General features: G+C 68.0%; 65 protein-coding genes, 1 rRNA gene, 1 pseudogene and 1 riboswitch. Of the genes and pseudogenes, 36 read left to right on the forward strand and 31 right to left on the reverse strand.

All coding sequences use genetic code 11. From position 1 onward, the window contains the following. Positions 1-9 precede the first annotated feature (9 nt). Positions 10-1,500, reverse strand: a 16S ribosomal RNA gene (locus B047_RS0115140). 205 nt (positions 1,501-1,705) lie between these two features. Between B047_RS0115140 and B047_RS18580 the strand changes: the two genes are divergently transcribed. The 7 genes from B047_RS18580 to B047_RS0115175 are packed head-to-tail and all read left to right on the forward strand — an operon-like array spanning position 1,706 to position 4,385. Next, positions 1,706-1,837: a hypothetical protein gene (locus B047_RS18580; RefSeq protein WP_018467821.1), complete on the forward strand. Its 132-nt coding sequence runs from the start codon at positions 1,706-1,708 to the stop codon at positions 1,835-1,837. A 26-nt stretch (positions 1,838-1,863) separates the two neighbouring features. Next, the gene (locus tag B047_RS0115150) at positions 1,864-2,076 is read left to right on the forward strand and encodes a hypothetical protein (protein ID WP_018467822.1); all 213 of its coding nucleotides are present in this window, start codon (positions 1,864-1,866) and stop codon (positions 2,074-2,076) included. After that, positions 2,069-3,394, forward strand: a complete 1,326-nt coding sequence (locus B047_RS0115155; RefSeq protein WP_018467823.1) for a hypothetical protein — start codon at positions 2,069-2,071, stop codon at positions 3,392-3,394. Before B047_RS0115150 ends, B047_RS0115155 begins: the two co-directional genes overlap by 8 nt. Continuing rightward, the gene (locus tag B047_RS0115160) at positions 3,391-3,648 is read left to right on the forward strand and encodes a hypothetical protein (RefSeq protein ID WP_018467824.1); all 258 of its coding nucleotides are present in this window, start codon (positions 3,391-3,393) and stop codon (positions 3,646-3,648) included. Before B047_RS0115155 ends, B047_RS0115160 begins: the two co-directional genes overlap by 4 nt. Further along, on the forward strand, positions 3,645-3,884 hold the full coding sequence (locus tag B047_RS16995; protein WP_018467825.1) for a hypothetical protein: 240 nt from the start codon (positions 3,645-3,647) through the stop codon (positions 3,882-3,884). Before B047_RS0115160 ends, B047_RS16995 begins: the two co-directional genes overlap by 4 nt. Further along, positions 3,884-4,156 (forward strand): DUF4258 domain-containing protein, encoded by a 273-nt coding sequence (locus tag B047_RS0115170; protein WP_018467826.1) that lies wholly within the window; start codon positions 3,884-3,886, stop codon positions 4,154-4,156. The genes B047_RS16995 and B047_RS0115170 overlap by 1 nt, the downstream gene beginning before the upstream one ends. A gap of 1 nt (position 4,157) precedes the next feature. Then, entirely contained in the window at positions 4,158-4,385 is a 228-nt protein-coding gene (locus tag B047_RS0115175) for a hypothetical protein (protein WP_018467827.1), read from the forward strand. Between the two features lie 173 nt (positions 4,386-4,558). Here B047_RS0115175 and B047_RS0115180 read toward each other — a convergent pair whose 3' ends face one another. After that, positions 4,559-4,810 (reverse strand): hypothetical protein, encoded by a 252-nt coding sequence (locus B047_RS0115180; RefSeq protein WP_157205964.1) that lies wholly within the window; start codon positions 4,808-4,810, stop codon positions 4,559-4,561. 118 nt (positions 4,811-4,928) lie between these two features. Here B047_RS0115180 and B047_RS0115185 point away from each other — a divergent pair, with 118 nt between their 5' ends. From B047_RS0115185 to B047_RS0115260, 14 genes are all read left to right on the forward strand, one after another. After that, entirely contained in the window at positions 4,929-5,477 is a 549-nt protein-coding gene (locus tag B047_RS0115185) for a hypothetical protein (protein ID WP_018467829.1), read from the forward strand. Next, positions 5,474-5,752, forward strand: coding sequence for a hypothetical protein (locus B047_RS0115190; protein WP_018467830.1), 279 nt, complete (start codon positions 5,474-5,476; stop codon positions 5,750-5,752). The genes B047_RS0115185 and B047_RS0115190 overlap by 4 nt, the downstream gene beginning before the upstream one ends. Positions 5,753-6,199: 447 nt before the next feature. Further along, positions 6,200-6,601, forward strand: coding sequence for a hypothetical protein (locus B047_RS17340; protein WP_018467832.1), 402 nt, complete (start codon positions 6,200-6,202; stop codon positions 6,599-6,601). 61 nt (positions 6,602-6,662) lie between these two features. After that, positions 6,663-7,148 (forward strand): hypothetical protein, encoded by a 486-nt coding sequence (locus B047_RS18035; protein ID WP_018467833.1) that lies wholly within the window; start codon positions 6,663-6,665, stop codon positions 7,146-7,148. A gap of 2 nt (positions 7,149-7,150) precedes the next feature. Further along, on the forward strand, positions 7,151-7,792 hold the full coding sequence (locus tag B047_RS18040; protein WP_018467834.1) for a hypothetical protein: 642 nt from the start codon (positions 7,151-7,153) through the stop codon (positions 7,790-7,792). Continuing rightward, complete coding sequence (locus B047_RS0115215) at positions 7,789-8,277, forward strand: hypothetical protein (protein ID WP_026234955.1); 489 nt, start codon at positions 7,789-7,791, stop codon at positions 8,275-8,277. Before B047_RS18040 ends, B047_RS0115215 begins: the two co-directional genes overlap by 4 nt. Then, a complete protein-coding gene (locus B047_RS0115220) occupies positions 8,255-8,845 on the forward strand; it encodes a hypothetical protein (RefSeq protein ID WP_018467835.1) in 591 nt (196 codons plus the stop codon). The genes B047_RS0115215 and B047_RS0115220 overlap by 23 nt, the downstream gene beginning before the upstream one ends. Next, a complete protein-coding gene (locus B047_RS17350; RefSeq protein WP_018467836.1) occupies positions 8,842-9,543 on the forward strand; it encodes a DUF2272 domain-containing protein in 702 nt (233 codons plus the stop codon). The genes B047_RS0115220 and B047_RS17350 overlap by 4 nt, the downstream gene beginning before the upstream one ends. Beyond that, entirely contained in the window at positions 9,530-10,501 is a 972-nt protein-coding gene (locus B047_RS17750) for an N-acetylmuramoyl-L-alanine amidase (RefSeq protein WP_157205965.1), read from the forward strand. The genes B047_RS17350 and B047_RS17750 overlap by 14 nt, the downstream gene beginning before the upstream one ends. Continuing rightward, positions 10,501-10,725 (forward strand): hypothetical protein, encoded by a 225-nt coding sequence (locus B047_RS0115240; protein WP_018467837.1) that lies wholly within the window; start codon positions 10,501-10,503, stop codon positions 10,723-10,725. Before B047_RS17750 ends, B047_RS0115240 begins: the two co-directional genes overlap by 1 nt. Beyond that, a complete protein-coding gene (locus B047_RS18045) occupies positions 10,722-10,892 on the forward strand; it encodes a hypothetical protein (protein ID WP_018467838.1) in 171 nt (56 codons plus the stop codon). The genes B047_RS0115240 and B047_RS18045 overlap by 4 nt, the downstream gene beginning before the upstream one ends. Continuing rightward, positions 10,877-11,368: a hypothetical protein gene (locus tag B047_RS0115250; protein WP_018467839.1), complete on the forward strand. Its 492-nt coding sequence runs from the start codon at positions 10,877-10,879 to the stop codon at positions 11,366-11,368. The genes B047_RS18045 and B047_RS0115250 overlap by 16 nt, the downstream gene beginning before the upstream one ends. After that, positions 11,365-12,126 (forward strand): hypothetical protein, encoded by a 762-nt coding sequence (locus B047_RS0115255; protein ID WP_018467840.1) that lies wholly within the window; start codon positions 11,365-11,367, stop codon positions 12,124-12,126. The genes B047_RS0115250 and B047_RS0115255 overlap by 4 nt, the downstream gene beginning before the upstream one ends. Beyond that, positions 12,119-12,934, forward strand: a complete 816-nt coding sequence (locus B047_RS0115260) for a transglycosylase SLT domain-containing protein (protein WP_018467841.1) — start codon at positions 12,119-12,121, stop codon at positions 12,932-12,934. Before B047_RS0115255 ends, B047_RS0115260 begins: the two co-directional genes overlap by 8 nt. A 90-nt stretch (positions 12,935-13,024) precedes the next feature. On the opposite strand, the gene B047_RS0115265 is transcribed toward B047_RS0115260, so the two are convergent. Then, positions 13,025-13,954 (reverse strand): TolB family protein, encoded by a 930-nt coding sequence (locus B047_RS0115265; protein WP_018467842.1) that lies wholly within the window; start codon positions 13,952-13,954, stop codon positions 13,025-13,027. 415 nt (positions 13,955-14,369) lie between these two features. Between B047_RS0115265 and B047_RS0115270 the strand changes: the two genes are divergently transcribed. Beyond that, positions 14,370-14,951 (forward strand): recombinase family protein, encoded by a 582-nt coding sequence (locus tag B047_RS0115270; protein ID WP_018467843.1) that lies wholly within the window; start codon positions 14,370-14,372, stop codon positions 14,949-14,951. Here B047_RS0115270 and B047_RS17355 read toward each other — a convergent pair. Beyond that, positions 14,933-15,850 carry an integrase core domain-containing protein gene (locus tag B047_RS17355; protein ID WP_169336609.1) on the reverse strand — a complete coding sequence of 306 codons (918 nt, stop codon included), beginning with the start codon at positions 15,848-15,850 and terminating at the stop codon, positions 14,933-14,935. The two genes, B047_RS0115270 and B047_RS17355, sit on opposite strands and share 19 nt — an antisense overlap. A 383-nt stretch (positions 15,851-16,233) precedes the next feature. Between B047_RS17355 and B047_RS0115280 the strand changes: the two genes are divergently transcribed. The 4 genes from B047_RS0115280 to B047_RS0115295 all read left to right on the forward strand — a co-directional run bounded on the left by B047_RS0115280 (position 16,234) and on the right by B047_RS0115295 (position 19,507). After that, the gene (locus tag B047_RS0115280; RefSeq protein ID WP_018467845.1) at positions 16,234-16,941 is read left to right on the forward strand and encodes a PIG-L deacetylase family protein; all 708 of its coding nucleotides are present in this window, start codon (positions 16,234-16,236) and stop codon (positions 16,939-16,941) included. A gap of 79 nt (positions 16,942-17,020) precedes the next feature. Then, positions 17,021-17,104, forward strand: a riboswitch (cyclic di-GMP riboswitch). 129 nt (positions 17,105-17,233) lie between these two features. Continuing rightward, positions 17,234-18,004: a metallophosphoesterase family protein gene (locus B047_RS0115285; RefSeq protein WP_018467846.1), complete on the forward strand. Its 771-nt coding sequence runs from the start codon at positions 17,234-17,236 to the stop codon at positions 18,002-18,004. 52 nt (positions 18,005-18,056) lie between these two features. Then, positions 18,057-19,157, forward strand: coding sequence for an alanine racemase (alr, locus tag B047_RS0115290; RefSeq protein ID WP_018467847.1), 1,101 nt, complete (start codon positions 18,057-18,059; stop codon positions 19,155-19,157). 11 nt (positions 19,158-19,168) lie between these two features. Next, on the forward strand, positions 19,169-19,507 hold the full coding sequence (locus B047_RS0115295; protein WP_018467848.1) for a DUF3208 domain-containing protein: 339 nt from the start codon (positions 19,169-19,171) through the stop codon (positions 19,505-19,507). 17 nt (positions 19,508-19,524) lie between these two features. Here B047_RS0115295 and B047_RS0115300 read toward each other — a convergent pair whose 3' ends face one another. From B047_RS0115300 to B047_RS0115315, 4 genes are all read right to left on the reverse strand, one after another. Continuing rightward, positions 19,525-20,298 (reverse strand): glucodextranase DOMON-like domain-containing protein, encoded by a 774-nt coding sequence (locus B047_RS0115300; RefSeq protein ID WP_018467849.1) that lies wholly within the window; start codon positions 20,296-20,298, stop codon positions 19,525-19,527. Next, a complete protein-coding gene (locus tag B047_RS0115305) occupies positions 20,295-21,575 on the reverse strand; it encodes a gluconeogenesis factor YvcK family protein (RefSeq protein ID WP_084785025.1) in 1,281 nt (426 codons plus the stop codon). Before B047_RS0115305 ends, B047_RS0115300 begins: the two co-directional genes overlap by 4 nt. A 104-nt stretch (positions 21,576-21,679) precedes the next feature. Then, positions 21,680-22,504, reverse strand: a complete 825-nt coding sequence (gene rapZ, locus B047_RS0115310) for an RNase adapter RapZ (RefSeq protein WP_018467851.1) — start codon at positions 22,502-22,504, stop codon at positions 21,680-21,682. Continuing rightward, complete coding sequence (locus B047_RS0115315; RefSeq protein ID WP_018467852.1) at positions 22,501-22,956, reverse strand: FKBP-type peptidyl-prolyl cis-trans isomerase; 456 nt, start codon at positions 22,954-22,956, stop codon at positions 22,501-22,503. The genes rapZ and B047_RS0115315 overlap by 4 nt, the downstream gene beginning before the upstream one ends. Before the next feature lie 112 nt (positions 22,957-23,068). Between B047_RS0115315 and B047_RS0115320 the strand changes: the two genes are divergently transcribed. Continuing rightward, positions 23,069-23,869, forward strand: coding sequence for an MBL fold metallo-hydrolase (locus B047_RS0115320; RefSeq protein WP_018467853.1), 801 nt, complete (start codon positions 23,069-23,071; stop codon positions 23,867-23,869). Between the two features lie 13 nt (positions 23,870-23,882). Here B047_RS0115320 and rlmN read toward each other — a convergent pair whose 3' ends face one another. Further along, the gene (rlmN, locus tag B047_RS0115325; protein ID WP_018467854.1) at positions 23,883-24,914 is read right to left on the reverse strand and encodes a dual-specificity RNA methyltransferase RlmN; all 1,032 of its coding nucleotides are present in this window, start codon (positions 24,912-24,914) and stop codon (positions 23,883-23,885) included. A 57-nt stretch (positions 24,915-24,971) separates the two neighbouring features. Further along, on the reverse strand, positions 24,972-25,589 hold the full coding sequence (gene trmH, locus B047_RS0115330; protein WP_026234958.1) for a tRNA (guanosine(18)-2'-O)-methyltransferase TrmH: 618 nt from the start codon (positions 25,587-25,589) through the stop codon (positions 24,972-24,974). A 55-nt stretch (positions 25,590-25,644) separates the two neighbouring features. Here trmH and B047_RS0115335 point away from each other — a divergent pair, with 55 nt between their 5' ends. Together B047_RS0115335 and B047_RS0115340 are read left to right on the forward strand one after the other, a co-directional pair. Then, entirely contained in the window at positions 25,645-26,616 is a 972-nt protein-coding gene (locus B047_RS0115335; protein ID WP_018467856.1) for a quinone oxidoreductase family protein, read from the forward strand. 13 nt (positions 26,617-26,629) lie between these two features. Continuing rightward, the gene (locus tag B047_RS0115340; RefSeq protein WP_018467857.1) at positions 26,630-27,076 is read left to right on the forward strand and encodes a hypothetical protein; all 447 of its coding nucleotides are present in this window, start codon (positions 26,630-26,632) and stop codon (positions 27,074-27,076) included. Positions 27,077-27,088: 12 nt separating this feature from the next. Here B047_RS0115340 and B047_RS0115345 read toward each other — a convergent pair whose 3' ends face one another. The 3 genes from B047_RS0115345 to B047_RS0115355 form a co-directional block, all read right to left on the reverse strand. Then, entirely contained in the window at positions 27,089-28,105 is a 1,017-nt protein-coding gene (locus B047_RS0115345) for an aldo/keto reductase (protein WP_018467858.1), read from the reverse strand. Positions 28,106-28,277: 172 nt separating this feature from the next. Then, entirely contained in the window at positions 28,278-29,585 is a 1,308-nt protein-coding gene (locus B047_RS0115350) for an acetyl ornithine aminotransferase family protein (protein ID WP_018467859.1), read from the reverse strand. Between the two features lie 14 nt (positions 29,586-29,599). Next, positions 29,600-30,523: a DUF1338 domain-containing protein gene (locus B047_RS0115355; protein ID WP_018467860.1), complete on the reverse strand. Its 924-nt coding sequence runs from the start codon at positions 30,521-30,523 to the stop codon at positions 29,600-29,602. Positions 30,524-30,603: 80 nt separating this feature from the next. Between B047_RS0115355 and B047_RS0115360 the strand changes: the two genes are divergently transcribed. Together B047_RS0115360 and B047_RS0115365 are read left to right on the forward strand one after the other, a co-directional pair. After that, entirely contained in the window at positions 30,604-31,281 is a 678-nt protein-coding gene (locus B047_RS0115360) for a GntR family transcriptional regulator (protein ID WP_018467861.1), read from the forward strand. Between the two features lie 339 nt (positions 31,282-31,620). After that, positions 31,621-32,139, forward strand: a complete 519-nt coding sequence (locus tag B047_RS0115365; protein ID WP_026234960.1) for a zinc ribbon domain-containing protein — start codon at positions 31,621-31,623, stop codon at positions 32,137-32,139. Positions 32,140-32,184: 45 nt separating this feature from the next. On the opposite strand, the gene hisG is transcribed toward B047_RS0115365, so the two are convergent. The 7 genes and pseudogenes from hisG to B047_RS0115400 all read right to left on the reverse strand — a co-directional run bounded on the left by hisG (position 32,185) and on the right by B047_RS0115400 (position 36,729). Further along, on the reverse strand, positions 32,185-32,847 hold the full coding sequence (gene hisG / locus B047_RS0115370; protein ID WP_018467863.1) for an ATP phosphoribosyltransferase: 663 nt from the start codon (positions 32,845-32,847) through the stop codon (positions 32,185-32,187). Between the two features lie 57 nt (positions 32,848-32,904). Further along, positions 32,905-33,201 (reverse strand): PLP-dependent transferase, encoded by a 297-nt coding sequence (locus tag B047_RS18490; RefSeq protein WP_018467864.1) that lies wholly within the window; start codon positions 33,199-33,201, stop codon positions 32,905-32,907. Beyond that, positions 33,105-33,533: pseudogene (locus B047_RS18495) on the reverse strand (aminotransferase class I/II-fold pyridoxal phosphate-dependent enzyme); the annotation flags it as partial. The pseudogene B047_RS18495 and the gene B047_RS18490, both read right to left, overlap by 97 nt. Before the next feature lie 102 nt (positions 33,534-33,635). After that, the gene (locus tag B047_RS0115385) at positions 33,636-34,730 is read right to left on the reverse strand and encodes an ATP phosphoribosyltransferase regulatory subunit (RefSeq protein WP_018467866.1); all 1,095 of its coding nucleotides are present in this window, start codon (positions 34,728-34,730) and stop codon (positions 33,636-33,638) included. A 30-nt stretch (positions 34,731-34,760) separates the two neighbouring features. Further along, positions 34,761-35,339 carry a peptidylprolyl isomerase gene (locus B047_RS0115390; protein WP_018467867.1) on the reverse strand — a complete coding sequence of 193 codons (579 nt, stop codon included), beginning with the start codon at positions 35,337-35,339 and terminating at the stop codon, positions 34,761-34,763. Positions 35,340-35,348: 9 nt separating this feature from the next. Continuing rightward, on the reverse strand, positions 35,349-35,966 hold the full coding sequence (locus B047_RS0115395; protein WP_018467868.1) for a peptidylprolyl isomerase: 618 nt from the start codon (positions 35,964-35,966) through the stop codon (positions 35,349-35,351). A 91-nt stretch (positions 35,967-36,057) separates the two neighbouring features. Then, the gene (locus tag B047_RS0115400) at positions 36,058-36,729 is read right to left on the reverse strand and encodes a GntR family transcriptional regulator (protein WP_018467869.1); all 672 of its coding nucleotides are present in this window, start codon (positions 36,727-36,729) and stop codon (positions 36,058-36,060) included. Between the two features lie 151 nt (positions 36,730-36,880). Between B047_RS0115400 and B047_RS0115405 the strand changes: the two genes are divergently transcribed. Next, complete coding sequence (locus B047_RS0115405; protein WP_018467870.1) at positions 36,881-37,324, forward strand: hypothetical protein; 444 nt, start codon at positions 36,881-36,883, stop codon at positions 37,322-37,324. Positions 37,325-37,369: 45 nt separating this feature from the next. On the opposite strand, the gene B047_RS17030 is transcribed toward B047_RS0115405, so the two are convergent. Continuing rightward, the gene (locus B047_RS17030) at positions 37,370-38,527 is read right to left on the reverse strand and encodes a putative Ig domain-containing protein (protein ID WP_018467871.1); all 1,158 of its coding nucleotides are present in this window, start codon (positions 38,525-38,527) and stop codon (positions 37,370-37,372) included. A gap of 48 nt (positions 38,528-38,575) precedes the next feature. Between B047_RS17030 and dcd the strand changes: the two genes are divergently transcribed. Next, a complete protein-coding gene (dcd, locus tag B047_RS0115415) occupies positions 38,576-39,124 on the forward strand; it encodes a dCTP deaminase (protein ID WP_018467872.1) in 549 nt (182 codons plus the stop codon). Between the two features lie 38 nt (positions 39,125-39,162). Here the strand turns inward: dcd and B047_RS0115420 are convergent, their stop codons facing one another. Then, the gene (locus B047_RS0115420) at positions 39,163-39,834 is read right to left on the reverse strand and encodes a response regulator (RefSeq protein ID WP_018467873.1); all 672 of its coding nucleotides are present in this window, start codon (positions 39,832-39,834) and stop codon (positions 39,163-39,165) included. Further along, a complete protein-coding gene (locus tag B047_RS0115425) occupies positions 39,831-41,459 on the reverse strand; it encodes an ATP-binding protein (RefSeq protein ID WP_018467874.1) in 1,629 nt (542 codons plus the stop codon). Before B047_RS0115425 ends, B047_RS0115420 begins: the two co-directional genes overlap by 4 nt. Before the next feature lie 113 nt (positions 41,460-41,572). Between B047_RS0115425 and B047_RS0115430 the strand changes: the two genes are divergently transcribed. The 3 genes from B047_RS0115430 to B047_RS0115440 all read left to right on the forward strand — a co-directional run bounded on the left by B047_RS0115430 (position 41,573) and on the right by B047_RS0115440 (position 44,582). Continuing rightward, a complete protein-coding gene (locus B047_RS0115430; RefSeq protein WP_018467875.1) occupies positions 41,573-42,544 on the forward strand; it encodes a Bug family tripartite tricarboxylate transporter substrate binding protein in 972 nt (323 codons plus the stop codon). A gap of 67 nt (positions 42,545-42,611) precedes the next feature. Next, complete coding sequence (locus B047_RS0115435; protein ID WP_018467876.1) at positions 42,612-43,070, forward strand: tripartite tricarboxylate transporter TctB family protein; 459 nt, start codon at positions 42,612-42,614, stop codon at positions 43,068-43,070. Positions 43,071-43,073: 3 nt separating this feature from the next. Further along, positions 43,074-44,582, forward strand: a complete 1,509-nt coding sequence (locus B047_RS0115440) for a tripartite tricarboxylate transporter permease (RefSeq protein WP_018467877.1) — start codon at positions 43,074-43,076, stop codon at positions 44,580-44,582. Here B047_RS0115440 and B047_RS17035 read toward each other — a convergent pair. From B047_RS17035 to B047_RS0115480, 8 genes are all read right to left on the reverse strand, one after another. Further along, a complete protein-coding gene (locus tag B047_RS17035) occupies positions 44,579-46,492 on the reverse strand; it encodes an Eco57I restriction-modification methylase domain-containing protein (RefSeq protein WP_211209165.1) in 1,914 nt (637 codons plus the stop codon). The two genes, B047_RS0115440 and B047_RS17035, sit on opposite strands and share 4 nt — an antisense overlap. A 35-nt stretch (positions 46,493-46,527) precedes the next feature. Continuing rightward, positions 46,528-47,217, reverse strand: coding sequence for an outer membrane lipoprotein carrier protein LolA (locus B047_RS0115450; RefSeq protein ID WP_218109007.1), 690 nt, complete (start codon positions 47,215-47,217; stop codon positions 46,528-46,530). A 68-nt stretch (positions 47,218-47,285) separates the two neighbouring features. After that, on the reverse strand, positions 47,286-48,104 hold the full coding sequence (locus B047_RS17040; RefSeq protein ID WP_018467880.1) for a TonB-dependent receptor: 819 nt from the start codon (positions 48,102-48,104) through the stop codon (positions 47,286-47,288). Positions 48,105-48,279: 175 nt separating this feature from the next. Continuing rightward, a complete protein-coding gene (locus B047_RS0115460; protein ID WP_026234962.1) occupies positions 48,280-49,401 on the reverse strand; it encodes an ABC transporter permease in 1,122 nt (373 codons plus the stop codon). Then, entirely contained in the window at positions 49,398-50,291 is an 894-nt protein-coding gene (locus B047_RS0115465; protein WP_018467882.1) for an ABC transporter ATP-binding protein, read from the reverse strand. The genes B047_RS0115460 and B047_RS0115465 overlap by 4 nt, the downstream gene beginning before the upstream one ends. Further along, positions 50,284-50,871 carry a TetR/AcrR family transcriptional regulator gene (locus B047_RS0115470; protein ID WP_018467883.1) on the reverse strand — a complete coding sequence of 196 codons (588 nt, stop codon included), beginning with the start codon at positions 50,869-50,871 and terminating at the stop codon, positions 50,284-50,286. The genes B047_RS0115465 and B047_RS0115470 overlap by 8 nt, the downstream gene beginning before the upstream one ends. 118 nt (positions 50,872-50,989) lie before the next feature. Then, complete coding sequence (locus B047_RS0115475; RefSeq protein WP_018467884.1) at positions 50,990-51,169, reverse strand: twin-arginine translocase TatA/TatE family subunit; 180 nt, start codon at positions 51,167-51,169, stop codon at positions 50,990-50,992. A 63-nt stretch (positions 51,170-51,232) separates the two neighbouring features. Further along, positions 51,233-51,544, reverse strand: a complete 312-nt coding sequence (locus B047_RS0115480) for a ComEA family DNA-binding protein (RefSeq protein ID WP_018467885.1) — start codon at positions 51,542-51,544, stop codon at positions 51,233-51,235. Between the last annotated feature and the right edge of the window lies 1 nt (position 51,545).

Genomic DNA, 51,545 nt, shown 5'->3' on the forward strand with positions numbered 1-51,545 from the left:
ACTCCTTAGAAAGGAGGTGATCCAGCCGCACCTTCCGGTACAGCTACCTTGTTACGACTTAGCCCCAGTCATGAGCCCGGCCCTCGGCGCCTGCCCAAGGCTACCGGCGACTTCAGGCAGAACCCACTTCCATGGCTTGACGGGCGGTGTGTACAAGGCCCGGGAACGTATTCACCGCGACATGGCTGATTCGCGATTACTAGCGATTCCGGCTTCATGGAGTCGAGTTGCAGACTCCAATCCGAACTGAGCCAAGGTTTTTGCGATTGGCGTCCTCTCGCGAGGTAGCAGCGCTTTGTCCTTGGCATTGTAGCACGTGTGTCGCCCAGGCCGTAAGGGCCATGCGGACCAGACGTCATCCCCGCCTTCCTCCTGCTTTCGCAGGCAGTCTCCATAGAGTGCCCAGCCGAGCTGCTGGCAACTAGGGATAGGGGTTGCGCTCGTTGCGGGACTTAACCCAACATCTCACGACACGAGCTGACGACGGCCATGCAGCACCTGTGTCCCGGCTCCCTTGCGGGCACCCCCTTCTTTCGGAGGGGTTCCGGGCATGTCAAGGCCTGGTAAGGTTCTTCGCGTTGCTTCGAATTAAACCACATGCTCCACCGCTTGTGCGGGCCCCCGTCAATTCCTTTGAGTTTCACACTTGCGTGCGTACTTCCCAGGCGGAGTGCTTAGCGCGTTAGCTACGGCACCCAGCAGAAGCCGGACACCCAGCACTCATGGTTTAGGGCGTGGACTACCCGGGTATCTAATCCGGTTTGCTCCCCACGCTTTCGCGCCTCAGCGTCACAAGTCGTCCAGGTAGCTGCCTTCGCTATTGGCGTTCCTTCCGGTATCTGCGCATTTCACCGCTACTCCGGAAATTCCGCTACCCCCTCCGACCGTCTAGCCTCACAGTATCCAACGCAGTCCTGGGGTTGAGCCCCAGACTTTAGCATCGGACTTGAAAGACCGCCTACACGCCCTTTACGCCCAGTAAATCCGGGTAACGCTCGCACCCTCCGTATTACCGCGGCTGCTGGCACGGAGTTAGCCGGTGCTATTACCTCGGTACCGTCATGATCGTCCCGAGTTCAGAAGTTTACACCCCGAAGGGCTTCATCCTTCAAGCGGTATCGCTCGGTCAGGCTTTCGCCCATTGCCGAAGATTCCTAACTGCTGCCTCCCGTAGGAGTGGAGCCCGTGTCTCAGTGCTCCTGTGGCTGGTCGTCCTCTCAGACCAGCTATGCGTCGTCGGCTTGGTAGGCCATTACCCCACCAACTACCTGATGCAGCGCGGGCCGATCCTCAAGCGCCGAAGCTTTAAACACCCGCCAGGGCGGGGGTTCACATGGGGGATTAGCCAGGGTTTCCCCTGGTTTTCCCCCACTTGAGGGCACGTCTCCCACGTGTTACTCACCCGTCCGCCACTAACCAGCCGAAACTGGTTCGTGCGACTTGCATGTCTTAGGCATACCGCCAGCGTTCACCCTGAGCCAGGATCAAACTCTCCAGAAACAATGACACCGAAGTGTCATTTGGATGTGCCTTGCGGCACTCGTTGGTTCAGTGGTTTCCCGATCTGTGCTTTCAAGGTTCGCGGTCACCCTTAGGCGACGCAAAGAAGAGAGTATCAAGGATTCGAGAAGCTGTCAAGGGGCGCAGCCCAGCGTGCTGAATTGTTCGAATAGTTCGCCGACAGGAGCCGAGAAACGAGGCTCCCATGCAGCAAAAACAACAGATTGACCCAGCAGACAACCCCAGGCCCTTCCGGCCCACCGAGCGCACTTGGTTTATCCGGGCGCTCGGTTTTCTGTGGCTCGTCGTCCTCGTCCTGGTGGCGCTGCGGGGGTAGCCCTTATGACGCCGAACCTCTTCGATATGCAGCGTGTCCAGCTCCGTTCCGGCGGCCGGGTCTACTTCTGGCCCGCGCCCTCGCCGGTGGACGGCTCCGTCTACTGGTCCTGCGCCCCCTTCCGGGGCGGGGCCATGGTCCCCGTGCCCACCGACCGCGGCGCCTACGTCGCGGTGGGCGCCGACCCGGCCCAGGCCCTCGAGCGCCTGGCCGAGCGCTGGGGGGTGGGCGGTGCTTGACCCCCGGCTCCGGCGCAGGCTCGAGCGGCTGGGCGAGCTGGTGCGGGCCCGCAACAGCGGCAGCGGCCAGCCCGTACCCGGAAAACCGCCTGAAACGGCCGGTAACCCCCCTCCGAGCGGGGCCCCGCGGGTGGACCTTGGGGCCAGGGAGCGCCTCGAGCGCCAGGCCGAGCAGTTGCGCCGGCGGGCCCGCCTGGTGCGGGGGGACCAGGCCGAACAGCTCAAGCGCGACCTCGAGCACCTGACCGCGCGGGCCTTCGAGCTGGTGGACCTGGGCCTGCCCCTCAAGGCCTACGAGGTGTACCGGGCCGCCCAGCTCCAGGCCGCCCGCTGGTTCGCCGAGGTGCCGCCCACCCAGGCCCTGCTCGAGCGCATCCTCCGGCGGGGGCGCTGGGAGCTGGAGGGCTTCGCCCTCGAGATCTTCCAGGCCCTGCTCGAGCTGGCCCTCCACGTGGGCGACCGCCGCGGCTACCACCCCTCCACCGGCGAGGTGGCCTTCCACCTGCCCCAGCTCGCCCTGGCCCTCTACCTGTGGCCCGACGCGCGGCTCGAGACCGCGAGAAAGCGCCTGCAGCGCGGCCTGAAGGCCCTGGCGGAGCTGGGCTGCGTGAGCTACAAGGCCCGGGTGGGCAACGCCAAGGACACCGACACCGGCGAGGCGTTGGGCTGGAAGGACGGGACGGTGTTCAACGTGCGGCTGCGCGCGGGCCGGGCGGCCCCGCTGCTCAAGGAGACCCTGGCCCACCCCTGGCGCGACCTGGACGGCGACACCCGCCGGGGGCGCACCATAGCCAAGCTCATCCGGGCGGCCTTGTCCCAATCACAAAAGACAGTGGATAGATTGATGGACAAAAAGAGCCTCAAAGAATGGGCGTTACCGCCTTCTCTCCTGAACTCTCAATCGTTAACTGATTGGGACACGTCGCCCGAGGCCGTGCACGTCGCCCTGCGCAACGCCGTGCAGGACGTGAAGCACGCCACCGAGCCCACCCGGATGCAGTTCATCGGGGCGGCGGCAGGGGCCATCAGCCGCAACATGATGGACGGGCACAGCCGCTGGCTGTACTTCGCCCTGCTGGGGGGCGCCCGGGCGCTCTACGAGAGGGGCACCGACCGCTTCAAGGCCCTGCAGGCCCACATCGGCGAGGTGCTGAGCCAGTACGGGCGGGGCGAGGCCCACAGGCCCGGCGCGGTGCTGGTGACCCGGCTCAAGGAGGCCGGCCTGTGGGACGAGCTGATGGGGGCCTGGGAGCGCTGCGCCTGGAAGGCCAAGGCCCCGCCTGAGGCCGGGGGCGCGGGCGCGGGGGGTGGGGGGTGAAGCGCGAGAGCTGGCAGCGCTGCTGGCGGCTGCTCAAAGACATCCAGGCCGGCGTGGGCACCTATGCCACCCTCGAAGCCTCGAGGCCCAACGACAACCGCCGGTACAACGGCCTAGCCAGCGCCCTGACCAACGCCCGCTATCTGGTGGCGCTGCTCGAGGCCCAGCTCCGGGCCGAGGGCTGGCCGCAGCCAGAACCCAAAGGCCGAGAGCCTGAGCGCTCGGACTACGACGAGGCGGAGGCCCGCCGGTGAGCGCCCTCCGGGCCCTCCTCCTCGCCCTGGCCGCCGGCCTGGCCCTGGCCGTCGTGGGCGCCCTGCTGGCGCTGCTGGCCCCGCTGCTGGCCCTGCTGTGGGCGCTGCGGCCCCACCCGGCCCCGGCCCCCTCGCCCGAGCTGGGGACCGCGCCGGCGCCAGAGGCCTCGCTCACCCCTGAGCCTCCCCCGGCGGTGGCCACCAACTCACCCCCCAACCCCAAGGAGACCAACTGATGGGCACCGAGATCTGCATCTGGCCCGAGGTCGAGGAAAAGCTGTGGCTCAAGCATCGAGTCAGCGTCTACGAGGTGGAGGAGGCCTTGGCCGACCCCCGCATCCGTACCCGGCGCACCAAGGGCAAGACCGCGCTACCGGTGTACGAGGCAGTGGCCCGAACCGAGGCTGGGCGCTATCTGTTCCTGGTGGTGCGGATACGCCCGGAGTGCGTGGAGATCATCACCGCCTATGACGCTGAGCCCAAGCACCGGAGGTTTTACAATGGCTAGGATGAGCAAGACCCCGCCCCGCCGTGTCCACGCCCTCAAGGCGCGCCCCAAGAAGGCCAGAGGGCCTAAGGCCGTGGTTCGCGAGGTGCCGGCCTTCAAGAGCGCCCTCGAGGAGTCGGAGTGGTGGGACGCCCACGAGCTGGCCCCCGACCTGGTGGAGTCCGGCCCCAAGGTGGATGCCGAGTTTAGAAAGCTGCTCAAGGACCGCAGCCGCCCCCGGCGAAAGTAGCCGAGTGTTCCGAGGGTCCTTATGTCACTGGCGTAAGACGCCGGCTTACACCCGCCCGCCGCGGAGCTGGTCACTCGGGGCGCAATCACAGGCTGCAAACCCTTTCCCTGACGTTAAAAGGTAAGTGGCCACCTTCGACGCTTCATTGAGGGTGTGTTCTGGTATCGGCGTATTCACTCGTGGGAGTAGTCGAGCTCGAGCACTTCCTCGAGCCTCACCGAGCGACCGATGAGCCGGGAGAGCTCCTCGAGCACCACCCGCAGCACCCCCAGGTCGAGCTTGTCCGGGGCCTTCCGGGCCCAGCGGTAGACGGTCTGGGGCCCCACCTTCCCCCCGAGCGCGGTCTGCAGCCGGTAGGCGGTGACGCCCTCGCGCTCGAGCAGCTCCTTGAACTTCCAGACGATCACGGCGGCCATGATGCTCACTCTAACAAGGTAGTATCTCGTTGAAAACCTGTCCTATATAGGATAGTATAGGAGCACTGACCAAGCCCGCCCTAGGAAAGCAGCTTGGCCAGGAACCCAAACCAGAAGGAGAGTCCACATGCAGCATACCTCAGCCGCCCCCGCCCTCGCCGCCCTGGCCCTGGCCTACCTGGCCCGCCTGGCCCAAAGCAGCCGGGAGTGCCGCAACCCCTGGGAGCTCCTGGAGTTCGCCCGCCCCTTCCCCGGCCGCCTGCTGGGCCTCGCCGACCGCCGCGGCCTCTACCTGCCCCTGGTGCTCTTCCCGGGGGGGGCCGGGCGGGTCGGGCGGCGCAACGTGGCCGACGGGGAGATGCTCCAGATTCTTGCAGCGCTGAGCTACCCCGTGCAAGCCTATGTCATGGCCCCAGCCCCTGAGGAAAACCCCGACCCGGCCCCCCAGGAGCCCGAGCCCTGCACCCCCGAGGCGCTCGAGCGGGCCTTCCTCGAGCACGGCCACCCCCTGACGCTGGGCTTCGACGAGCACGGCGGGTTCTACGCCCAGGCGGGGGGCCTGCTCGAGTGGGACCCCCAGGGCTCGCAGTTCGCAGCCATCGTGCTGGCCGGGCGGCTGGGGGTCGAGCTGCCCTGGAGCATTGCCGAGCCGGGGGAGGGGAAGGGGGAGCGGTGAGCGAGCCCACCCTAGCCGAGCGCATCCTGGCCAACCTCCAGCGTGGCCCGCTGGACCTGTGGACCCTGAGCTACCGCCTGGCGCAGCGCCCGGCGGTGGTGTCGCGGGCGCTGTACTCCATGACCCGTGCCGGCCTCGTCGAAAGCGAGTGGGGCCGGCCCAGCCTCTCGGGGGTTCGCCGCCGGGTGTGGCGGCTGGCCCAGCGCACCTACACCCTCGAGGAGATCCTGCGAGATGCCGGCCTGCGCCTGGCGGAAAGCGACGGCGATGCATGACGACCAATACCGCCCGCGTGATTTTGCTCCTTCTCATCGGCGTTATCTTGTTCACCCGGCTGAACGCGCCGGCGGTGCCCGCCGAAATTGGCTCCACCCCCCGGCCCCTTCCGCCGGCGGGCACCGCCACCGGTCAGGCTCAGGCCCTGGAGGGGGAAACCCCCGCGGCTGTCAGCCTCCGCCGTCCGGATGAGACGGCGGAAACCGCCAGAGCCTGGAATTTCTGCTGGGCACGCGTAGAATACGCCGCCGTTGCCGGGCGGCGCGCCCACCTGCGCGTGTCCGGGCGTGCAAATACACTCACTCTTCAGACTGGTTCGGGTATTTTCACCTATGCGACCCCCGACGTGTGCAGCGGCGGGAGTTGCGCGGTAGACCTGGCGACCCCTGGCCCTTATACGGTGCGGTTCGACGGATGCGAGCCGGTCTACCTGGGAGGCTGAGCGCATGGACGACAAAGGGCAGACCACCAGGCGACCCAAAGGTTACCCCGGCCGGATGGCGTTCCGGGCCTTCACCGCCAAGACCAACGGCCGCAAGCGCAACCCGCTCGAGCAGCCCCAGCAGGAGCTGCTGGCCGTGGTGCTCTCCAGCGAGCGGGCCGCCCAGCGCGTCATGGAGTACGCCGGGGGCGACCTCCGCAACCTCGACGGCTGCGACGTGCGCGACCTGGCCGGCATCCCCGACATGGGCGACGGGCGGGCGGCCCGCCTCGCGGCCTTGCTGGCGCTGATGGCCCAGTTCGCGGCCCCCTTCGCCGAGCGGGTGGAGCAGCTCGAGGCCGAGAACGCTGGGCTCAGGGCCAAAGAAGCTGCTGCCCAGCGCAAGATCATGACCTCCGCGGCGTGAGCCGCCGTCGGGTTCCGCCAGCGCAAACCGCCGTCCGTCGTGGACGGCGGTTTCTTCCTTTATGGGCGCTTTCCGCCGGGTCATCCTGCACGAGATGGCCAGCGACCGCAAGCCCGTGAGCCCTGACCAGAAGTGGACCCCTGGCGCCCCCTACGAGGTGGTGCTCGAGGTGCGCTCCGGCGACCCGCGCCCCATCAGCCGCTCCCAGCTCGAGGCCGCGCTGCGAGCGCACTTCAAGAGCCCCGCACTCTTCGTAAAGGACTGGGGCTACCGGGGGCGCGATCTGGTGGTGGTGGCCGGCGTAGCCCAGACCCAGACCCAGGCCCAACAGGCCGCCCTGGTGCCGGCCCTGGTGATTACCGCGGTGGCGGTGGCCGCCGCGCTGTGGGCGCTATATCGCCTGGCGGTGGAGGTGCGCGAGGTGGTGGAGCTGGTGCCTGCGCCGGCGCGCGAGGGGGTGGCGGTGGGCGCCGCCGTGGGCATGGGCGGCGCCGGAGTGCTGGCTGCCGCCCTGGGCCTGTGGTTGCTGCTGGGCCGCAAGAGGTAGGCATGGCCGAGATTAAGGCGAAAAAGGTTTGCCGCGTCCTGTACTTCGACCAAAAAGGACGCTTCACCAAAGACCCCACCCAGGCGGTGAGAACCGCCACGGTGAAACAGAAGCCCAGGGCCAGGAACCGGGCCCGTCTGCTGAAGCGGGGAGGTGAGTGGCTGGACCTGGGCCCCAGCGCCGGTGGCAAGGGCCAGGCCCGGGCGGTCATCACCCGGCGCGGCAGGGTGGTGGGGGTGAAGGTCTTCGACCCCTACCTCTCCGCCGAGCGCCGCAAGGCCCGGGCCGCCGGCGACCGGGCCACCCTCGAGGCCATCCGGGCCTACGAGCGCGACCTGGCCCGCCTGGTGGCCGCCGACCGGCTCGCCAAGGCCCGCGAGGAGCACGCCCGCCGCGTGGCGCGGGCCCTCGAGGACGCCCACCGCCGCGACCTCTCGAGCAAGGGCGGCCGGCGCACGGCCGCCCGTAACGCCCGGGTGCGCGAGCTGCGGGCCGGCCTCGAGGGCAGGGGCCAGGCCGAGCTGCTGGCCCTGCTCCGGGGCGAGGCCCGGCGCGACCGCGAGCTCGAGCGGGCGGTGCGGGCCGAGCTGAAGGCCCTCGGCCTCGACGCCGCGCCCAAGAGAAAGCGGAGGAAAGCCGCATGAGCGACAGCCGCGTGAGACTGCCCAAACTCAAGGAGCGCCCGGCCGAGGGCGCCGAGCCCGGGCCGGTGGCCGCCGAGGAGCCGGGCCAGCCCCTGGGTAAGGGGGAGCTCTCTCCCCTCCTGCGGGAGGCCGTGGAGTCCCAGCCCCTGCTGCAGGAGCCTGAGCCCGCCGAGCCGACCCCCGGCCCCAGCTCCCCCCGACCCGTCACCCCCTCGCCCGAGGGAGTGGCCGCCCCCACCCCCCAACCCACCCCCAGCCCAGCGCCCACCCCTGAAACCTTGGGGCCCGCCCCTCAGCGGCCCAAAAAGCCCAACCTGTTAGGCGCTGTCGTCGCTGGTGCGGTGGCCGTGGCCGGCGTGGGCCTGTTCGCCCTCCTGGGCCGACAGGCCCCCCAGGGCCAGGCCGCCCAACCCCAAACCCAACCCCAAACCCAAACCCTCTCCAGCCCCGGAGCCCCCCTGTATGGCCGCCGAATCATCGAATAGCGAGGCGCAAGAGCTCGAGGCCCTGCCCGAGGCCGACCTGCTGGGCGACGAGGGCGGCCTCGAGGCCGACCCTACCCAGGGCTTCCGGGCCCTCGAGGACGCCACCCCGCCGCGTGAGCCTGGCCCGCCCGGGCCCGAGCCTGAGCCCGAAAACCCGCCCGGGCCCGACTACTCCCAGCTCGAGCCCTACTCCTCCCAGGAGATCCTGCAGGCGGCCGGGCTCGCCGTGCTGGGGGTGGCCAGCCTGCTCAAGGCGGGCCCCGCCAGCGAGGCCGAGGTGCGGGCCTTCCACAAGCGCTTCGAGTGGGTGCAGTACCCCATCGTGCAGACCACCCTCTACCTCGACGCCCTGCGGGTGGGCGAGGCGCTGCGGGACCAGTTCGGCCTGGCCAAGGGCCGCCTGCCCGGGCTCGACCGCGGGGGCGACACCCCGCCCTGGGTGCGCCTCCTCGCCGCCGGCGTGGGGCTGGGGATGGCCGGCTTCGGCGCGCTGGGGGCCATGCGGGCCGAGCGCCAGGCCCGGCAGGCCCGCGCCCACCCCGACCCCCGGCCCGAGGAGGGGGTATGACGGCCGCGCTCGAGCGCCCCGTGGGGCTGGGGCCGCTGCGACTGCCGCTGTGGCTGCTGCTGGCGCTGCTGGCGGCCGTGCTCTACGGCGGCCGCCAGGCGGTGCAGCGGGCCTCCGGCCCCTCGCTGGGGGCCCGGGCCGCCCGGGCCGCCCTCGAGGAGCTCGAGCGGTGGCGGGGCCTCGACGAGGCCGACCCGGCCGCCCGGCCCCTGCTCGAGCGCTACTGGCGCGAGGGGCTGGGCTACAGCGCCGAGCAGGCGGCCGCCGCGGTTGCCCGGCGCACCCACTGGAGCGCGGCCTTCGTCTCCTACGTGATGCGCCGGGCGGGAGCAGGAACCCACTTCCGCTACTCGGCGGCCCATGTGGACTACTGCGCAGCCGCCAAGCGCAACCGGCTGCGGGGGGACACTGCTAACCCCTTTTGGCTCTACCGCCCCCGCGAGCATGCCCCCCAAGTGGGCGACCTGCTGTGCAACGCCCGAGATGGGTCAGGCGTAACCTACGACAACGTGGACGACGGTCGGCCCCGGGCCGCCCACTGCGACGTGGTGGTGGCCAAGGAGCCCGGGCGGTTGTGGGTGGTGGGCGGCAACGTGGGCGACGCCGTGGCCCGCCGGCCGGTGGCCACCGACACCCAGGGCCGGGTGTCCGGCGCCGGGTACTTCGCCGTGCTGAAGGTGAAGCATGAAGGTGCCTAGGGTCTTTTCGAGCCTGCCGGCGTGGGTTCAGGTCGCCCTGCCGGCGGGATTCTTGCTGCTGCTGGGTCTGGCAGCACGGAGGGTGGACATGAACCAGAAAGAGAAGGCAAAAACCCCGGACATCGTGATTGACCCCGGGCACGGCGGGCGCGACCCTGGGGCGGTCAACCCCACCACCAACACCACCGAAAAGGAGATCAACTTGTCCACGGCGTTGACGCTCAAGTACCTGCTCGAGCAGGAGGGCTTGACGGTGGCGCTGACTCGGACGGGCGACACGTACCCCGGGCTCTATGACCGCACGCAGGACGCCCAGCGGGCCGGCGCGAGGGTGTTTGTCAGCGTTCACTACGACACCTACACCCGCCAGGCCCGCGGGGTGTACTACGGCGACTCCGCAGGCTCCAGGGAACTCGCCCAGAAGATCGCGGCTGCCCTGCCGAGGCTGGCGGAGCCGAACTGGGTCAAGAGCCACAAGGAGAGCCGTTTCGGGCGGCTCTACATCGCCGACTTCACTGCCGGCCCTTCGGTGTTGATCGAGTTCGGGCCCACCGCGCCTGTGGGCCGCGAGCTGGTGCCCGGCCAGGGCGAGGCCCTGCTGTGGCTGGTGCAGGCCCTCCTCGTGGTGGGCCTGGTGCGCCTGGCCGGCGAGGCCCTGGCCGGCCTGGCGGGCCTGGTGCCCGGGGTGGGCCCGGTGCTGGCGGCCGCCCTGCGGCTGTTCGCCGGCAGCTACGAGCGGTGGCTGGCCCAGAAGGTGCCGGCCCTGGCCGACGTGGCCGTGCAGCGTTCCGAGGAGGCCCTGAAGGGCGCCGGCGGGCCCGCCAAGCTGGGGGCCGCCGTGGCCCAGCTCCAGCGCTCGGCGCCCGGGCTCAGCCCCGGGCAGGCCCGGGCCCAGGTCGAGGCCGCCTTGACCCGCCTGCGCGGGGCCGGCCTCGAGCAGAAGTCGGGGGGGAAGTGATGTGGCGTGATGTCGCGGGATGGACGCTGATCGCGTTCGGGGCTTGGGGCGGCCTGACCCTGATCCCGTTCGCCGTCAACAGCGAGGCGATCGCCCAGAAATGGCGGGAGGCAGGAATGAGCGACGAGGAGATCGCGAGGGCCTCCACCAACATCGTCGCCGTCAAGCTGGGCCTGAGCGTGCCGGCGCTGGTGGCCGGCGTGTACCTGGTGAGGCAGAAATGAACGAGAACAGCGCCAGCCTCAACCCTAAAACCGAGATCGGCCGCGGGATGCTCAACGGCTTCGGCGCCATCCTGGCCTACGCGGTGGTGTTCGGGGTGCTCCTGTTGCTGCTCCCGGACCCCGCTGAGCCCCAGGTTCCGGGGGGGTGTGGATGCTCGAGCAAATAGCCCAACGCCTGTTAGGGGGTGGCGACGTGGGGAAGCTCCTGGGCCCGGCCCTGGGCCAACTCGCGGCCGCCGTGTGCGCGATGCGCGAGGACCTGGCCGCCGCTAAACGGGCCCTCGAGGACGTGAAGGCCTCGCTGGGCTACGAGTACGGCCGGGCCAACCCCAAGCTTCCCCCCTTCGACCCCTACCGGCTGCCTAAACGCTGGCTACTCGAGGCCCCCGCCGGCGAGACTGCCGAGCCGGCCCGTGTTAAGGCGGCGCTGAGCAGCCCGGCCCGCCGGGGCTTCGTCGAGAACCTGGGCGAGAACCCGGCCTTGGTGACCCTGTTCCTCGAGCCTGGCGACGGCTACGGGGAGCAGCGCATGACGCTCGAACTCCTGCCCGGCCGGGTGTACGACATCACCCACGCGGTGGACCGGGTGGAGGTCGCGGCCACCGCCGCGGGCGAGGTCCGGGTGCAGGTGCTGGCCCAATGAGCATGTTCGACGTGTACGCCCAGGCCTGGGCGCAGCTCACCCAGGCCCAGCGCCTGAGCCTGCTCGGCGGCAGCCCGGTCGTGGTCAAGGGGCGGTTCACCGACCCCGACACGGGCGCCGCCTACGGCCGGGTGGTCTTCCCGCCCGAGTACGCGGTCTATCTGTGGCCGGGCGACCCGCTGGGGCCCTACTTCCGGCGCGTGTGGCGGGTGGAGGTCTACGGCTACTACGACTCCTGGTGGACGATCCAGTCCTGGCTCATCGACCGCAGGACCGTGCCCTGGATCAACTGCGGCCGGAACCCGGGGACCGCCGGGGGCTGGAGCCGGGCGGGGGCGAACAACTGGGGCCAGGTGCTGCGCGCCGGGATCGACGAGCGGCTGGCCCAGCACCCCGGCACGCTGTTCTACACCCTCAGCCACAGCCACAACGCCTTCTTCAACACCCACACCTTCGCCGCCGACGGGTACGAGGCCCTGCCCTGCGCCGGGGCGCCCGAGGAGCTGGCCGAGCTCCCGCCGCCCCCGCTCGCCCCCAGGACGTGCCCCGGCCTGGACGCGCCCGCGTGGAACCCGGGCCCCAGGCAGTCGGGGTGGTGGCCGCCGTGCCTCAACCCCAGCGAGCCCACCGCGGAGGGGGCCAGCCAGCCGCCGCAGGCGGTCGAGGCGGCCGCCGGCGGGGTGCTGGTGCTGGGCTCCCGCCGCGGCCTGCGGCGCGGCATGAGGGGGGGCGAGGATGGGAGGATCTCCCGTGGCTAGAGGAATTCCCCCCTGGGCCCTGGCCCTGGCCGGCCTGGCCCTGGTGGCCTCGGCCGGCGCGGGCGCGAGCGCCTCGAGCGCCCCCCGCCCCTCGCCGGCCCCCGCGCCCAGCCCTGGTGACGGCGGTGGGGGCTCGGGCAATGGCGGGGACTCGGGAGGCCCGTTGGAGAAGCCAGACCTGCTCGAGCGCCTCATCGCCCGGATCAACGAGGCCAACCGCGAGCTGCTGCGGGTGTACCCCTGCCGCTCCACCCCTTGCATGGACGAGGTGGTGGCCCGGGCCATCCTGGAGGCCTCCAAGCAGACCGGCGTGCCCCCGCCGGTGCTGGCGGCCACCGTGCGGCGGGAGTCGAGCTTCTGGCCCACCGGCGACCCCAAGCGGTGGCCGGCCTGGAACTACGACTACCTGGTGAGCCGCTTCGAGGACCAGCGCGTCAAGAACGAGGGCTGCCCCTCGCCCTGGCCCATGCAGCTCGTCACCAACCCCCCGCGCATGTACGGCCTGGCCATCGGGCCCATGCAGGTCAAGCCCGCGGCCTTCTGCGACGTGGGCCTGCGGGCCAACAAGCTGCTCGAGCTGAGGTACGACCAGGGCATCTACTACGCCGTGCTGGCGGGCGCGAAATACCTGGCCATGCTGCGGCAACGTTTCCCTGGGATCGGCTGGCGGGGGTGGCTGTACGGCTACAAGGAAGGCCCCGGGGCCCTCAAGGCGGCTATGCAGTCAGGCCAGTGGCGCCAGGACATCCTTAGCGGTTACTGCGACAGGATCTTAACCTGGGCCGCCGGGTACCCCGAGCTGGCGTAGGATTGGGCCGCGTCGGGTGGTCTGCCCGCGCTGCCCCACTGCACACCCCCCGGCCGAAACCGGGGGGTGGGGCGTTCCAACAGGCTGCGATCAAGGCAGCTTTGGCTTAACTCGCCAGATGTCCGACGCTTGCCACTCATCGACGGTAGCAGCCTGGGCAATGGAGGACGCGAAGTACACATAACCATCGGCCGACCAGTTGGGCATCCAGGCACTCGCATCCCCTTTGGTTAGCTGGGTAATTGCGGTGCCATCGGCTTTCATGATGTAAACCTGGAACCTGCCGTCGCGGTTCGACTGGAACGTGATCCAATTGCCGTCCGGTGACCAGGAGGGAAAAGAGTTGTCATAGCTGCCGGTGGTGAGCTGGGTAACCTGCCCAGATTTTATGTCCAGCGTGAAAATCTGATACTTACTTCCCACCTTCCGGTCGAATACCAGGCGCTCTCCTGAAGGGTTCCACCGGGGAGAAGAGCCAGGAACGTAGATGGTGAATCCTGAGCCATCGATCCCAATAGTGCAGATCGTTGCTTCTCCTCTTATAAGAGTGTTAAAGACCACTCTCTTGCCGTCAGGGCTTACGTCAGGCTGACCATCCGCTGTCCCAGCCGGATTATTGGTAATAAAGGTGGTTCCGATACCTGAAATGGGAGAGCGTACAAGCAGGGGACGGCCACTGGTCACGTTCACATACACAAACCCGCTGCCATCAGGCAGCCACGTGGCATCTCCAGCGCCAGGACCAGCCACCAGCCGCTTCCCCACACCCTCGGTTGCGACCAGCTCCACGCTAAAGGCTGCCCCACCCTTCTTGGTGCGGTCATAGACGCCGTACAAGAGGGACTTTCCATCAGGGCTAGGACGGGGCCAGAACTCGATAGTAGGGTCGTTCGTGACACGGGTAATCTCGAGAACGTTCGCGGTTGCAGCCGGGGTAGCCTCCTGCGGCTGCTTCTGTGCGGCTGGCATGCATGCGCTAAAAACGAGTAAGCCGACGATGGAAGCGAAGAGTCTTGTCATAGTTGCTTATCTCCTAGGCCCTTGGTTGGGCAATAGCATGCTACGTTTGGAATAGGTGTAAGTCTTGTGAGTTTTGCACACCCCCCTTTTTGCAAGCCCCCGCGTTCTGTTATTCCCGTACATGCCCAGCTCGGGGTGCCGGCACCAGCTCGTCGAAGGCCCGCGCAGCTCCGCCGCCCGCCGCGGCGGGCTCAAGGGTCGCGAGGTCCGTGCAGGACGTGAGGACACGGGAGAGGGGCCCGAGCTCGTCCCGCGATCAAGACGATGAGGGGTTCTGTTATTTGCGTATAAGGGCCAGTGTTGGCCCCGAAGCCCAGCGCCCGGCCCGTGCACAAACGGTACTTTGTGCATTCTGCAAGGCCGCACGTGCCCCACGGGGTTCTGGCAATGCAAATACCCCCTGCATAATGGGGTCATGATCTACGGCTACGCGCGGGTGAGCACCAAGGACCAGGACCCCTCCGCCCAGGTGGCCGCCCTCGAGGCCGCCGGCTGCCAGCGGGTCGTGACCGAGCACGCCTCGAGCCGGCTGTGGGAGCGCCCCCTGCTCCAGGGCCTGCTCGGGCGCCTCGAGCCGGGCGATACCCTCACCGTCTGGCGCCTCGACCGCCTGGTGGGCCCGGTGGAGCACCTGGAGCGGGTGGTGGGGCTCCTCGAGGCCAGGGGCTGCACCCTGCGGAGCCTGAACGAGCACATCGACACCTCAAACGCGGTGGGGCGGATGTTCGTGCAGTTCATGGGGGTGCTCAACGAGTACCGGCTGAACTACATGCGCGAGAACACCCTGCTGGGCCTGGAGCAGGCCCGGGCCGAGGGCCGCCGGCTGGGGCGCCGCCCCAAGCTGTCCGAGCCGCAGCAGCGGGCGGCGCTGGAGATGGTGGCCGCCGGGAGGTCCCGGGCCGAGGTGGCCCGGCTGTTCGGGGTGGACGCGGCCACCGTGGCCCGCCTGGTGCGGCGCCACGGGGGCGGGGCGGCCGCTCAATCCACCAGGGAGTAGTCGAGGCGCACCCGGCGGCCCAGGTGGTCCTGCAGCGCCTTGAGCGGGGTCCGCCAGCCGAGCGCCATGTGCTCGCGGCGCTCGTTGTACACCTTGAGCCAGGCCACCAGCGTGGCCGCGGCGGCCGCCGGCGGGACGAAGGCGTAGAAGTCCTCCTTGTCGGTGCGGTGGGAGCGCTCCACCCGGCCGTTCTGCTGGGGGCGGCCCGGCTGGATGAGGTGGTGGCGGATGCCCAGCTCCTCGAGGGCCCGCTCGAAGGGGTGCGGGCGGTGCACGTGGTTGTAGCCGGCGAAGGTGAACTCCGCGCCCCAGTCGGTGCTCACGGTGCGGATGGGGAAGGGGAAGAAGCGCGCGCAGCGCCGGATGAAGTCCACCGCGCTGGCCGGGCTGATGTCCTCGTAGATCCGCACGAAGCGCACCCGGGTCAGGCACTCGATGGCGGTGAACTGGTAGGGCCCGCCGGAGGCCACGTACTTCACGTCCACCTGGACCCAGCCGAAGGGGTAGGAGGCCTTGCGGGGCGGCTTCCGCTTGCGGGCGGCGCGGCGGGCCAGCAGGCCCATCCGGTGCAGGGCGCTGTAGTAGGTCGAGGTGGACACCCGCACCCTGCGCCGGCGCAGCTCGCGCAGCAGGCGGTGCCCGCGTAGGCCCCGCTCCCACAGCGGGCGGATGCGGCGCTCGAGGTCCTTGCGGGCCCGGGTGCGCCGGGGGCGGTTGGAGCGGTTGTAGAGGGCCTCGAAGCGCCTCCCGCAAGCCCGCCAGCGGCGGTGCCACTTGGTGACGGTGGAGTGGTGCACCCCGTACATGGCGGCCACCTCGCGGCAGCTCCTGCCCCGCTCCACCTCGAGGCACCACTTGAGCCTCTGGCGCGCGAGGGTCAGATGCGCTAACCTGTTCACGGGTACATGCCCCCCGCGCCGATCACCCACCGCATGGGAGCCGTCGGCGCGGGTTTTCCGTTGTCGATTCCGGGTCGATGACGATGGCGCGGGGGTTGCAGCGAGACGATCCATACGACGGCGAAGGGACGCATGGCGCAGGGTTGTATAGCCTGCGCGCCTATAAATCAACAGCCTAGAAATTGACCCAGGCACCTCCGGGATGGGTTGTGACAAATGACCCAGCGCGATGGGCTCGTATGGTATTAATTCGTTGGATTCTGTCGGCGATCTATCCGAACGTTTCACGCAGCCCAGCGTGCCTCAGAGAGGCAAGCGGCAAGGGACTGGGCCATGCGCAACGCGCCGCACCAAAGCGAGCTGGCGCGGTAGGATGAGGCCCTATGGATTTGCTGGTGGTCGTTCCCCATCCCGATGACGAAGTTTTCGGTGCGGGCGGCACCCTTATCGAGTACGCCGAGCGGGGCCTCGAGACCGGCCTGATCACCCTGACCAGGGGTGAGGCGGGTCGAACACTGGGGCTGTGTGATCCGCAGGACCTGGGTGCCCTTCGCGCCGAGGAACTGCGCAGGGCGGTCGAGGTGCTCAAGATTGGGCACTTCGAGCTGTACGACTTCCCCAATGCCCGCCCCGCAGCAGCCGTGGAAGGCGAGGCCAGGGGGGCGGGGTTTGAAGCCAACCGGGGGGTAGCCGACCACCCGGAGATCGTGGATTTACTGGTGCAGCGCTTTGAAAACCTCAGACCCCGCGCGATCATCACCTTTCCCCCCAACGGCATCAACGGGCACGTGGACCACGTCGCTACCAGCCGCTGGGTGGGCGCGGCGGCGGCGCAGTATGGCAAACCGCTCAAACTGTTCTACTATGCGCCGCCCACCCCGTATCCAGGTCACGAGGAAGGCTATCTGCCCCCCACCCATCAGCGGATCATCCCCCTTCACGTCCTGGCCCAGAAGCTGCGGGCGATGGCCCAACACCGCACCCAAGCCCTCTCGGTACTGGGGTTCATGGAGCGCTCGGCTGAACGGCTGGCCAAGGAGACCTTTCACCTGGTGGGCTACCAGGGGGAGCTGCAAAGCGAGCTGCTGTAGCTCAGGGGAAGCTCGGGCATTAATCACAGCCTCCAAGCCCCCTTCCGGCTAAGCTCCAGAGGGTGGAAAGGCTCGCCTTTCCGCTCTCGGGGGCGATGAGACCTGTCCTGCACCTGGGCGCCTGGGGCAGGTTGAGCCAGTGGCGCAACCGACCGAGCCAAGGTGAACACTGCCGCCGTAGCTGTTGGTAGCGAGCTTTAGGGGTTTTAGGGTCGGTGAGGCGTCCAGCCTGGCCGATCGTGTTCTTTTGGGTCCCCCCCATCTGCTGGCCCGGCCTTGAGCGAGGCTTTCCATGCGCATCGGAATCCTCTCGGACATTCACGCCAACCTGCCCGCTCTGGCCGCGGCGCTGAGCTGGCTGTCCAAGCAGCAACTCGACCACATCATCGCGGTCGGGGATATCGTGGGCTACGGCCCCCACCCCAAGCTGGTCATCCGCATGCTCCAGCGCTTCGGCGTGCAGTGCATCGGGGGTGGCACCGACCTGCGGGTGGCCTTCCAGCTGCTCTCGGGTGCTCCCCGCAACAGCATCTCCGACATGACCCTGCGCTGGACCATCCAGCGGCTCGAGGAACCCGAACTCGGCTTTTTAAAAAGCCTGCCCTACCACCACCGCATCCCGCTGTCCAGGGGCCAGCTCGTGGCCTTTCACGGCACCCCCGAAGACCCCGAGGTCAAGATCGACCCCGGGCTGCCCGCCGCCGATCTGCTTCCGCTGTTCGAGCGCTTCGAGGCTGCCTGCGTGGTGGCTTCGGGAAACCACCTGCCCTTTGAGCGCCGGCTGGGTGAGCGTCTGCTCATCGACCCCGGTTCGGTGGGGCTGAGCCTGGGGGGAGCACCCGGGGCTGACGCGGCGGTGCTCGTGGACACCCCTCAGGGGATGAGCCTTCGGTTCGAGAAGCTGCCCTACGACACCGAGTGGGTGGCTCAGGACATGGCGCTCCTCGGCTTTCCCCCACCCCTGATCGAGGCCGTCCGCTATGGCAGCTTTAATCCCTCGGGTAACAGCGTTTCCAACGCGACCATCGAGTGGGTGCCGTCCGTCCGTACGAGGGTTGAATAGCAAAACGGCGGCTTGCCTCTTGCCTTCGGCGCTCGACTTACAATATGCCGGTATGCGCCCTGCTTGGCTCGAGGTCGACCTGGATGCGCTGGCCCACAACGTCGCCCTGCTGCGCGAACGAGCTGGCGGGGTTCGTCTGATTGGGGTGGTCAAGGCCGATGCCTACGGCCATGGAAGTGTGGAGATCGGGCGGGAGCTGGTTCGGTTAGGCGTGTGGGGGCTGGCCGTCGCGACGGTGGGGGAGGGACGGCGCTTGCGCCAGGCCGGGATCGCGGCCCCGGTGCTGCTGCTGGGCGGCCTGCACCCCTCTCAAGCGGCGGAGGTCCTGGAAGTGGGCCTCATCCCCTCGCTCTCCAGCCTCGAGGCGGCCTTCGCCCTCGATCGGGCCGCCCGTGCCCTGGGCCTGCGGGCGCAGGTGCACCTCAAGTGGGACACCGGGATGGGCCGGGTGGGCTTCGCCTGGGAGGAGGCCGCTCGGGTCCGGCTGGCGCTGGAGGGCTTGGAGGGGCTCGAGATCAGCGGGCACTACTCGCACTTCGCCGACGCCGAGGCCGACGAGGCCTGGACCCGCAGTCAGATCGCCCATTTTGCGGTGGTGCGGAGGGTTTGGGGGCCGGGCTACGTCTACCATCTCTGCAACACCGCCGGCATCTTCAACTACCCCGAGGCCGCCTACGACGCGGTTCGACCCGGGATCTCGCTCTACGGCCTGTGGCCCGGGGTGGGCCTCAGACCCATCGCCCGGTTGCTGGCCCGGCCCACCCTGGTCAAGTGCCTGCCCCCCGGCAGACCCATCGGCTATGGGGGGCTCTACACCACCCAGGGCCACGAATGGATCGCCACCTTGCCGGTGGGTTACGCCGATGGGATGCCGCGTTTGCTCTACAACCGAGCCACGGTGCGCTTGCAGGGGCAGAACTATCCGGTGGTGGGCCGAATCTCGATGGACCAGATCACGGTGCGAATTCCCCGGCAAGTCAGCCTGGACACCGTGTTCGAGGTGGTCACGCCCGACTTCGACCCCAGCTCGAGCCTGTGCGGCTGGGCCGAGCTCAGCGGAACCGTGAGCTACGAGCCGGCGGTGCGGCTGGCGGCCCGACTGCCCAGGGTCTATCTGCGCGGCGGGGTGGAAGTGGCCCGGACGGAGGGTTGAGTATGGGGACGATGCGGGGAATCAAGCTCTTCCAGGGCTATCTCTGGCACCCCAGGGAGCTCGAGTTCGACCCCAAGCAAGCCCTGCCCCAGCAACTGGGGGTGGGGCTCGAGGAGGGCCCGGTCTACGTGCTGATCGACCCCGTGCGCCCCCCATTCGCCTTTTTCGAAGACGGAACGCCCACCGCGGGGCAGAGCTTTTATCAGCTGACCCTGCTGGTGCGCAGCGAGAGGGCCCCTCACGAGCTCAAAGCCCTCACCCAGCCCGTCAGCGAGGAGCTCGAACCTTACCTCCAGGCCACGCCGCGAGGGGTGGGGTGGTTGCTGCTGGAGGATTTGCGGGAGCTATAGTCGGACGCAAAGCGCGATCAGCTCTCAAAATCGATGTCGATGCCCTCGCCCTTCCCGGCTTTCTCCCCTCCTCGAGCCCGGCGCGGCAACTTGGGGGCACCGGGACCCCTGCGGGGGATGAGGAAGGCCAGGATAAAAGTGAGCAGGCCCGCTCCGGCGGCGATCCAGGCCCACAGGCTGCGGTCGGTGCCGATGCGCACAGGGGGCAGCACGCCGCTCTGATAGGCGGCGGCCTGGTCGTTGGCCAGCACGTCCACGGCGGCGGGGGCGTCGAGGGGAGCGTTGATCGTCCAGGCGCCTCCGCCGGGGCGGGTGGGGCGAAAGTGCCAGGGGGTGAAGGGATCGTATAGGCCCACCGTCACGTAATAGCCGTAGTTGCCGGGGGGGACCTTGGGCCAGACCTCGAGCCAGTCCCCGCTCCGCTGCAGCTCGAGGGCCTGTGAGCCGCCAGTGGGGTCGCGCTGCTCGGCGCCCCAGCCCGTGAGCAAGACGGCCTGCTCCCAGCCCTGCCCCGCCGGGGTTTTGAAGCCCGCTCCGGGCAGCTCCTCCGCGCCGCCGGGGGCGGTGTCGAGGTAGATGCCCACCACCGCCAGGGAAAAGCCCTGGGGGGCTTGCAGGGGATTGGCGTAGCGGGCCAGGCGCACCCGCAGCACCAGTCGCCCGCCGCGCTCTATGGCCTGAAAGCCGGTGAGGTCGGCGAAGCCCACCTCGCTGTAGAGCCCGGCCTGGGGATAGCCGTAGCCCAGGCCGTGGTCGTCGCCAATGCGGTCGGTAAGCAGCAGGGGAATCATGCAGTCCTCAGGCTCATCAGGGCCCGTACCAGTTTAGCCGGGTCGTGCTGGGCGTAGGGGCCATCCTCCAGGAAGTCGCCCCTGAGCACGCGCACCCCTTCGGCCTCGAGGCCCTCCAGGTCCAGCGCGACCGGGTGCTGCCCCTCGGCCTCGTAGCGGGCCAGGCGTTGGTGGCCGATGGGGTGGCTGTGGGCCACGACGATCTCGGGGGCGCGGCCCAGGTGGGCTGCGATGGCGCGGTAGTGCTCGAGGGCCGAGAGCTGATCGGTCTCGCCCTTCTCGCTCATCACGTTGAGGATGTAGCACAGCCTGCCGGGAGCTCGGAGGATGGCCTCCTTGAGCTGGGGGGGCAGGAAGCTGGGGATCACGCTGGAGTAGAGGCTGCCCGGCCCCAGCACGATCAGCTCGGCCCGGCGGATGGCCTCCAGGGCCTCGGGCATGGCCTCCAGATCGGGAGGCCCGGGCGTTGCCGCGCTGCTTTGCCCACCGGGCAGCGCCCGCTCGCGGTGCAGGGCCTCGAGCCACACCCGCTGGATGCGACCCCTGCCCTCGCGCAGCCGGGTCTCGCCCTCGCTGACGCTGCCGTCCTCGCGCAGGGCGCATAGCTTGGCGGGCATGGCGGTAGCGGGCCAGACCGCCCCCCTCAGGCGCAGGATCTGGTTGGCGTTGCGCAGGGCTTCGGCGAAGTTGCCCTCGAGCTCGTGCAGCGAGACCAGCATCAAGTTGCCGAAGGTGTGGCCCGCCAGCTCGCCCCCCCGCTCGAAGCGATAGGCCATGAGGTTGGGCAATCCCGGAGCGTCGGAGAGGGCGGCCAGGCAGTCGACGAGGTCGCCTACCGCCGGGATGCCGAAGCTGTCGCGCAGCCGCCCCGTCGAGCCACCGTCGTCGGTGACGGCCACGATGGCGGTGAGGTTGGCGGTTTCCTCCTTGAGCCCGCGCAGCACCCGCGACAGCCCGGTGCCCCCACCCAGCGCCACGATGCGGGGGCCCGCCTCGAGCTTGCGCCGGATGTAGACCTGCTGGGGCACGGTGTCGGGGTCGGTGAGGGCGGAGAGCATGCTGCGGTTCATCCAGCGGATGCCCTCGGCCAGCAACAAGATGCCCAACCCCAGCCACACCGAGCCGGCAACCCAAGCCGGGGCGTCGAAGGGGCGGGCCCAGTGGACTAGCTCGTAGAACCTCGAGACCAGCGGACCCTCCCAGGAGAGCTGGAGGATGCCCAGCAGCCCCAACAGCCCGCCCAGCAGTGCCACCAGCAGGTAGCGCTTGACCCGCATTCCCGGCAGCAGCCAGCGCCAGCTCTGCCAGCGCAGGCCGATGCGCACGGCCCTATCCCGCACGGCCCACCTCGCCAAGGGAAGGGGGTCGGCCAGGGAGGGGGCTATTCAGCTTTGCCCACATCGCGATGCTCGACCTCTACTCTAAACCTTCCGCTCATGTCCTGGGCCAGTCGTTCGACCACCGCCACGCTGCGGTGGCGTCCCCCGGTGCAGCCGACGGCCACCGTGTAGGCCGCCCGGCCATTCTCGCGGGCCCCTTCGGCGGCCAGGCCCGCCGTGGTCATGAGGGCACGGTAAAAGGGCTCGTCTTCCCTGCGGCTGAAGACGTAGCGGGCTACCGCGGGCTCGGTGCCCGGGAGGGGCTTGAGCTGGGGATCGTAGTAGGGGTTGGGTAGGCTGCGCACGTCGAGCACCAGGTCGGCGTCTTGCGGCGGTCCCCACTTGAAGCCGAAGGACAGCAGCCGCAACACGAAGCCCTCCTCCTCGCCCAGGGCTTTCTCCAGCACCTCCTTGAGCTCTCGCGCCGACTTGTCGGAGGTGTCGATGACCAGGTCGGCCCGGTCGCGCAAGGGGGCCAAGGCGTTCTTCTCGGCCTCGATCTCGCTCAGTAGGTTGCCGGTGCCCAGGGGGTGTAATCGGCGCGAGAGGTTGTAGCGCTTGAGCAGCACGTCGGGGCGGGCCTCGAGAAAGACCAGAAAGGGTCTGAGCTGGGCTAGGGTGGGCTCGAGGTCGTCCAGGAACTTGCGGGTGCGGATGTCCACCACCACCGCCGCCTTGCCGATGCCTCCCTTCTGCAAGGTCTCCAGCAGCGAGGGCCACAGTGCGGGCGGCAGGTTGTCCACGGAGAAGTACCCCAGGTCCTCCAGCGCGAAGTGGGCGCTGGTCTTGCCCGCGCCGGAGAGCCCGGTGATGACGACGAACCTCACTTCACCTCCATCAGCTCCACGTCGAAGATCAGGGCCGAGTTGGCGGGGATGTCGGGGCTGGGGGAGCGCTCGCCGTAGGCCAGCCGCGCCGGGATGATCAGCCGCCGATAACCCCCCACCTTCATGCCCAGCACGCCGCTGTCCCAGCCGGGGATGACCTGGCCCTGGCCCAGGGTGAACTCGAAGGCCTCACGGCCCTCCTGGCAGGAGCTGTCGAACTCCTTGCCGTCGACCAGGCGCCCGATGTAGTGCACCTTGACGGTCTTGCCCGGCAGAGCCTCGGCGCCCTTGCCCACCCTCACGTCCTCGATCTTGAGATCGGTGACGGCCTGGTTGGTGGTTTTGAGGGCCGCGGGCTTGTTCTTGCAGATAGCGGCGGTTTTATCGGCTTGGCAGCCGGCGAGCAGCAGGCTCCCGGCTAGCAGCAGCGTGGCGGCGAAGGTTGGTTTCATACCGCCGAGTATTGTATCGACTCAAGATGAGGCCGTTCAGCTTTTCCAAAGCCAAGCGGCGCTGAACGCCCACGGTTGTCTTGAACCCGAACCGGGGTTAGGCTCGAGCAGCGTGGAAGCGACGCTGACCTACGTTGGAGCCGCCACGGTGCTGCTGGAGGTGGGCGGCTGGCGCTTCCTCACCGACCCCGTGCTCGACCCGCCCGGTGGGGTGTACGCGCTCGAGCAAGGCCCCATCCGGGGCGAGGCGGCCCACCGCCTAAGGCTGCGCTCGCGCAAGCTCACTGGCCCGGCCATCGCGCCCGAGAACCTGCCGCCCATCCACGCTGTGCTGCTCTCCCACGACCAGCACTTCGACAACCTCGACACCGCTGGGCGGGCCTTCTTGCCTCAGGCCGGGCGCGTCCTGACCACGGTTTCGGGTGCTAAACGGCTCGGCGGCAACGCGAGCGGGCTGGCCCCCTGGCAGTCGGTCCAGGTGGGCGAAATCCGCATCACGGCTACCCCGGCCCAGCACGGCCCGCGCATCGCCTTGCCCGTGGTGGGCGAGGTGACCGGGTTTTTCCTCGAGTGGCCCGGCCAGCGGCACGGCGGGCTCTACATCTCCGGCGACACGGTGTGGTTCGCCGGGCTGGCCCAGGTCGCCCGGCGCTTCAAGGTGAGCGTGGCCTTGCTCCACGTCGGAGCCGCCCGCTTCCGCCTTACCGGCCCCATCCGCTACACCCTCGACGCCCGCGAAGCCCTCAAGCTCGCCGAGCGCCTCGAGCCCCGCACCCTCATCCCCATCCACCACGAAGGCTGGTCGCACTTCTCCGAGGGCCGCAGCGAGGTCGAACAGGCGCTCCGGGGAGCCAGCCTCGAGGCCAAGACGCTGTGGCTCGAGCCAGGAGTGCCCACGCGGCTGGAGGTCTGAACGCCCGCCACCCTCACGCCGGCTGCTTCAGCGCGAGCTGCCCGCAGGCCGCCCCCACGTCGCGTCCCCGGCTCCAGCGGATCGAAGTCGGCACGCCCAGGCCCTCGAGGATTGCCGCGAACTTGAGGATCTGCTCCTTGGAGGTGCCCTGGTGGGGTGCGCCCTCCCAGGGGTTCCAGGGGATGAGGTTGAGGTGGGCCGAGAGGCCCTCGAGGTGCTTGGCCAGGGCCCTGGCCTGCCAGGGGTGGTCGTTGAGGCCCTTGAGCATGGTGTACTCGAAGGTCACCCGGCGCTTGACCCTCGCGTAGTAGTGCCGCACCGCCATCATGATCTCCTCGAGGCTGTAGCGGTGGGCGGTGGGGATGATGAGCCTGCGGGTCTCGTCGTCGGGGGCGTGGAGGGAGAGGGCCAACCGCACGCCCAGGTCTTCCTCGGCCAGGCGGTAGATGCCGCGCGGGATGCCCACCGTCGAGAGGGTGATGCGGCGCGGGCTCATCGCCAGGCCCTCGGGGTCGAGCATCCGGCGCACGGCGGTGAAGACGTGCTCGAGGTTGAGCAAAGGCTCGCCCATACCCATGAGCACCACGTTGCGGATCTCGCGCGGGGAGTGCCCTTGGTGGTGCGCGGCGAAGAGGATCTGGTCGAGGATCTCTGCGGCGGTGAGGTTGCGTCCGAAGCCCATCTTGCCCGTGGCGCAGAAGGTGCAGCCCGCCGGGCAGCCGACCATGCTCGAGACGCAGATGGTGCGGCGGCCCACATAAGGCATGTAGACGGCCTCGGTCTTCTTGCCGTCCCACAGCGTGTAGAGGTACTTCACCGAGCCGTCTTTGCTCGCGAAGGCCCTGACCTCGGCGAACTCCGACACCCGATAGCGCTCGGCCAGCTCGGTGCGCAGGGCCTTGGGTAGGTTGCTCATACCCTCCCAGTCCCGCACGCCCTGCTTGTAGAGCCAGCCCGCGATCTGGGCGCGGCGGAAACCCTCGGCGGGGAGGGCGGCGGGCTCGAGGCCCAGGACCGGAGTGCGGGGGTCGGCGGGGGTGCTCACGACCTCTGAGTATAGCCAGCCCGGCGGGCCGGAAGGTGGCGGGCAGCAGGATGCGTCCTAGCGCCGCCGGGGGTCGCTCCAGGCCTCCCAGACCGCTTGGTACTGCTGCGGGCTCAGCCGGGGGTGCTCGTAGAAGCCGGCCTCCAGACGCTGGCGCTGGGCTTCAAAGAGGATCACCGCGGCGGCCACCGAGACGTTGAGGCTCTGCACCATCCCCAGCATGGGGATGACGATGTGCCCGTCGGCCAGGGCGGCGGCCTCCTCGCTGACGCCCCACTTCTCGGCCCCCAGCAGGATGCAGGTGGGCTGGGTGTAGTCCACGGCGCGGTAGTCGGTGGCCTGCTCCGAGAGGCGGGTGGCGTAGATCCTGAAGCCCTGGCCCCTGAGGTGGGCGAAGGCCGAGGGGACGTCGGGGTGAACCCGCAGCCCCACCCACTTGGCGGCGGAGCCGGAGGTGTCGTTGTAGGTTCTGATCTTGCCGACCTCGGCTTCCTCGAGCGCCGGCAACCCCTTCTGGGGTGGGATGGCGTGGACCTCGAGCACCCCCACCGCGTCGCAGGTGCGCAGGATGGCCGAGAGGTTGTGGGGCTTGTTGACCTGCTCCATCAGCACGGTGAGGTCGGGCTGACGGCGCTCGAGCACCGTGCGCAGCTTGTGTTCGCGTTCGGGCGTCACGAGCATTCATTGTAGAACACCGCCCCACCTGCTTCTGGCCGCGTATACTCCCCATATGAAAGCCATCGTGCTCGAAGAACACGGCGGGCCCGAGCGGCTTCGCTGCATCGAGCTGCCCCGACCCCAACCGGGAGCGGGGCAGGTGCGCATCCGGGTGCGGCTGACGGGGGTCAACTACGCCGACGTGCAGGCCCGGCGCGGTGGGTACGACGCGGGCCCCAAGCCCCCCTTTACGCCGGGCCTGGACTGCGTGGGGGTCATCGACGCGGTGGGGGAGGGGGTGGAGGGGCTGAGGGTGGGCCAGCGGGTGATGGCCTTCCCGGTGGGCGGCTCCTACGCCGAGGAGGTCCTGGCCCAGGCCGCCCTGACCTACCCCCTCCCCGACGACCTGCCCGACGAAGCCGTCGCGGGCCTCACCGTGCTGGTCACGGCGTACAACGTGCTCACCTGGGCCGGTCGGCTGCAGGCGGGCGAGAGCGTGCTGGTGCAGGCGGCGGCGGGAGGGGTGGGCAGCACGGCGGTGCAACTGGCCCGCTCCTTGGGGGCAGGGCAGGTGATCGGGGTGGTGGGGAGCGAGGCCAAGGTCGAGGTGGCGCGGCGGCTAGGGGCTGATGCGGTGCTGGTGGGCTACGAGGGCTTCGCCCAGAAGGTGCTCGAGCTGACCCAGGGCATGGGGGCCGAGCTGATCCTCGACTCGGTCTCGGGTCCGGTGTTCGAGGAGGGGATGCGTTGCTTGGCCCCCTTTGGCCGCCTGGTGGTCTACGGGCACGCGGGCGGGCAGGCCGGCAGCTTCGAGACACGCCCTTTGCACCGGCAGACCAAGGCGGTGATCGGCTACAGCAGCGGGCACTACCGGCGCTCGAGGCCCCAATTGCTCAGGCCCAGCGTCGAGGCCGTGCTGGGGCACTTGCGGCGGGGGGAGGTGCGGCTGGAGATCGGCGCGCGCTTCCCTTTGGAAAAGGCCAGCGAAGCCCACGCCCTGGTGGAGAGCCGCCAGAGCGTGGGCAAGGTTCTGCTCTACCCGTGAGGTTGGAGGTGACATGATCCGGGTTCGAGCCACCGTACTGCCAGGGCACGGCGTCGCTTCGGGCCGCTCGGGCAACCCGCGCTTTCCGGGCGGGACCATCGCCATGCAGAAGCCCTTTTTTCTCGAGCGCGGCCTGGACCTCAGCCCTTTCTACCCCGGCACGCTCAACCTCTCCATCGCGCCCTGCCGCTACCGGGTGATGCGGGCCAGGCACACCTTTCGCGACGTGCGGTGGGCTGAGGCCGAGCCGCCAGAAGACTTCTCCTTCTTCGACTGCCGCATCTTCTGGAGGGGGCGGCCCCACACCGGGCTGGTCTACTACCCTCACCCCGAGACCAAGCCTAAGCATTTCCAGCCACCGGACGTGCTCGAGGTGCTGGCCCCGCGGCTGGAGGGGCTGGGGTATGGCGACGTGGTGGAGCTCGAGCTCGACCCCATTCAAATCGCCGTGGACTGCTGAGCCTTCACCCGCTCAAACCTCCCGTTCGGTGCGGGAGAGCGGCCAGCTCGAGACCTCGTCGAGGGCGGCCACCTCGTCACGACTGAGTTGCAAGCCAGCGGCGGGCATGAGGTCGCCGAGCTGGGCCACGCTGTTGGCTCCGACGATGGGCGCGGTTACGTAGGGCTTGGAAAGCAGCCAGGCCAAGGCCACCTGGGCGGGGTGGACACCCCGGCCCGCGGCGACCTCGAGCACCTTGTCCAGGATGGCCCAGTTCTGCTCGTTCATGCGGTTGCTGGCGATGCCCTGAGCCCGCACGCTTTGGGGCAACTCCTCTCCACGCCGGTACTTGCCGGTGAGGAAGCCGCCGGCCAGCGGGCTGTAGGGGATCACGCCCAGGCCGTAGACCTCGCACACCCTAGCGATCTCGCGCTCGAAGTTGGCGCGGGTGGGCTGCACCAGCGAGTATTCCGGTTGGAGCGAGACGAAGGCCTCATAGCCGTGCTTATCCGAGGCCCACAGCGCCTGCATCAAGCGCCAGGCCGAGAAGTTCGAGCAACCGATGTAGCGTACCCAGCCCCGGCGCACCAGGTCGGTGAGGGCGGAGAGGGTTTCCTCGATGGGCACCTGATTATCTACCCAGTGCACCTGGTAGAGGTCGATGTAGTCGGTTTGCAGGCGGCGCAGCGAGTCCTCGGCAGCCCGTAAGATCCACTTGCGCGACAAGCCCTCGCGCTGAAGGGGATGGTTGCGCCCCTCGGAGCCGTTTTGGCCCATGGGCCCGCGCACCTTGGTGGCGATGAGCACCCGGTCGCGGTTGCCCCGACTCTTCAACCAGCGCCCGATGATCTCCTCCGAGACCCCGCCGGGGTTATTGGGCGTCCAGTTGGAGTAGATGTCGGCGGTGTCGATGAGGTTGCCCCCCGCCTCCACGAAGGCGTCCATCACGGCATAGGAGGTCTCCTCATCGGCGCTCCAGCCGAATTGCATGGTGCCCAGGGCGATGGGGTGGACGAAAAGGCCGCTCTTGCCGAGTCTGCGGTAGCTCATGGGCGGGATTGTACCGCCAGGGAGGAAGGGGAGCAGGATGAGATGAATTACAAAGGATGGTGCGCCCTCGGCGAAAAGCCCCTAGCCCCCCTTAGCCAGGGGGGTAAACAGAGGGCGTTTCGCATCTTGCGTTTGGCATATCCGCGCCCGGCGTTCAGCTACCGACCATCCCTCAAGCCTTCGTCGGCTCGAGTACGTCCTCCAGCGCCTGGGTGAAGAGCTCGACGGCGGTGTCGGCTTCTTCTTGACTCAGGATCAGCGGTGGGGCCAGGCGCATAGCGCTGGGGCCGGCGCCCAGGACCAGCAGGCCCTTTTCGTAGCAGCGCTGGACCACCTTGTCGCGCAGGGCAGGGTCGGGGGTTTTGGCCCTTGGGTCGGCGACGAACTCGAGGCCGATCATCAGGCCCATTCCGCGCACGTCGCCCAGGCGGGGGAAGCGGCTTTGCAGCGCGCGGAGCTTGCTCATGAGGTACTCGCCCACTACGGCGGCGTTGTCCATCAGGCCCGCCTCGAGCAGGTCTAGGGTGGCGTGGGCGGCGGCCACGCTCACCGGGTTGCCGCCGAAGGTGGTGCCGTGTGCGCCGCTGGGCCAGCTCGAGAGCTCCTCGCGGAAGATCACCGCCGAGAGCGGGTAGCCCGAGGCCAGCCCCTTGGCCATGACCACGATGTCGGGCTTCACGCCCTCGTGCTCGGCGGCCAGGAAGCGACCGGTGCGGCCCGCGCCGGTCTGCACCTCGTCGAGCACCAGGAGGATGCCGTGCTCATCGCAGACCTCGCGCAGCATTCTGAGGAAGCCCTGCGGCGGGACGACGTAGCCACCCTCGCCCTGGATGGGCTCGACGAAGAGGGCGGCCACCTCCTCGGCGGGGACGGTGTGCTGGAAGAGGGCGTCGAGGCTCTCGCGCAGCAGCTTCAGGCCGTCGGGGTGGCGGTAGGGGTTGGGGTAGGGCAGGTGGCTCACGCCGGGCACCAGGTTGCCGAAGCCCTTGCGGTACTTGCTGCTGGAGGCCGTGAGCGAGAGCGCGCCCATGCTGCGCCCGTGGAAGCTACCGCTGAAGGCCAGGAAGAAGGGCCGGCGGGTGTGGTAGCGGGCCAGCTTCATCGCGGCCTCGATGCCCTCGGTGCCAGAGTTGCCGAAGAAGACCCGGTAGCCCCCGCCCAGCGTGGCGTTCAGTCGCTCGGCCAGGGCGATCTGGGGCTCGGAGGGGATCACGGCGAAGCACAGGTGCTGCAAGCGGGCGGCCTGCTCGGCCACGGCCTGCACTACCTTGGGGTGGGCGTAGCCGGTGGTGTTGACGGCGATCCCGGCCATCAGGTCGAGGAAGCAGTTGCCATCGACGTCCCATACCCACACCCCTTCGCCGCGCTCGGCCATCACGGGGTAGCCGCGGGCGTTGGAGCTGGAGAGCACGGCCCTGTCGCGCTCGAAGAGGGCGCGGGCCTTGGGGCCGGGGAGGGGAAGCTTGACGGAGGGTTTCATGGCAAACTCCTGATTTAGCGCCGTAGCGCGGTCTGGTGGGAGTAGGTGCTCTCGAAGATCTTGTCGGCATTGCCCGCCTCGAAGCCCTCGCGGCGGTGTTCGCGGCGCAGCTCGGACTTGGGCAGATGGGCGAACTGGGGCAGGGGCTTGCGCTCGGCGAACTCCACGTAGGAGCCCGAGATCTTGTGCTTTTCCCCTCCTGCAAATTCGGCCTCGATCATCTCGGCCACGGTCGAGCTCTGGACCAGCAGGCCATCGGGGCTGACCTTGGCCTTGCCGCCTGCGGTGTTGAGCTTGAAGCCGTGGCGCTCGAGGAAGGCGTTGAAGGCGGGGATGGTGTCGTAACCCTCGGGCAGGTTGTGCACGCTGATGGTGTAGTGGTTGAGGTAGTAGCGGTTGTAGATGACCCACGCTGCGTACTCGCTCTCCTCCTGAAGCCGCTGGTAGTCGGCCCAGGTGGGCAGCCGCCACAGCGCTTTGTGCAAGAACTCGTCCACCTGGCGCCAGTCATCGAGGTCGAGCGCGTCCACGGGGTCGGCGGTCACCTCGTCGGTGTAGGAGGTGATGATGGCCTGGGCGGTGGGGGAGAGGTCAGCGACGCGCAGCTCGCTGATGAAGATGCGGGGGAAGGCGGGGCTGGGCGGGCTGTACCAGTGGGCGTTGAGCTTCTTGGCCTCGAAGTTGTAGCGGTCGCGGCGGGTGTAACCGTAGTGCAGGAAGATCTTCTCGAGCGAGGCGATGCCGAGCTGGGGCACGCCCATGGTGCGGAAGGCGATGTGGTCGTTCTCCACGTCCTCGGGGCGGGAGATGAGGCCCTCTTGGATCATGGCTTGCAGGATGGCGGGCACGTCGGGCACGCGCTCCTGGTAGCGGCGCATCAGGCCGTCGAGCACGGCTTGGAGGGTCTCGAGCTTGGCACTCTGGGACAATTGGCTCATGTGTATAATTGTATACAATATTGGGGGCGCGCGGTGTCAAGTTCGGAAAGCCGAAAATGGCGATAGGATTGAGCCAGCGTATGGACCTCGGACAGCTCGCCAAGACCCTGGGCCAGCGCAGCCAGACCACCCCCGAGACGGTGGCGGCGGTGCTGCGCGAGGCCATCGCCAAGGGCATCCTGCGGGCGGGTCAGCCCCTGCGGGGTGAGGAGATCGCCCAACAGATGGGGGTCAGCCGCATCCCGGTGCGGGAGGCGCTGCGTCAGCTCGAGGTCGAGGGGCTGGTGCACTACTACCCCAACCGCGGGGCCTTCGTGGCCGACCTCGACACCGAGCAGATCCGCGAGATCTACGAGATCCGCATGATGCTCGAGGTCGGTGCCCTGCGCCGCGCCGTGCCTAGGCTGGGGCCCGCCCAGTTGCAGCGGGCGCGGCAGCTGCTCGAGGCCACCGAAGCTGCCCAGGACGGCGGGGAGTGGGGCCGGCTCGAGGTCGAGTTCCACGAGGTGCTCTACGCCCTCGAAGACCGCCCCCGCTTAGCCCGCATGATCGACAACCTGCTCAACATCGTCGACCGCTACTGGCACATGCACGGCCTCACCCTCAAGCACCGCACGGTCTTCGAGGGCGACCACCGCGCTTTGTGGCAAGCCTGCTACGAGGGCGACGTGGAGCGCGCGGTGAAGCTCTTGGAACAGCACCTCGAGCGCTCGGCAAACCTGCTGATCGGGGAGCTCGAGGGTAGGGTGTTGAAGTAGGCGGGCGAGGCGTGGGGCGCCGATAGCTGAACGCGTCGGTTTTAGAAATTCGGGAGAGCGCGAGGGGGCTGTAATCCCCCTCCATTCATTGAGGGGATACACGGACCCCCTCGCACCTGCGGTATCATCCTAAGCGGATGCCTACACTGACCATCAAGGCGCAAATCCATGCTGACCCCGAAACGGAACGTATCCTACGGGACGCGATGTTCTGCGCCACCAAGGTCTACAACGGGTTGATGTGGCATCTCCGCCGCCAGCGGGAGGAGACCGGTCGGGTCGATGTGCGCCGCTCCAACCTCAACCGCATCCTGGCAGCGCTGCCGAGGTCCAAGGGCTATTACTCCATCATCACAGGAGAGCGCCCGCAAAAAGCGCCAGCAAGTCGAACACCTGCTGCACATGGTCACCTCGCACTTCGTCCGCGAGTGCGTAAAGCGCAGGGTCAAGGAGATCGCCATCGGCGACCTCACCGGCATCCGGGAGGCCATCGACTACGGGGATCGGCTCAACCAGCGCCTGCACGCTTGGCCGTACCGGAAGGTCATCCACATGATCCGGTACAAGGCCGCCCTTGTGGGGATCACCGTGCGGGACGAGGTGGATGAGCAGAACACCTCTCGCACCTGCCATGTCTGCGGGAGAGTGCGGGAGGCAAACCGGGTTCATCGCGGCTCCTACCGCTGCGAGTGCGGGTGGGCAGTCCAGGCGGACGTGAACGGCGCGCTGAACATCTACGAGCGCGCATTCCAGGTATCTCCCGTCAAGGGGAGTAGTGGCCGTGTGGCGCGGCCCGTGGTCTTGTCATTCCAGCCGGGATGGCATACGGTCCACGAACCTAAGTCCCGGGCGGCTTGATCGCCGGGGATGCCCCCGAATTCATTCGGGGGAGGACGTCACGCCCTACTCCTGCGCCAACGCCCGGCTCTGCTGCCGCAGGCCTTCGATGAGGGGCCGCAGGAGATCGCTCTTGAGCTTCAGGGCCTGCCGGTTGACGATGAAGCGGGTGGTGGAGTGGGCCAGCACCTCGACTTCGACCAGGCCGTTGGCCCGGATGGTGGCTCCGGTGGAGACCAGGTCCACGATGGCGTCGGCCAGGCCGGTGAGGGCGGCCAGCTCGACGTTTCCGGCCAACTCGATGATGTCGGCCACCAGGCCCCGCTCGCGGAAGATGCGGGCGGTGAAGTTGGGGTACTTGGTGGCCACCCGGCGGATGGGGCCGGTGTTGTCGGGGTGACGGATCAGCGAGAGCCGGCAATGCCCCGTGTGTAGGTCTACGGGCTCGTACACGTCGCGCCCGCTCTCCAGCAGCACGTCCTTGCCCACCACCCCGGCATCGGCGATGCCCAGGTCTACGTAGAGCGGTACGTCGGCGTTGCGCAGCTCGAGGATGGCGATCTTGCCCTCCTCACCGTGGATGAGTGCTCGTTCTGCGCCGAAGGGGGGGAGCTCCAGCCCCTCGGCGCGCCAGGCCTCGAGCGCGGCCCGCTGCAAGGCGGCGTAGCCGTCCTTGAGGTTGCGCCCCTTGGGCAGCGCCAGCGTCAGCGCGTACTTCCCGCGTATCATCCTTCCAAGCCTATCAGATGACGCAGGCGGCGTACGACCCAATGTAGCTATCGGCTATCAGCCATCGACCGGGGCAACGCTCCTGGCCCGCTCGAGGGCCTGCTCTAAGTCGGCGATGAGGTCGTCGGGGTCTTCGATGCCGACGGAGAGCCGCACCAAGCCCTCGCTGACCCCGTGGCGCTCGCGCAGGGCGGGCTCCAAAAGCTGGTGGGTGGTGGAGGCCGGATGGGTGGCCAGCGATTCCACGTCGCCCAGGCTTACGGCCTGGGTGAACAGCTCGAGGCTGTCGAGGAACACGCCCGCCGCCTCGCGGGAGGGCAGCTCGAGCGAGACCAGCCCCCCGAAGCCCTGCATCTGCCGCCGCGCCACCGCGTGGCCTCCAGCTTCTCCACGCTCCCCGCGTCGGTGACGATGACCCCGAACTTGTGCAGGGTCTCGAGGAAGAAGCCCTCGGTGCCGCCGTAGAGCGGGGCCAGGTACACCACCTCGTCGCCCGGGCGCAGCAGGGTGAAGGCCAGAGCGCTCACCGCCGCCATGCCGCTGCTGAAGGCCACCGCGTCCTCGGCGCCCTCGAGGCTCGCCAGCTTCTCCTCGAAGGCCCACACGGTGGGGTTGCCGATGCGGCTGTAGATGAAGCCGGCCTCCTCCCCCTCGAAGAGCCTAGCCCCGCGCCCGAAGGAGCCGTAGGCGAAGGTCGAGGTGCTGTAGACGGGCGTGGCGTGGGCGCCCGTTAGGGGATCGGGTCGCGTGAGGGAAGGGTGTTCCCAAAAGGTCTGCGGGGGTCGGGCTCAGGGCTCCTCGAGCCGCCCTTCCAGCGCGATGAAGGGGATTCCCCGCTCCCGGGCGTAGTGGCGTAGGGCGGTGAGGTCGTCGGTCCAGGCCTGCTCTACCCGCTTTCCCTCGGCCCGCAGGTGGTGGGCCATCTGGCGGTCTAAGGCCAGCACGTCGGGGACTTCGGCCTCGCTGGGGAGGCGCAGGGCTTCCATCACCCGCTCCAATCCCACCGTGAAGCCGCAGGCCTGGGGCAGCAGCGTGCCGTCGTAGCGGCCCCCGCCCAGCAGGGGCAGGCCGAAGTCCTGGGTGTAGGCCTGGAAGTTGATGCCGGTGTAGTAGTCGAGGCGGCGGGCGCGGCCTAAGTCGAGGAGGAGTGGCACGTCGGGGAGGAGGGCCAGCACGGCCTCGAGCCAGTCGAGGTCGGCGTGGGCCTTGTCGGTGAGGCTGAGCTTGCGGGCTTCTTGCAGCACCTCGCGCCCGCCGTAGAGGTCGGGCAGGGCCAGAATGGCCGGGGCCGGGCCGCCCACGCGGTAGGCTGCGAGCAGCCCGGCGAGCTCGGGGATGTTCTTGTGGTGGATGGCCTGGCGCAGGCTCTCGACCTGGGCCTGGCTCAGACCGGTGCTCTCGAGCAGGTCGCGCACCAGCGAGGGCAGCCCCACCTCGATACGGGCTTCCTCGAAGCCCAGCGCCCGCAGGGCCTCCCAGGCCAGCTCGAGGATTTCCGCGTCGGCCTGGGGGCTCGAGACCCCGACGAGCTCGACGCCGAACTGGGTGTACTCGCGCACGCGACCCAGCTCGGCGTCGGCCTCGCGCAACCAAACCTGCCCGGCGTACTGGTAGCGCGCGGGGTAGCGCTCGGGCGGGAAGGCTAAGGTCATGTTCGCCAGCGCCGAGGTGAAGTCCGAGCGCAGGGCCAGCACATCGCCGGTCTTGTCCACCAGCTTGAAAGAGCGCTCGGCCAGCACGTGATGGGGGTCGTAGAGCTCGAGCGCCGGCAGCTCGACGAGCTCGTACCCCCAGGCGTGGAACAGCTCGGTCAGCCGCCCGGCCAGCTCGCGCCGCAGCCGGGCTTCGGGGGGCAGGTAGTAGCGGGTGCCTTCGGGAATCATCGCGGATGGTGGATGGCAAAAAGCAAAAGGCTATCGGTCATCCGCCGTGGGCCCCTTGCGCTTTGCCAGGATCTTCACCGCCACAATCTTATCTCGCGCCTCTCCCCGCGCCGGATGGGCCACCCCTTCGGTGGGGGTGATGGCCTCGACCACCTCCATGCCCTCGACCACCTGGCCGAAGATGCTGTACTGCTGGCTGAGGTGGGGGATGGGGGCGAAGGTGATGAAGAACTGCGAGCCGTTGGAGTTTGGGTCGAAGGTGCGGGCCATGCCCAGGCGACCCTTCTGGTCGTAGTTGAGGTAGGGGACGACCTCGAGGCCGAAGCGGTAGCCCGGCCCGCCCGTTCCGGTGCCGGTGGGGTCGCCGCTCTGGGCCACGAAGCCCGGAATCACCCGGTGCCACACAATGCCCTCGTAGAAGCGGTTGAGGGCTAGAAACACGAAGGAGTTGACGGTGACGGGAGCTTCTTTGGCGAAGAGCGCGACCCTGAAGCGGCCCTTGGTGGTTTCAAACTCGGCGAAGTAGTCGTATTGATCGGGCTCGATGACCTGCTGGGGCTGGCTGAAGTGCTGCTTGGGCCTTTCCGATAGGTAATCCAGTGCTTGCATGGGGGCCTCCTACTTCTTCCTGACCAGAATCTGCACGCTCTTGATCCGGTCGCGCTTATCGGGGCTTACGGCCTTGGGGCCTTCGGTGGGGGCCAGTTCGGCCAGCACGTCCATGCCCTCGGTCACCTGGCCAAAGATGGTGTACTGCCCATTGAGGAGGGGGGTGGGTTGGTAGGTGATGAAGAACTGCGAGCCGTTGGAGTTTGGGTCAAAGGTGCGGGCCATGCCCACTACCCCCGCCCGATCGTACCTGAGTTTGGGGCTCGTTTCGAGGCCGAAGCGGTAGCCCGGCCCGCCCGCGCCCGTGCCGGTGGGGTCGCCGGTTTGGGCGATGTAGTCGGGGATGACCCGGTGCCACACAATGCCATCGTAGAAGCGGTTGAGGGCCAGAAACACGAAGGAGTTGACGGTGACGGGGGCTTCGCTTTCGTAGAGGTCGATCAGCACCTTGCCCTTCTTCTCGATCTCGATTTGGGCGAAGTAGTCGAGCTTTTGGGGGTCGATGATCTGCTCGGCCCGCGTGAACTCGCGCAGGGGCTTGTCGGAGCGGTACTCGAGGGGCTGCAGAGAGCGATTGCCGCAGCCGCTCAGGACCAGGACACCCACGAGGCACACGAGCCAGCGCATAGCCGTGTCAGTTTATACCAGCGAAGGGTGTACGTCGTAGGCTCTGGGCAGTGCGTCGGGGATCGATGACTGGACAGCGTAATCTGTGGTGCTAGCGCAACGCCCGAACTTTGCCCCCTCCCAGCAGAACGCTGCCCCACTCGGTATCCTCCAGGCTTTCCAACAGCGCCTTGTGCGAGCGCTCGAGGTGCCGCTCGATGAGCGCGGCGGCCTCCTCGCCCCTGCCCTGCTGCACCAGCTCGATCAGGCGGGCGTGGTCCTCGCGGGCGTGATCGACACCCTGGGGGCGGGTGATCTCGAGGAAGCGGGCGCGGTAGATGCGCGAGAGCACCTGGGCCAGCGACGAGACCAGGAAGCGGTTGCCCGAGAGTCGGGCCAGGGCCAGGTGAAAGTCGGTGGCCTTCTCGAGTTCGACCTCGGGGTCGAGCTCGGTCTCGAGCGTTGCCAGCAGCTCCCGGATCTCCCGCGCTTTGGGTTTGCGCCGGGCTGCCATGCGCACGGCGGTGGTCTCCAGCAGGCTGCGAAACTCGAAGGCCTCACGCAGTTCGTCGAGGTCGATGGGGGCGACGGTATACACCCGCCCGGTGCGGCGTACCAGCCCCTCGCGGGCGAGTTGCTGGATGGCCGCCCGAATGGGCGTGCGCGAGACCGAGAGCAGTTCTTCGAGCTTGCGCTCGACCAGGGCTTCGCCCGGGGGTAGCTCCAGCGACAGGATCGAACGCCGCAGCCGGCGGTAGGCTTCGTCGGTTTGAGGTGCGACCATGCGTGTGGCTATGGTATTCCAAGTCGGTATACCAAGTAAAGGTTGCACGTCGATAACCCATGGCTCGAAAGGCCGAAAAGCACGTATAGCGTATGACCCCATGGCGCTTTGTCCCTTGCGCTGCTCGAGCCTCTTTCGTTAAGGTGCGTGCATGTACGAATTCGCCCTCGCCTTGCACAACCTGACCCGCTGGCTGGTGCTGGGGGTCGCGCTGGTACTCCTCGTCCGTGGGGTTTTGGGGCTGCGCCAGGGCAGCTATGGCGCGACCGACCGCCGTCTGGGGGTGATCTACACCGGCCTGATGGACCTGCAGCTACTGCTGGGCCTGATCCTCTTCGGCGTCAGTCCCTTCATGCGCGCTCTCTTCGCCAACGCCTCGGCGGCCATGCAGCAGAGCTCGAGCCGCTTTTTCCTGGCCGAGCACTGGGTGTTGATGCTGCTGGCGGTGATCCTGGCCCACATCGGCAGCAGCCGCGTTAAGAAGCTCGAGGACGATAGGCTCAAGCACCGCCAGAGCCTGATCTTCTACGGGCTGAGCCTGGGGCTGGTGCTGCTGGGAATTCCCTGGTGGCGTCCGCTGTTGCCGCTGGGATAGCTACAGGCGGCGAGAAAAACATCCCACCGCCATTGCTCACTACCATCAGGGCTTCGAGCTCCCGCCTTCCTCGGGATTGCCCGTGTCCTGTGGGGTAGCTTCCCCCGGTTTGGGTTGCGCTGGGGAGCTCTCCTTTTTATCGGGCTTGGTGGGGTTGCCCACGCTCTTCCAGGCATACGAAGCCCGCAGGATCTCGAGGTCCTTGGCATCGACCACCTTGTCCTGGTTGAGGTCGCCCGGCAGGGTCTGGGGAGGGGGGGTGGGCTTGGCCGGGCTTGTGTTCTGCCCCTCGGGGGCTGGGGGTTCTTGGGCTTTGGGCCCGGGATTTCGGCTTTGTTCGCCGCCTTGCCCCTCTGGCTGGGCGGGTTGTGCGGGCTGCTCCTGCGCGGGTGGAGGCTGCTGGGCGCTCTGGAGCTTCTTGCCCCAGTTCTGTGCGATCAGCAGTAGGGTCTCGAAGCCATACTGGCCCTGGCTGGGCTCGCGGGTGAAGGCATCGGCCTGGGTGAAGAGATTACCGTTCTTGTCGTAGAAAGCCGCCTTGTAACCCCCCGCCATCTGCTGTAGTGGCCGCAGGGCCTTGAGCGGGGTCAGACTGAGGCGGAAGACCTCGAGGTCCTTGCGGGGGGTGACCCAAGCGGCATCGAGGTCCAGGACGCTCCTTTCGGCGTCGTAGCGTAGCACGTAGAGCAGGCCCTCGGCGGCCTTGAAGGTCTCCATGGCCGCTTTGAGGTCCTTGAGCACGAACTGGGCGTGGAAGGCCCGCGATTCTCGCCCCTCCAGCCGCACGGCCATCAAGAAGGGGTCGCTGGTCTCGGACTGGGGCAGGGACAGGGCCACCTTGGGGGGTAGGGGGTCGAGGACGCTGAGGGTGAGCTTCTGGAAGTTGCGCGACAGCGAGGCATCCTCGATGAAGGCCGTGAGCTCGAAGTTGCCCTTCTCCTGGGGCGTGCCGCTGAAGGTGCCGTTGGTGAAAGTGACGCCTTTGGGTAGGGTGCCCTCGAGCTTGAAGGTATGGGGACGCACCCCGCCTTCGCTGCGGAGCTGAGCTGAATAGCTGTCGCCTAGGTAGGCCGGGGGCAAATTCGGCGTGACGATGCGCAAAGCCCCCTGCGAACTGCTGGGGCTGCTCTGCTCCCCACCGCAGGCCACCAGGGTCGAAGCCAGCGAAATGAGAAGCAATTGGGCGAGTTTTGGGGCCGGCATGGGTAAAGTTTACCGCTTGGCGATGAGAGTGAAGGTATAGTTAGCGCTATGGGCATTAAGCCGGACCGCTGGATTCGGGAAAAGGCCAAACAGGGCATGATCGAGCCCTTCGAGGAGCGCCTGGTGCGCGATGGGGTGATCAGCTACGGCCTGACCAGCTTTGGTTACGACCTGCGGGCGGCGCGGGAGTGGAAGATCTTCGCCAACGTCTTCCACACCGTCGCCGACCCCAAGGGCCTCGACCCCAAGAGCTTCGTGGATTACGAAGGCGACGAGGTCATCATCCCCCCCAACTCCTTCGTGCTCGCCCGCAGCATGGAATACATCCGTATGCCCGATAACGTCATGGCCATCGCCATCGGCAAGAGTACCTACGCCCGCGTGGGCATCGTGGCCAACATCACGCCCCTCGAGCCCGGCTGGGAGGGCCACGTGACGCTGGAGTTTTCCAACACCACCCCCCTGCCCGCCAAGATGTACGCGGGCGAGGGCGTGGTGCAGCTGGTGTTCTTCGAGGGCGAGCGCCCGGAAGTGACCTATGCCGACCGCAAGGGCAAGTACCAGGGCCAACGGGGCATCACCCTGCCGCGCATCTGATGGACTGATAGCGGGAGGCAACGGCCCGTGTTGGCCAGCTATCGCCCCCGCTGTAGCCGGTAGCGCTTGACCGGGCGGCCCACCGCGCCATAGCTCAGCTCGAGCTGCACGAAGCCGCTCTGTTGCAGATACTCCAGGTAGCGCCAGGCGGTGACCCGGCTCACCCCCACCCCCTCGCCCACCTCGTCGGCGCTGAGGGGACGGGGCGCGCTTTGCAGCAGGCGCTGGATCTGCTCGAGGGTGGTGGGGTCGATCCCCTTAGGCGGGCGCTGCTGGCCACGTACCCCCAGCAAGCGGTCCAGGTGGGCCTGGGTGAGGGGTTGGGCCTTGATGCTCTGGCGCTGGCGGTAGCGCTCCAGCGCTTCGTGCAGCCGGGGTTGCTGGAAGGGCTTGATGAGGTAGTCCATTACGCCCTGGTAAAGGGCCTGCTGCACGGTGTCTAAGTCGTTGGCGGCGGTGATCATGATGGCCTCGAAGCTCAGGTTGCGCCTGCGCAGGGCGTGGATGAGCTCCAGGCCGGTGCCGTCGGGCAGGTACACATCGACCAACAGCAGCTCGGGCTCCACTAGCACGGCCAGCTCGAGCCCCTCGCCCACGCCTTGGGCGGTGGCGACGACGGTGAAGTGGGGCAGGGAGGCGATCATGGCCTGATTCACCGCCAGCACCCCGGCGTCGTCCTCGACCAGCATCACGCGGGTGGGTGCGCTCATGCCCCCTCCTGCAGGGCGCTGCTGGGCAAGCTGACCCGGAACACGCTGTACCCGCCGCGCCGGAAGAAGCTGAGCTCGCCGCCGAGCTGCGCGATCTGCTGGTGTACCAGGCTCAGCCCCAGGCCCCTCCCCTCCCCGCGGGTGGAGACCCCCCGCTCGAGGATGCGCCGCCCCAGCTCGGCGGGCACGCCGGGGCCATCGTCGCTGACCTCGAGCTGCATGCCCTCGGGGTCTTCGCCCAGCGCCAGCGTGACGTTGCGCTCCTGGCCACGCGCTTTTTCCATCACCGCTTCAAAGGCGTTTTCCAGGAGGTTGCCCAGTGCGAGCTCGAGCGCTTGGGAGTGTGGGGCCCAGGCTGCGCTCAGCGCTGAGCCGGGCTCCAGGCGGAAGCGAATGCCCAACTCGCGCGCCCGCTGGTACTTGCCCAGCACCAAAGCGGCCAGCCGAGGCAGCTCGATGTCGGCCACCAGGTCGCGCAAGGCCTCGATCTGGCTCGCTTCTTGCTGGATGACCGCCAGCGCCTCGCCGGGGCGCTGGAGCTGGATCAGCCCGGCGATGGTGTGCAGGCGGTTGTGGAACTCGTGAGTCTGGGCCCGCAGCAGCTCGGCGTAGCGCCGGGTTTGGGTGAGCTCCTCGGCCATCTGCAAGATCTCGGCGCGGTCGCGGAAGACCACCAGGCGCTGCCCGCTGGGCATGGCGAAAACCCCCGCCAGCACCGGTAGGCTGCCGATGTGCAGCGACTCGTTTTCGGTGTTGCCTCCCTGTAAGAGCCCACTCTGGGCCAGGTCGGGCCACACCGCTTCCAGCCGTGGGGGGGCCTCGCCCGCGGTGGGGATGCCCAGCATCTGGGCAGCCCTGGGGTTGGCAAGCTGGATCTGCCCCCCGGCGTCCACCACCAGTACCCCCTCTTGCAGGGCGTTGAGCACGCTGCGGTGTTGCTGGACCAGCGCCGCGATCTGCTCGGGCTCGAGCTCGAGCATCGCCCGCTTGATCCGGCGGCTCAGCCACATGCTGCTCAGGAGGGCGAAGAGTAGCCCCAGGCCGAACCAGGGCAGCAGGGTGGCGCTGACCTGAAGCGCGATGCTGTGTACGGTGGGCAAGAGGTAGCCGGTCGAGACCACGCCGATTACCCGGTCCGCCGCGTCGCGCACGGGCACTTTGCCCCGGATGGCCGCCCCCAGCGAGTCCGTGGCCACACTGATGATCTCGCGCCCGGCCAGCGGCGCGTCGTTGTCCCCGCCCACCATGGGCTTGCCCAGCCGGTCGGGCAGGGGATGGGCTAGGCGGATGCCCCGCTTGTCGCCCACCACGATGTAATCGGCCCCCACCTTCTCGCGAATCCGGTTGACCAGGGGGTTGAGCGTGCTCGAGGGGTCGGGGTCGTCGAAGGCGGCCACCACCTCGGGGATGGTGGCGACGGTGCGGGAGATCAGCAGGGCCCGCTCGCCGTAGCTCTCCCGTACCGAGCGTTGCAGGGCGAGGATCTGAACTGCGGCCAGGATGGCCATCAGCACAGTGAACACCGCTACTTGAAGCAGAAAAAAACGCATCTGGATGCCCAGGCGGCGGGAGCTGGGCTGGGGCACGAAGCTGGTCGTGTGCTGCTTGGCTCGAGCGAGGCTCATAAGGGCTCCGCGTTCACCCGGCGCTCAGGAGAATCGGTGAACACAATTTACAAAAACTTGACCCCCCTTCCGACCTCAGTACAATCGAAACACCAACAAACCACGGAGGCGACATGAGAAAGCGTTGGTTGATGCTGGCTTTGACATCGGTTTTTGGCAGCTTGGGCCTGGCGGCTTTTACCCCCAAGGCCCCCGAGTGCATCGCTCCGGCGGGAGCAGGAGGTGGTTGGGACCTCACCTGCCGCAGCGTGACCCAGCTGATGTTCGACCTCAAGCTCGTGCCTCAGCCCTTCAAGGTGACCAACATGACCGGGGCAGGGGGCGGGGTGGCCTACGCCAACGTGGTCACCCAGCGCAGCGACGACGCCAACCTGCTGGTTGCGGCCTCCCCGGCCACCACCGTGAGGTTGGCCCAGGGCCAGTTCAGCCAGTTCACCGAGCGCGACGTGCGTTGGCTGGGGGCCATCGCCGCCGACTATGGCCTGGTGGCGGTCAAGGCCGACTCCCCCTACAAGACCATGGCCGAGCTGGTGGCCGCCTGGAAGGCCGACCCCAGCAAGATCGCCGTGGGCGGGGGCAGCGCGGTGGGTGGGCAGGATCACATGAAGGTGCTGTTGCTGGCCCGCGCCATCGGGATTCAACCCCGTGCGGTCAAATACGTGCCCTTCGATGGGGGCGGACAGGCCCTTACCTCGCTGCTGGGCGGATTCATCCAGGTCTTTGCCGGGGACGCTTCGGAGCTGCGCGGGCAGGTCGAGGGCGGCACCGTGCGCGTGCTGGCGGTGCTGGCGCCCAAGCGCCTGGCCGCGCCCTACGCGAACGTGCCCACCGCCAAGGAACTGGGCTACAACGTGGACTGGGTGGTGTGGCGGGGCTTCTACGTGCCCAAGAACATGCCCGAGGAAGCCTACAGCTTCTGGTTGAACGCCCTGCGCAAAGTGGCCCGCTCGCCCGAATGGGCTAAGTTCCGCGAGCAGAACTCTTTGGGCGAGTTCGTCTCGCTGGGGGCGGAGTTCCAGGTTTTCATCGACCGCCAGGTCAACCAGTTCCGCAACCTCTCGAAGGAGCTGGGGATTATCAAGTGAGGCGGGCGGCGGGCGCCAAGCTCGCCAGGGGCACCCGCTAGGGGTGCCCGCTGCTTTTGGAGGAGCCATGTCCAACCCCACCCACCGCACCGACCGCATCGTAGGGCTCTTGCTGCTGCTGCTCGCCCTCGGCTACGGCTGGATGGCCAGCCGCCTCGAGGTGGGCATGCTTTCCGACCCCGTCGGTCCCAAGCCCTTCCCCTACCTCATCGCTGCCTGCAGCGCCGCGGCCAGCCTGTGGCTGATCCTGCGCCCCGACCCCGACCCCCAGTGGCCCCCCGCCAGCTTCTGGTTGCCACTGGGGCTGGTGCTGGGCAGCCTGGTGGCTTATGCCTACTTGCTGGTGCCGCTGGGCTTTATTGTGGTAACCACGCTCGAGATGGCCCTGCTCGCCGTGCTCTTCGGCGCACGTTGGTGGCAGGGCTTGGCCGCGGGGCTGGCCTTTAGCTTGGTGGTCTACTTCCTCTTCACCGCCGGCCTCAACGTGCCGCTCCCGGCGGGAAAAATCTGGGGTCTGGGGCGGTAGCGTATGGATATCCTACAAGCCCTTGCCAACGGTTTTGGGGTTGCGCTGCAACCCGTCAACCTGCTGCTGGTCTTCCTGGGTTGCCTGGTCGGCACACTCATCGGCGTGCTGCCGGGCATCGGGCCCATCAGCGGGGTGGCCCTGCTGGTGCCGCTGACCTTTGCCCTCAAGCTCACACCGGAGTCGGCGATCATCCTGCTGGCGGGTATCTACTACGGTGCGATGTACGGCGGCAGCACCACCAGCATCCTGCTCAACATTCCCGGCGAGACCTCTTCGGTGGTGACCACCCTCGACGGCAACCAGATGGCCCGTCAGGGCCGGGCCGGGGCCGCGCTGGCCATCTCGGCCTGGGGCTCCTTTATCGCCGGGACGCTCTCGGTGCTGGCGCTGATGCTCTTGGGGCCGCTGCTGGCGCAGTGGGCCATCCGCTTTGGTCCGGCGGAGTACTTCGCCCTGATGGTCTTCGGCTTCTCCACCCTCTCGGCCCTGGCCGGGAAGAACATGGCCAAGGCCCTCCTCGCCACGCTCTTCGGCCTCCTGCTCTCGACGGTGGGCCAGGACCCACAAAGCGGGATGTCGCGCTTTACCTTCGGATTGCTGCAACTCGAGGACGGCATGGACTTTTTGGTCGTGGCCATCGGCCTCTTCGCGGTGAGTGAGGTGCTGATGATCCTCCAGGACAAGGCTCCGCCTGCGGTTCAGGCCACGGTGGGGCGGGTCTACCTTTCGCTCAAGGAGTTCAGCTTCTCGCTGCTCACCATCTTGCGCAGCAGCGTTCTTGGCTTCGTGATCGGGGTATTGCCAGGAGCCGGGGCCAGCATCGCCAGCTTCGTGGCCTACACCGTCGAGAAGCGCCTGCTGGGCAGCCGGGCCCGCTTTGGCCAGGGCGATATCCGCGGGGTGGCGGCTCCCGAGTCGGCCAACAACGCCGCCGCAGGCGGGGCCATGATCCCCCTGCTCACCCTGGGCCTGCCGGGCAGCGGCACCACCGCCATCATGCTGGGGGCTTTGGTGAGCTTGGGCGTGACCCCAGGGCCACAGATGTTCCAGCAGCACCCCAACGTGGTCTGGGGCCTCATCGCCTCGATGTACGTGGGCAACGCCGTGCTACTGCTGCTGAACCTGCCCTTGGTGGGCCTCTTCGTGCGCCTGCTGGCGGTGCCCTCGTGGTTTTTGGTCCCCGCGGTGCTGGCGGTGAGCTTCATCGGGGTCTACGCGGTCAACAACAACCCCTTCGACCTGCTCTTGATGACCGTCTTCGGCCTGATCGGATACCTGATGCGCCGCTTGGATTTTCCCCTGGCTCCGGTGCTCTTGGGCCTGGTGCTGGGCTATTTGATGGAGGTCAACCTGCGCCGGGCGATGGCCATCAGCAACGGGGATGTGGGATTCCTCTTCAGCAGTCCCATCGCCATCGCGCTATGGGTGCTAGCTGGCTTCTCGCTCTTCGCTCCCGCCCTCCTCAGCCGTTTCCGGCAGCGGGGGGCGCTGGGGGATGAGGAGCTTTAGAGGCCATACAGTTCGTTGACGGCCCGTCGCTGGACCTGCTCGGCCCCACTCGCCAGGGCTCGCTTCAGGCCCTGGGGGAGATCGCCCCAGCGGGGCAGCCGGATGCGGCGCAGGGTCTGGGCCTGGTAGCGGTGGTAACCTCCCCGCATCTCCACCGAGTAGGCCCGCACAAACAGCGAGGCTACGGGCGAGCGCAAGACGGCTTGCAGGGCCACGAGCGGCCACTCTTTCGAGCTCACCCAGTAGAGGTTGTGGTGGGGGTAGTACTGCCCCGCGTCCAGCACCACGATGGGGTGTCCGGCCAGGTCGGGGATGAGCAGCTTGGGAGTGTGGCGCAGGGTGGGGTCCACGCGGTCGATGGTGCGAAACCACTGCTCGGGGTGCCGGCGGGCCACGTAGCGGCGCGCGAGGGCGGTGCGGTGGGCCTCGAGGTAGGCCTTCAGCCGAGGGTAGCGCTCCAGCGCGACCAGGCGACCCTCGTCATCCCAGGGGTTGACCAGCACTCGCCCCGACCATTCGATCTTCCCCGAGCGCACGTCGCAGGAGAGCAGCAAGGGCAGCTTGCGCTCCTCCTCGATGCCCAGATCGGCGGGCTGCACGAAGACCTCGTCGGCCCCGCTGGCCACCCCGATGCCCACCCGACAGCCGGCCTGCTCGAGCGGGGGAAAGCGCCGCTCCCACTCGCGCAGGCGCCCCCATTCCTCGCCCAACTCGAGCAGCCAGGGACCATTGGGCGGGGTGGCCTCCGTCCCCACCCACACCCGTTGCCCCTCCCGCCCGATGACCTCAATCTGGTGCACGCAGCCTGCTCCGCCCCGCAGGGGATCGTCCGCTTGGTGCACAGCCGCCAGGCTGTCCCGAAGGGGATCGTCCGCCCGGTGCACGGCCGCCAGGCTGTCCCGAAGGGGATCGTCCGCAACCCCCCCCTCCCGCTCCGCCCTGACGATGAGGGTGATGGCCGGATAGGCGACCACCGCGTCCTGGAAGGGCTGGTGGCCCTTGAGGTCGGCGTAGCGCTCGAGGCGATATCCCTCGGCGACGAAGCGCCGTAGGGCCTGGCCGTAGCGGTTTTTCATCCAGCGGTCGCTGCAGAGGTAGGCCAGCCTGCCCTGGGGCTCGAGCAGGCGCAGCCCCCGCTCGAAGAAGGGCACGTAGAGGTCGGCCCGGTGGCTGAAGGTGGGGTAGCGGCGGCGGTATTCGGCCAGCAACGCGGCGGGAATGCGCTCCGGGCGCAGGTAGGGCGGGTTGCCCACCACGTGGGTAAAACCCGCCCCGCCGTGCGCCGAGGACGACGACGGAGCAGGCTCCGTACACCGGGAGGAGCCGTTTTCGCCGAAATCGGCCAGCAGGAAATCGCCTTGGATCAGCCAGGTGTGAGCCAGGTGAGCCGCCAGCTTTCGAGTTATCCCCAATTTCATCAAGCTGTTAATAACTCTGTGGATAACTTTCTCGTAGCTCTCGCGGTGCAGCTCTACCCCGCGCAGGCAAGGCTCGAGCTCGTCGGCATTTCTGGGGCTTCCGCCGCGGGCGAAGTGGGAAGCCAGAAGGCGATCGAGCGCCTCCAGCAAGAAGTCCCCCCCACCGAAGCAGGGCTCGAGCAGGCGAAAGCGGCTCAGATCGCGCTCGGGGGTATAGCCCAGCCAGTCGAGCATCTGCCGCACCACGGCGGGCTTGGTGAACACCGCCCCCCGCTCCTGGGCCCCTGCGCGCGACAACTCCTCGAGGGCGTGCTGCACCTCCTGGCGTACGGGGCCTGCCCCGTCCCGCAGGGGATCGTCCCCCCGGTGTACAGCCGCCAGGCTGTCCCGCAGGGGATCGTCCGCTTGGTGCACAGCCGCCAGGCTGTCCCGAAGGGGATCGTCCACCCGGTGCACGGGGCTGTTTTCAGTACAGGAAAGAATCCGCCGCATGGCCCCCCTCGAGCACCTGTCCGACGATTGGCGGTTTACTTGCGCACCACTTCTGCGTCGGCGGGGTATTTCTTGAGCTGCTTGGCGCTGAGGCTCACCCGCTTGAAGTCCTTGAAGCTGAGTTCGGCCAGGGTTTTGCCGCCGGAGTCCTTGAGGACGAGCGAGAGGGGGCGGGGGTCGGCTTTGAGCACCACGATCTCCATGCTGGCGTAGCTCTGCGTCTTGTCCTTGGGCACCCCCGAGAGCTTCCAGGCGGCGCCCTCGGGGGTTTTCTCCTCGCCCAGCAGCTTCAGGCTGACCTGCTCGCCGATCTGCTCGAAGTCGCCTAGGCTGCTCAGGTTCACGCCTAGGCCCTGGATGTTGGCCTTGGCGCGCGGTTGGATGATGAGCTGGTTGGTGAGGAAGAGGTAGTTCCACACCTCCTTGTCGGAGATCACCACGAAGTTACCCTCCAGCGAGCCCGGCTTCTTGAACTCCACGCGGGCGAGCTGCTCCTTGCCGGGCAGCACCTGCAGGCGGAACTCGATGTCCTGGCTCGAGCCGTCGGGCATCTGGGCCTTGCCGCTGACGGTGGCCTCCCAGGGCGATTTCTCCAGGTTGGCCTGGACCTGCTTGGTGATCTCGGCGGGGCTTTGGGCTCCCACCCAGCTCAGGGCCACGAACAGCACCCCGAGGAGGGTGCGTATGGCTTTGGGCGTTTGGCGTTGGGCATTAAGCGTGTTCACGGGCTCCTCCACATTTCAGTCAGGGTAGGGCAGGGGAGATGAGGCGGATTTGACCGCTGCGAGAAAGCTCAGTCGAAGCTAAAGGTATAACGCAGCCAGACCGTCCAGCGCTGGTTGCCGTTGTCATAGCTCACCTCTCCGCGCAGGTTCTGGCCCTCCAGGCTGGCGGCGGCCTCGAAGGGCACTCCGCCCAGCGGGATGGTGCTCATCAGGCGAAGGCGCAGCTCCTCCTGGAAGAGGCCGAGCTCGAGGCGACTGACCCAGCCCAGCCGCAGCGTAGCATCGAGCAGGGTGCCCTCTTCGCCCAGCTCGCCGCGCCAACCCAGCAGGGCGTAGGCCCCTACCCGGTAGCCCAGCCCCGCCAGGTAGGTCGCCCCACCCTCCCGCAGCGCCCAGGCTCCCTCCAGGCCCAGCGTCGAAGCCTGGAAGATCGCCCCGGGCACGTCACCGGCGTAGGCCAGCGAGGCCCGCAGGGTGTGGTTGGGGTCGAGCCGGTAGCTAGCGCCCAGGTTGCCCGCGAAGCCGCCGAAGTTGCGTTCCCCCGCCCACAGTGCCGCACGGGGGGCCGAGGCGTAGCCCACCCGAGCCTCCAGCCCGACCTGGGCGAGGCTGCCGCGCAGATAGGCTTCCGCACCCCAGCCCAGCGGCTGCAGGCCGAAGCCTAGGTCGCCCCGCGCCCCGAACACGAAGCGCCCGGCGGGGCCAAACTCGAGGTCGTCCTCCACCCCCAGCCCCAGGCTGTCGCGCTTGAGCCGCGCGCTCAGGCTGAAGCCCCCGAGCTCGAGGCTGCCCTCGAGCGTCGGACTGATGTACCCCGGCGAGGCGAACAGGCCTACCGTCAGACTCTGGGCCTGGCTGGTAGCCAGCACGTGGGCAACCACCGCCACGACCAGCGCGAAAAACCAGCCCCCCGGTGTACGGGCCTTGCCCGTCCCGACAGGGGATCGTCCCCCCGACCCCCTCCCAACCCCAGCCTTCGACGCTCGAGGCCCTGTGTCTTGTGTCTGGCGCTTTGTGTACGGCGTAGGACGCATGGCCTTCGACACCATTTCAGGCTCCAATCTACACCGCGAGCTGCTTGCGGAAGCGGCTCGAGGCCAGCCGCAGCACCAGGCCGCTGAAGATGGTCAGGGCGAGGAAGTCCAGCCACAAGAACTCCCAGTCCACCCCCCGCAGCATCACCCCGCGCAATCCCTCGATGAGGTAGCGGGCGGGGATGAGGTAGGAGATGGCCTGGAACAGCGCAGGCATCCCCTCGATGGGGAAGACGAAGCCCGAGAGGAAGATGGTGGGGAAGGCGTAGGCGAAGGTGCCGAACACCGCCTGCACCTGGGTGCGGGCCAGCGTCGAGATCAGCACCCCCACCCCCAGCGAGCCGAAGAGGAATAGCAGCATCAACAGCAGCAGCCAGCCCACGTTGCCCCGCAGCGGCACCCCGAAGACCCAGTGACCCAGCGCCAGCACCAAGATGGCTACGAAGAAGGCGATCCCCAGGTAGGGCAGCACCTTGCCCAACACCACCTCGTAGGGCTTGATGGGTGTGGCGATGAGGCTCTCCATCATGCGGCTCTCGCCCTCGCGTACGATGGAAAGCGCCGTGAGGAGCACGCTGAACTGCGTGAGGATCAGGCCGATGATACCGGGGATCATGAACCAGGCCGTTTTGTTGTCGGGGTTGTAGAGGGTGTGCAGCGAGGGGGTGAGGGGCGGGGTGACGGCCTGCCCGGCCAGGGCCTTACCTGCCAGCAGGCGGCTGTTGAGCTCGCCCAGGGCCTTGCGCAAAGCGGCCTGGGCCTGAAAGGCGAAGTTGGGGTCGGAGCCATCGACGTAGACCTCGACCGCCAGGCTCTTATCCTGCCGCACGGTTTGCAGGGCCCCTTCGGGGATCACCAGCCCCACCCGCGCCAAGTTCTCGTCGATGGCCCTGGGCACGTCTTGCGGCGTCGGTGCGCTATAGGTCAGCCGGAACTTGCCCTCCTTGACCAGCTCCTGCACCAGCGCCTGGCTGATGCGGTCGCTCGAGGCGTCGTAGACGGCCAGGCGGATGTCCGAGAGCGTGAAGTTGATGGCGTAGCCGAACAACAGCATCATCATCACCGGCAAGCCCACGATCAGCCGGGGCAGCACGTGGTCGCGGCGGATCTGGGTGATCTCCTTGTGGGCTACGGCCAGCATCCGGCTCATACGGCGCCTCCTGCCCGCGGAAGGGACTGGCTCCGCCGCGTGAGCACCACGAAGACGTCCTCGAGGCTGGGCGTGGTGGGGGAGAGCTCGAGGGGGGGGCGGGCGCCGGGCTCGAGGATCAGCCGCATTCCGTCGCCGCTGGGCCAGGCGTCGAGCACCCCCGGCTGGGAGCGCAGGGCCTCGGGGCTCTCTTGGGTGTGGGCGAAGGCGAAGCGGGCCTGAGATTGGGCCAGGGCCTTGAGTTCGCTGGGGGTGCCCGTCGCCAGGGTGCGCCCGCCGTAGAGCAGGGCCAGCCGGGTGCAGCGCTCGGCCTCGTCCATGTAATGCGTCGTCACCAGCACGCTCGCCCCCTCCCTGGCCTCCTCGTGGATCAAGTCCCAGATGCTGCGACGCGAGACCGGGTCCAAGCCGGTGGTGGGCTCGTCGAGAAACAGTACCTTGGGACCGTGAACCACCGCCTGGGCCAGGGCCAGCCGCTGCCGCCAACCCCCCGAGAGCGCCCCGGCCAGCGTATCGGCGAAGCCCTGCAGGCTGAAGCGCTGCAAGGTGCGCTCTACTGCGGGTCGTACGGCCTTGGGCGCCAGGTAGAGCTTGGCGCGGAACTCGAGGTTCTCCCGCACCGTGAGGTCGCGGTACACCGAAGCCTCCTGGGTGGCATAGCCGATGGCCGCCTTGACCTCGTCGGGGCGTCGACCCACGTCGATCCCGGCCACGCTCGCGCTGCCCTCGCTGGGCGCGAGCACCCCGCTCAAGATGCGGATGAGCGTGGTCTTGCCTGCCCCGTTGGGGCCCAGCAGGCCAAAGACCTCGCCGGGACGTACTTGCAGGCTCACGCCCTCCAGGGCTACCAGGCTGCCAAAGCGTCTGGAAACACCCTCTACGCTAACCATTCTTCCTCCCTTCCAGAAAGCTCCGCACGTGGGCTTTGAGGTCGAAGGGCAGCTCCAGCCCCCAAACCCCCGAGAGCAGCACGCGGGCCACCAGCGGCCCCACGAAGGCGATCACCATCTGCTGGGGTGACTCATCCAAGCGCAGCAGCCCCATCTGCTGGCAGCGCCCAAAGAAGCCTCCCACCGCGGCAAAGGTGTGGGCGAACCCGCTGGCTGGTCCCTCAGCGTGAAGCTCGGGGTGGCGCATGAGCTCGGGCAGCAAGCGCACCACGAAGCCCTTGTTGGCCTCGATGAGGCTGCTAATGGCCTCGAGCAGGGCCAGCAGGTCGGCCTCGAGGTCCCCTTTGGGCACGAAGAGCGCTTGGTTCACCGGCGGGGAAATGCGGTTGATGGCTTCGCTGAGGAGGGTCTGTTTGTTCTTGTAGTGACGGAAGAGCGTGACCTCGGAAACCCCAGCACGCTGGGCGATCTCGCGGGTGGTGGCCCCTTTGTAGCCCTTCTCCGCCAGCAGCTCGAGGCCCGAGCGCAGCAGGGCAGCTCGAGTGGGATCGGGCTCGTCCAGGTTAGTAAGTAAGTACATACTTACAAAGTATGAGCCTGAAAAGGACTGTCAAGCCCCTTGCCGTAGGGCCCTGAGCTCGGCCTCGATTTCGTGCAGCCCTTTGAAGCCTGCTGGTCAAACTCCGGCGCCGGGTGGGCTATGTGGGGCGCTGCTTTTCTGGGGTTTCCTCGAGGTCTTCGCGGATGGCGCTGGCCCCCTTTTTGAACTCCCGGATGGCCTCCCCCAGGCCGCGGGCCAGCTCGGGCAGCTTGCGCGGACCAAAGAGGAGCAGTGCCACCAGCAGGATGATGCTGAGTTCGGGAAAACCGAGGTTCATGTGCGCTCCAGTCTGCGCCATGGCGGGCCCGCGGGCCCACCACGGCGCTTTCGTTTCCGGTCTTCAGTTGAACAGCACGTAAGGAGCTATCTTCTTCCAGAGCGTGGGGCCGATGCCCTTGACCTTACTCTGAAGCTGTTGGGCGTTCTTGTAGGGCCGGTGCTTGATGATCTCCTGGGCCAGCTTAGGACCGACGCCGGGGAGGGTCTCGAGCTGGGCCAGGGTGGCGGTGTTGATGTGCACGGGAACGATCTTCGTGGCCGTGGTGGTCTTGCTGGTTGCGGCTGTGCTCCCCGAGGCGGCGAAGGCCATGAACGAGCCCCCCACCACCGCCAGCGCGGCCAGAGCCAGACCCAAGGACTTCTTCAGGTACATA

The organism is Calidithermus timidus DSM 17022, from assembly GCF_000373205.1.
In the GTDB taxonomy this organism is placed as follows: domain Bacteria; phylum Deinococcota; class Deinococci; order Deinococcales; family Thermaceae; genus Calidithermus; species Calidithermus timidus.

Bases quoted from the DNA above. Each gene is read 5' to 3' on its own strand.
- B047_RS18580 (WP_018467821.1), top strand. From the start codon at position 1,706: ATGCAGCAAAAACAACAGATTGACCCAGCAGACAACCCCAGGCCCTTC.
- B047_RS0115150 (WP_018467822.1), top strand. From the start codon at position 1,864: ATGCAGCGTGTCCAGCTCCGTTCCGGCGGCCGGGTCTACTTCTGGCCC.
- B047_RS0115170 (WP_018467826.1), top strand. From the start codon at position 3,884: ATGGGCACCGAGATCTGCATCTGGCCCGAGGTCGAGGAAAAGCTGTGG.
- B047_RS0115175 (WP_018467827.1), top strand. From the start codon at position 4,158: ATGAGCAAGACCCCGCCCCGCCGTGTCCACGCCCTCAAGGCGCGCCCC.
- B047_RS0115185 (WP_018467829.1), top strand. From the start codon at position 4,929: ATGCAGCATACCTCAGCCGCCCCCGCCCTCGCCGCCCTGGCCCTGGCC.
- B047_RS17340 (WP_018467832.1), top strand. From the start codon at position 6,200: ATGGACGACAAAGGGCAGACCACCAGGCGACCCAAAGGTTACCCCGGC.
- B047_RS18035 (WP_018467833.1), top strand. From the start codon at position 6,663: ATGGGCGCTTTCCGCCGGGTCATCCTGCACGAGATGGCCAGCGACCGC.
- B047_RS18040 (WP_018467834.1), top strand. From the start codon at position 7,151: ATGGCCGAGATTAAGGCGAAAAAGGTTTGCCGCGTCCTGTACTTCGAC.
- B047_RS0115215 (WP_026234955.1), top strand. From the start codon at position 7,789: ATGAGCGACAGCCGCGTGAGACTGCCCAAACTCAAGGAGCGCCCGGCC.
- B047_RS0115220 (WP_018467835.1), top strand. From the start codon at position 8,255: ATGGCCGCCGAATCATCGAATAGCGAGGCGCAAGAGCTCGAGGCCCTG.
- B047_RS17350 (WP_018467836.1), top strand. From the start codon at position 8,842: ATGACGGCCGCGCTCGAGCGCCCCGTGGGGCTGGGGCCGCTGCGACTG.
- B047_RS17750 (WP_157205965.1), top strand. From the start codon at position 9,530: ATGAAGGTGCCTAGGGTCTTTTCGAGCCTGCCGGCGTGGGTTCAGGTC.
- B047_RS0115240 (WP_018467837.1), top strand. From the start codon at position 10,501: ATGTGGCGTGATGTCGCGGGATGGACGCTGATCGCGTTCGGGGCTTGG.
- B047_RS18045 (WP_018467838.1), top strand. From the start codon at position 10,722: ATGAACGAGAACAGCGCCAGCCTCAACCCTAAAACCGAGATCGGCCGC.
- B047_RS0115250 (WP_018467839.1), top strand. From the start codon at position 10,877: ATGCTCGAGCAAATAGCCCAACGCCTGTTAGGGGGTGGCGACGTGGGG.
- B047_RS0115255 (WP_018467840.1), top strand. From the start codon at position 11,365: ATGAGCATGTTCGACGTGTACGCCCAGGCCTGGGCGCAGCTCACCCAG.
- B047_RS0115265 (WP_018467842.1), bottom strand. From the start codon at position 13,954: ATGACAAGACTCTTCGCTTCCATCGTCGGCTTACTCGTTTTTAGCGCA.
- B047_RS0115270 (WP_018467843.1), top strand. From the start codon at position 14,370: ATGATCTACGGCTACGCGCGGGTGAGCACCAAGGACCAGGACCCCTCC.
- B047_RS0115280 (WP_018467845.1), top strand. From the start codon at position 16,234: ATGGATTTGCTGGTGGTCGTTCCCCATCCCGATGACGAAGTTTTCGGT.
- B047_RS0115285 (WP_018467846.1), top strand. From the start codon at position 17,234: ATGCGCATCGGAATCCTCTCGGACATTCACGCCAACCTGCCCGCTCTG.
- alr (WP_018467847.1), top strand. From the start codon at position 18,057: ATGCGCCCTGCTTGGCTCGAGGTCGACCTGGATGCGCTGGCCCACAAC.
- B047_RS0115295 (WP_018467848.1), top strand. From the start codon at position 19,169: ATGCGGGGAATCAAGCTCTTCCAGGGCTATCTCTGGCACCCCAGGGAG.
- B047_RS0115300 (WP_018467849.1), bottom strand. From the start codon at position 20,298: ATGATTCCCCTGCTGCTTACCGACCGCATTGGCGACGACCACGGCCTG.
- B047_RS0115305 (WP_084785025.1), bottom strand. From the start codon at position 21,575: ATGCGGGTCAAGCGCTACCTGCTGGTGGCACTGCTGGGCGGGCTGTTG.
- B047_RS0115315 (WP_018467852.1), bottom strand. From the start codon at position 22,956: ATGAAACCAACCTTCGCCGCCACGCTGCTGCTAGCCGGGAGCCTGCTG.
- B047_RS0115335 (WP_018467856.1), top strand. From the start codon at position 25,645: ATGAAAGCCATCGTGCTCGAAGAACACGGCGGGCCCGAGCGGCTTCGC.
- B047_RS0115340 (WP_018467857.1), top strand. From the start codon at position 26,630: ATGATCCGGGTTCGAGCCACCGTACTGCCAGGGCACGGCGTCGCTTCG.
- B047_RS0115345 (WP_018467858.1), bottom strand. From the start codon at position 28,105: ATGAGCTACCGCAGACTCGGCAAGAGCGGCCTTTTCGTCCACCCCATC.
- B047_RS0115350 (WP_018467859.1), bottom strand. From the start codon at position 29,585: ATGAAACCCTCCGTCAAGCTTCCCCTCCCCGGCCCCAAGGCCCGCGCC.
- B047_RS0115355 (WP_018467860.1), bottom strand. From the start codon at position 30,523: ATGAGCCAATTGTCCCAGAGTGCCAAGCTCGAGACCCTCCAAGCCGTG.
- B047_RS0115360 (WP_018467861.1), top strand. From the start codon at position 30,604: ATGGACCTCGGACAGCTCGCCAAGACCCTGGGCCAGCGCAGCCAGACC.
- hisG (WP_018467863.1), bottom strand. From the start codon at position 32,847: ATGATACGCGGGAAGTACGCGCTGACGCTGGCGCTGCCCAAGGGGCGC.
- B047_RS18490 (WP_018467864.1), bottom strand. From the start codon at position 33,201: ATGCAGGGCTTCGGGGGGCTGGTCTCGCTCGAGCTGCCCTCCCGCGAG.
- B047_RS0115385 (WP_018467866.1), bottom strand. From the start codon at position 34,730: ATGATTCCCGAAGGCACCCGCTACTACCTGCCCCCCGAAGCCCGGCTG.
- B047_RS0115390 (WP_018467867.1), bottom strand. From the start codon at position 35,339: ATGCAAGCACTGGATTACCTATCGGAAAGGCCCAAGCAGCACTTCAGC.
- B047_RS0115395 (WP_018467868.1), bottom strand. From the start codon at position 35,966: ATGCGCTGGCTCGTGTGCCTCGTGGGTGTCCTGGTCCTGAGCGGCTGC.
- B047_RS0115400 (WP_018467869.1), bottom strand. From the start codon at position 36,729: ATGGTCGCACCTCAAACCGACGAAGCCTACCGCCGGCTGCGGCGTTCG.
- B047_RS0115405 (WP_018467870.1), top strand. From the start codon at position 36,881: ATGTACGAATTCGCCCTCGCCTTGCACAACCTGACCCGCTGGCTGGTG.
- B047_RS17030 (WP_018467871.1), bottom strand. From the start codon at position 38,527: ATGCCGGCCCCAAAACTCGCCCAATTGCTTCTCATTTCGCTGGCTTCG.
- dcd (WP_018467872.1), top strand. From the start codon at position 38,576: ATGGGCATTAAGCCGGACCGCTGGATTCGGGAAAAGGCCAAACAGGGC.
- B047_RS0115420 (WP_018467873.1), bottom strand. From the start codon at position 39,834: ATGAGCGCACCCACCCGCGTGATGCTGGTCGAGGACGACGCCGGGGTG.
- B047_RS0115425 (WP_018467874.1), bottom strand. From the start codon at position 41,459: ATGAGCCTCGCTCGAGCCAAGCAGCACACGACCAGCTTCGTGCCCCAG.
- B047_RS0115430 (WP_018467875.1), top strand. From the start codon at position 41,573: ATGAGAAAGCGTTGGTTGATGCTGGCTTTGACATCGGTTTTTGGCAGC.
- B047_RS0115435 (WP_018467876.1), top strand. From the start codon at position 42,612: ATGTCCAACCCCACCCACCGCACCGACCGCATCGTAGGGCTCTTGCTG.
- B047_RS0115440 (WP_018467877.1), top strand. From the start codon at position 43,074: ATGGATATCCTACAAGCCCTTGCCAACGGTTTTGGGGTTGCGCTGCAA.
- B047_RS17035 (WP_211209165.1), bottom strand. From the start codon at position 46,492: ATGCGGCGGATTCTTTCCTGTACTGAAAACAGCCCCGTGCACCGGGTG.
- B047_RS0115460 (WP_026234962.1), bottom strand. From the start codon at position 49,401: ATGAGCCGGATGCTGGCCGTAGCCCACAAGGAGATCACCCAGATCCGC.
- B047_RS0115465 (WP_018467882.1), bottom strand. From the start codon at position 50,291: ATGGTTAGCGTAGAGGGTGTTTCCAGACGCTTTGGCAGCCTGGTAGCC.
- B047_RS0115470 (WP_018467883.1), bottom strand. From the start codon at position 50,871: ATGTACTTACTTACTAACCTGGACGAGCCCGATCCCACTCGAGCTGCC.
- B047_RS0115475 (WP_018467884.1), bottom strand. From the start codon at position 51,169: ATGAACCTCGGTTTTCCCGAACTCAGCATCATCCTGCTGGTGGCACTG.
- B047_RS0115480 (WP_018467885.1), bottom strand. From the start codon at position 51,544: ATGTACCTGAAGAAGTCCTTGGGTCTGGCTCTGGCCGCGCTGGCGGTG.